The following is a 56,004-nucleotide window of genomic DNA, read 5'->3' as shown; positions in this document are numbered from 1 at the left end:
GGGTGCGCCCGGGCATCAAGGTCGATGCCGAGCAGGCGAACGCCACGGGCGACTCCAAGGAAGCGGTGGTCAGTACCAACTGACGATCCCCCGCATTCCCGTGCCGTCAAGCAAGGTGCCGGAGCGGAATGCATTCGTGAAACTCAGAGCGGACGCTTCGCGCTAACGAGGCACGGAGCGTCGCTTTTGTTCAGGCGGCAGGGCTGACCCATGCGCATCTCGCATTTCTTCATCGACCGTCCGATTTTCGCGGCCGTGATCTCGATCGTGTTCGTGATCGTCGGCGGGGTGTCGCTCGGCCGGCTCCCCGTCGCCCAGTATCCCGACATCGCGCCACCGGTCGTCAACGTGACCGGTCAATATCCTGGCGCGAGCGCCGAAGTGGTGGCGAATACCGTCGTGGCACCCCTCGAGCAGCAGATCAACGGCGTCGAACGTATGCTTTTCATCTCGTCGAACTCGACGGGTGACGGGCGTTTCTCGATCTCAGTGACGTTCGATCTCGGCACCAATCTCGATGTGGCGCAGGTGCAGGTGCAGAACCGAGTGGCGGTGGCGCAGCCGCGACTCCCGTCCGACGTGCGCAACATTGGCGTCACGGTTGCCAAGGCCTCGCCCGACTTGATGATGGTCGTGCACCTGCTGTCTCCCGACCAGTCGCGCGATACGCTTTTCATCTCCAACTATGCGAGCGTCAACGTCGTCGATGTCCTCAGCCGCATCGAGGGCGTGGGCTCGATCACCGTGTTCGGTAGCCGCGACTATTCGATGCGTGTCTGGCTCGATCCGGACCGACTGCAGTCGCTTGCCTTGACGGCTAACGATGTTGTGACTGCCCTGCAGCGGCAAAACGTGCAGGTGGCGGCCGGTATTCTCAATCAACCGCCATTGGAACGACCGGGGGCGTTCCAAATCTCGGTCCAGACGCAAGGGCGGCTCGCGGACACGAACGAATTCGGAGAGATCGTCGTCAAGCAGAGCGGCGACTCGGTGGTGCGGCTCAAGGATGTGGCGCGCGTCGAGCTCGCCGCGCTGGACTACGGCGTCAATTCCTATCTCGACAAAAACCCGGCGACCGGTCTCGGCGTTTTCCAGTTGCCGGGCTCGAACGCGATCGCCACGGCCGAAAAGATCAAGGAAACGATGGCGGAGCTTTCCAAGAGCTTCCCGGCCGGGCTCAAGTACGACATCATCTACAATCCGACCGAGTTCATCCAGCAGTCGGTCGACGCCGTGGTGAGCACGATCCTGGAAGCCGTGGTGCTCGTCGTGCTGGTGGTGATCGTCTTCCTGCAGACGTGGCGCGCGGCAATTATCCCGATCGTGGCCATTCCTGTGTCGCTGATCGGCACATTCTTCCTCCTGGCCGCATTCGGGTTCTCGCTCAACAATCTGTCGCTGTTCGGCCTCGTGCTCGCCATCGGCATCGTGGTGGACGACGCGATCGTGGTGGTTGAGAACGTCGAGCGGAACATGGCGCAGGGCATGAGTCCGCGAGAGGCCGCCTACCGGACGATGGAAGAGGTCGGCGCGGCGCTGGTCGCCATCGCGCTCGTGCTTTCGGCGGTGTTCGTGCCGTCGGCGTTCATTACCGGCATCTCGGGGCAGTTTTATCGTCAGTTCGCGCTCACGATTGCAGGCGCGACGGTGATCTCGCTGATCGTCTCGCTGACGCTGTCGCCGGCGCTGTGCGCGATGCTCCTGAAGCCGCACGAGCACGAGGCGCACACGCGTCAGAACATCCTGATGTGGCCCATCAACGCCTTCTTCCGGCTCTTCAACTGGAGCTTCGACAAGATGAGCGCCGGCTACGCCTGGTTCGTCGGCAAGATCGTGCGGCTGGCCGTGGTCATGCTGGTCGTCTACGTGGGCATCATCGCTTTTGGCATGAACGAATTCCGCAAGACGCCGGTCGGATTCATTCCCGCGGTCGATGGCGGCTACCTGATCACGATTACGCAGCTCCCGCCTGCGGCGTCGCTGTCGCGCACGGATGCCGTCAACCGGCGCGCCGTGGAGCTCGCGCTTGAGACGCCGGGCGTGGCGCATGCGGTGAATATCGTTGGCTTCTCGGGTGCCACGCGTACCAACGCACCCAATGCGGGTGCGGTGTTCGTGGTTCTGAAGCCCTTCGAGGAACGGGCAAAGGATCCGAACCAGTCGGCGCAGGCGATCCAGAAGGCGCTGCTTGCCAAGTTCTCGACGATTCAGGATGCGATGGTGCTCGTGGTCGCGCCGCCGCCGGTGCGCGGCATCGGCTCGGCCGGCGGCTTCCGCATGATGATCCAGGACCGGAGTGGCGCGGGGGCGGGTACGCTCCAGCAAGTCGTCGGCGCGATGATGCAGAAGGCCAACCAGACACCCGGCCTCATGCAGGTGTTCTCGCTGTTCGAGAACTCGACGCCGCAGCTCTATCTCGACATCGACCGCGTCAAGGCACAGATGCTCGGCATCAACGTCGCGGACGTTTTTACGGCGCTACAGACGTATCTCGGGTCGTCGTACGTCAACGACTTCAACCTTCTGGGGCGCACGTTCCGCGTCACGGCGCAGGCGGATAGCGATTTCCGCGTCAATACCAAGGACGTGCTCAAGATCCGGGTGCGCAACTCGGCTGGCGATACGGTGCCGCTCGGAACCTTCACCACCGTGCGCGACGTGTCGGCGCCAGCGCGTGTTCCGCGCTACAACCTCTATCCGGCGGCGGAGCTCGACGGTTCGGCGGCGCCCGGCTACTCGCAGGGGCAGGCCATCGACCTCATGCAGCAGCTCGCGGCGGAGACGCTGCCACAGGGTTTCAGCTACGAGTGGACGGACCTCGCGTTTCAGCAGATCCGAGCCGGCAACACGGCGGCGTTCGCGTTCGCGCTCGGTGTCGTGTTCGTGTTTCTTGTGCTTGCAGCGCAGTTCGAAAGCCTCACGTTGCCTCTGGCGGTGATCCTGATCGTGCCGATGAGCCTCATTGCCTCGATCACGGGCGTGATCCTGCGCGGCATGGACAACAATATCCTGACCCAGGTGGGCTTCATCGTCCTTATCGGCCTCGCGGCGAAGAATGCGATCCTGATCGTGGAGTTCGCGGCGCAGCTCGAGCAACAGGGCAAGGACAAGTACGAGGCTGCCAAGGAGGCGGCTCGGCTCCGCATGCGGCCCATTCTCATGACGTCGCTGGCCTTCATTCTCGGCGTGGTGCCGCTGGTGTGGGCGATCGGCGCGGGCGCGGAGCTGCGGCAGGCTCTCGGTACGGCCGTGTTCGCCGGCATGATCGGTGTGACGGTGTTCGGCCTCATCTTCACGCCGGTGTTCTATGTCATCTGCCGTTGGCTCGGCGATGTGTTTGCGCGTCTGATTGCGCGCAGGCCGAAACGCGCGCCGCAACCGGCCGAATAGCCGTCTCATTCGCCGTTACCGAAAGCGGGCGCCACCGTGTGGCGTCCGCTTTCGTGTCTTCACGGATTGGCGGCGTGCGGATTTTTGTCGCTCCGTTGCGCGAGCGCCGCGGGCAGCATGGCGCAAATGCACGCGCAGAGCGCGTCTCACGCGCTTAGACCTATTGTTCGGATTTAGCTTCTTTTTTTGAGCTGGCAATGAATTCTGTTTTTTCTCTACCGGCTGGATCGGCGGTCGGATGATGAGTTTTTTGCGCATTTCGCTACGCTTGTTTTTGATCGCGACTCATCGCTCTCTAAAGTTGAATCGTGTGAGTAAGGCGTTGAAAATATATATCTTATAGCTTTCTCCGAGCGCTTGCGCCCGTTTTGCGCATGCTGGGAAAAAGCGCGTTTGATCGATGCGCTTCGCGTCTGGCGGCGGCAATCTTGAGGAAAGAGAACGACGATGGCCTCTAATACGTCGATGTCGGCACGTTTGTCCTTCAACCAGATCGACGACGAAGTGCGCCGCCTGCTCCGAGAGCACAAGGATTTTCTGGTCGGAGAACTCTCCGGTGTGCTCGACGGCTTCTATGAACACGTCGTCAAGTATCCGGAAACGGCAGCCTTTTTCAAGAACCGCGAAATGATGATGGGCGCCAAAGGCGCGCAGGTGCGCCACTGGCAGACCATTCTCGATGGGAATTTCGACGGGACCTACGAAGCGTCGATCATGCGGATCGGCGAGACGCACCATCGCATCGGTCTCGATCCGCGCTGGTACATCGGAGGCTACAACGCGCTCCTCACTGGCCTGTTGCAGGTGATCGCGCAAAAGATGCCGCCGCCAAAGGCGGGTGCAGCGAGCGGAGACTGGAAGGGCAAGGGCCAGCCGTTGGATCGCAAGACGGCGCTGCAGAGTGCGGTTCTCAAGGTCGCAATGCTCGACATGGATCTCGCCATCTCCGTCTATCTCGATGCCGGGCGGCGCGACCTCGACAAGCTTGCGGGGTCGGTCGTCTCGATGGCGGGGGCCGTGGCGCAAACGGCGACCGAGCTCGAAAAGGCGGCCGATTCCGTGGCGTTCTCCGCCAGAACGGCGAGCGACCAGACGCAGGCGGTGGCGGCCGCTGCGGAAGAGGCCTCTGCCAACGTGCGGACGGTGGCGTCGGCGGCAGACGAGCTTTCGGCCTCCGTCAAAGAGATCGCGCGGCAAGTCGCGGGCTCTACGGAGATCGCCGGGCGTGCCGTGGCGACGGCCGATGAAGCCTCGGGCAAGGTGCGCAACCTTTCTCAGGCCTCGCAGAAGATCGGTGACGTCGTAGAGCTGATCAGCAATATCGCGCGGCAAACCAATCTGCTTGCGCTCAATGCCACGATCGAGGCGGCGCGCGCCGGCGAAGCGGGCAAGGGTTTTGCCGTCGTTGCGCAGGAGGTGAAGTCGCTCGCCAACCAGACGGCGAAGGCGACAGCCGAGATCGGGGCGCAGATCAACGCCATTCAAGGCTCGACGGCCGACGCGGTCGGATCGATTGGAAATATCGGCGGCATCATCAAGTCCATCGATCAGATCGCCAACACCATCGCCTCGGCTGTCGAGGAGCAGGGTGCGGCGACGAACGAGATCGCCCGCAACGTCCAGGAAGCGGCGCGCGGCACCTCGGAGGTGGCGTCCAACGCGATCGGGCTTTCGAATTCGGCGACGTCGACCGGAACGGCGGCGGCGCAGATGCTTGCTGCCGCCAAGAAGCTGGGCGGCCAGGCGGAGGAGCTCAAGAAGACCGCGGAGAGCGTGATGTCGGGCAAGGCCGCGTGACGTCAATCTCGATCGTCTTGCCGGAAGATCCGGCGGCTGGTTGGTTCCGGGTGCGAATGGGGGCGGAGATCAAACCCTTCCGGTGATGCCCGCGCCGGCGAGGCTCGCTTTGGTCTGCTCGAGCGTGTGCTCCGGTGTGTAGCCGGCATCAATCGGCGCCCAGGTCATGGCCCCGAGGTCGCGGATGGCTTGGGCGTGCACAACGTTGGCGTCCGAGTCCGATGCGTCGCCGCGGCGGGCTTCGACGCGTGCGATCTGCGTCGCAAGGGGAGCTTCCAGCCAAAGGCCTGAGAAGAGTGCGCCATTTCTCAGCGCTATGGCGGCGATCTTCTCCCGTTCCTCCAGTTTGGCCGAGACGCCATCGAAGATCACCCCGTGGCCGGCGGCAAGCGCGCGTTCCGCTTTGTCATAGAGCGCCGCATAGACCTGGTCGGAGGCCTGCTCTGTGTAGTATTCCGGCGCCAGCCGCTCGGTTTCTTCGACGTTGAACATCCGCTTGCGCTCGACGTCGGTGCGCAGGACGAGGGCGCCGGGTGCGGGTCCGATCGACGGCGCGAGGTGGGCAGCCAACGTGGACTTTCCCGTTCCGGAGAGACCGCCGACGGCCACCAGGGCGGCTTTGGGAGGGGTCATATAGGCGTTGGCTGCCGTCAGGTAGGACACGGCGCGGGCTCTGTGCTCGGCATTCTCTGCGTCCGGTTTCTGAAGTGCGTTTTCCGACGCGACAAGCGCGCGGACTGCGGCGCGGGTGGCGAGAAAGAGCGGCAGCGCGGCCAGGCCATCGATCTCGCCGCCAACGGGCTCCGCGGCAACGTAAGCATTGAGAACGATGCAGGCGGCGTTGCGGTCGCCGCGGACATCGAGGTCCATCAAGAGAAACGCGAGATCGTACCAGACGTCGATGGTGGCAAGGCGCTCGTCGAATTCCAGCGCATCGAAGGGGACGACACGGTCTGCCCGCACGACGATGTTGCCGAGATGCAGGTCTGCGTGGCAACGGCGCACGAGGCCGGCCACGGCGCGTGCGTCAAGCATCGGAGCGAGCCTTTCGACGTGTTCTCTGCTTCGCCGGGCGAACTCTTCGGCCAGGCTCATCGTGGAAGCGGGCGCGGCGTCGACGAGCGAAGATGCGAGTGCCGCGACCGTATCGCGCATGACGGCGGCGCCTTTCACGCCGGTGGCGACCGGCGCCTCGCGATGGTAGCGTACAGCCATTTCGGCCAGGTCCTTGCAGATCTCGTGCGGGAGGGGTCCTTTCTCGGCGATGCGAGCCAGCAGCTCATTCTGCTCGAAGCGGTTCATCACCAGCGCAACGTCGACGGGATCGCCGTCGTCAAAGGCGAGCGTGCCGTCCGGTCGGCGGCCGATGGTGGAGAGGCCCAGGTAGATGTCCGGTGCGTGATCCCGATTAAGCTCAAGCTCGCGGTGGAGCGCCGTGCGCCGCTGCTCGAAGGTGGTGAAATCGAGGAAGGGCAACTTGATGCGCTTCTTGATCTTGAAGGCTTTGCTTCCGACCAGAACGACGAGTGCGGCATGCGTCTCAATGATCTCGACGTGGCCTGCGGGGTCGCCGTGGGTGGTCGGATCGCTCAGAAACGCGAGTACGGCCGTGGACTCGCGGTCCGATCCCGAGAGATGAAATGCTCCGCGTTCTCTCGGCATGGCGGCCCCTCACCTTGGATGAGTTCTTGCCGGATTCAGGATCGCCGCATTGAGGTTGGTCAATCGGTCGACGACTTCAGGTACCAGCCCCAAGGCTCCGCGCTTTTGTAGGCGGTGATCTGCTTCGGCTCGAGGAAGTTCATCAGTCCCCAAGTGCCGAGCTCGCGCCCGATGCCGCTTTTCTTCATGCCGCCCCACGGCGGCTCGAGGAAGTTCGGTTGGGAGCAATTGATCCACACCACGCCTGCCTCGAAGCGATCGGCGACGCGACGTGCGCGGTCGAGATCCCGGGTCATGACAGCAGCGGCGAGGCCGAACTCGCTGTCATTGGCGAGAGCTAGTGCCTCGTCCTCAGTCTTGAAGGCGGCGACGGAAAGGACGGGGCCGAAGATCTCCTCCTTCCAGATGCGCGTGTCCGGCGAAACGCCGGTGAAGATGGTGGGCTCGATAAAGTAGCCGGCGTTGAAGCCTGCAGGCCGCGCGCCGCCGGAGACGAGCGTGGCTTCGCGCTTGCCGGTCTCGATGTAGTCCAGGACTTTGTCGTATTGCGTGCGGCTAACCAGAGGGCCGAGCTGCACGCCGTCGCTCATGCCATCGCCGATTTTGATTTTCCCGGCCTCCTCGGCGAGTCTCTCGACGAGGCGGCCCGCGATGCCCGATTGGGCGATGAGACGCGAGGTGGCGCTGCAGACCTGGCCCTGGTTCCAGAAAATGCCGAACATCACCCATTCGACGACCTGCTCGAGGTCGGCGTCGTCGAAGACGACGATCGGCGACTTGCCGCCGAGCTCCAGGCTCAGGCCCTTGACGTCCTTGGCGGCGGCGGTAGCGACGGCGATGCCGGTCGGCACGGATCCGGTGAAGGCGAGCTTTCTCACGTCGGGGTGCGCCGAAAGGGCTGCTCCCGCGTCGCGGCCCAATCCCGTCACGACATTGACGACGCCGGGCGGCACTCCGGCCTCGTGACAGATGCGCGCGAGCTCGAGGGCGGTGAGAGACGTGAACTCCGAGGGCTTCAGCACCAGCGTGCAGCCGGCGGCGAGGGCGGGCGCGACTTTCCAGGCCGCCATGAGGAGCGGGTAGTTCCACGGAACGATCAGTCCGACGACGCCGGTCGGCACATATTTCACGCGCGTTTCGAAGCGATCGTCGGGAACGACGATGGTTTCGCCCTGCCTGGCGTCAAGCCCCTCGGCATAGGTTGCGTAGAGATTGAAGCAATAGATCGTATCGGCGATGTCGCCGTGGGCTTCCGCCAGCGGCTTGCCGTTGTCCTGCACCTCGAGCCGCGCGAGGCGGTCCTTTTCAGCATCGATGCCGGCGGCAATGGCGCGCAGGATCGCCGCCCGCTCGCGACCCGTGGTGTGCGCCCATGCTCCTTGTCCGGCCCGCTTCGCGGCATCGACGGCGCGGCCAATGTCGCGCGACGTGCCTGCGGCCAGCGCTGCGAACACGCGTTCGCTGGCGGGGTCGATGACGTCGATGCGGCCGCCGTCGGCGGCATCGGTCCAGCCGCCATCGATGAACAGCTTGGGCTCCATGCGTGTCCTTTCGTTCATGGGGTGGCTGCGGTGAGGGCCGCGGCAAAGGCTTCGAGGAAGATGTCGGCGTGCTCGCGGCGGAAGGCGAGCGGCGGGCGGATCTTCAAAACATTGCCGAACTTGCCCGCGGTGCCGATGAGGACGTTGCGCTCGCGCATGGCGTTGACCAGGCGCTCGGCGGCATTGCGGTCCGGGGTGCGGCTTTCGCAATCGTGCACCAACTCGACACCGATGTAGAGACCGGTGCCGCGCACGTCACCGATGACCGGGCTTCCGAGCGCGACGATGCCATCGCGCAGGTATGCGCCGGTTTCTCGCGCATTCTCCTGCAAGCGTTCTGCGGCGATCGTGTCCAGGACTGCCATGCCTGCGGCCGCTGCGACCGGGTTGCCGCCGAAGGTATTGAAGTAACCGTTCTCCGATCCGAAGGCCGCCAGCAGATCGGGACGGATTGCCACGCCACCCATCGGGAAGCCGTTGCCCATGGGCTTTCCCATTACGGCCACGTCCGGCACGATACCGTGGCGCATAAAGCCCCACATGGCCTCGCCGGTGCGTGCGAACCCGGGCTGCACCTCGTCGGCGATGAAGAGGCCGCCTGCGTCGCGGACGGCGTCCACGGCGTCGGCGAGAAAGCCCGCGTCACCCGGGAAGATGCCGTCGCTCGAAAAAATCGTGTCGGCGATCAGGGCGGCCGGGGCGAAGCCGCGGTCTTTCAGCGTCGCGATGGCGTGCTGCACATCCTTCGCGAACCGTGGGCCGAGCGCGTCCGCTCCGCCGCGGTAGGTGTCCGGGGCCGGTATGAGCATCACGTTCGGCGGCTGCTCTTCGGTGCTGGCGGACGAAGGCGAGACCTGGGTCACGGCCGTGGTGTTGCCGTGGTAGGCGTTCTCGGTGGCGATGAGGCCCGCGCGCCCGGTGACTGTTCTGGCGATGCGCAGCGCCAGATCGGCGCTCTCGCTGCCCGTGCACGTGAAGACGATGTTCGAGATTGCGCCCGGCATGGTCCCCAGCAGGCGTTCGGCGTAAGCGTAGACGCCGTCGTGCAGATAGCGGGTGTGCGTGTTCAGAATTGCCATCTGCTTGGCTACGGCGGCCGTGACGGCGGGGTGGCAATGACCGATCGAGGGTACGTTGTTGTACGCATCGAGGCAGCGGGTCCCGTCGGCCTCGTAGAGCCATACGCCTTCGGCCCGCACGACGTGGAGCGGGCGCTTGTAGAACAGCATGGATGTGGGGCCGAAGGTTGCGCGGCGGCGGCGGATCAGGGCTTCAGTCACGGGCGCGAGGCCTGCTGCGCCTTGTTTCATGTCGAAGGCGTTGAGCTCCAGGATCTTCTGTGTTCCGGTCACGGCGTCTCCGAGGTTGGGCTCGCTCGCCTCATGGTAGCGAAGAGAAATGCGCAGGTCTCGGGTGGTCTCGCGGGGCTCTTCGGTGCTCAAGAGTTGGGCGTGGATTTGCCGATTTCCATCGCACGAAATTCCGCTTCAACGGTTGCGCGTATCCTACATCGTGATCAAAATCCTTTCTCCTGAATAAACGAGTTAAGGGGACGAGAAGCGTATGTTGAGTTCGATTGCAGGGCGTTCGGTCGTCGTCACGGGCGGTAGCAAGGGCATCGGCAAGGGGATCGGGCGGGTCTTCGCGCGCAATGGCGCCAAAGTGCTGGTCGTCTCGCGTACGCTTTCTGAAGCAGAAGCGGCGGCCGCGGAGCTGGTTGCCGACGGTGGTATCGCCTCGGCATTCGCCGCCGACGTCACGCAGCCCGCCGAGATGCAGGCCATGGCCGATGCCGCCAAGCTGCGCCACGGGGGAGTCGACGTTCTCTGCGCCAACGCCGGCGCCTTCCCGCAGGGGCGGATCGAGGACCTCTCGGCGCAGGACTGGGACCAAGTGCTCGGCGTCAATCTCAAGGGCACGTTCCTGGCTCTCAAAGCGTGCCTTCCCTATCTCACGCAATCGGACCAGGGACGCGTCGTCATCACGTCGTCGATCACCGGCCCGGTGACGGGATTTCCGGGATGGACGCACTACGGCGCGAGCAAGGCCGGCCAGCTAGGCTTCATGCGCACGGCGTGCCTCGAGCTTGCCAAGTACAAGATTACGGTCAACGCCGTGCTGCCCGGCAACATCCTGACCGAAGGCCTCGTCGCCATGGGTGACGACTATCTGCAGTCGATGGCGGCCTCGATCCCGCTCAAGGCACTCGGCACGGTGGAGGATATCGGCTACGCGGCGTTGTTCCTGGCCTCGAAGGAAGCGGCCTACATCACCGGACAGACGATCATCGTCGACGGCGGCCAGACGCTGCCCGAAAGCCTCGACGCGCTGAATTAGGGGTCAGCCGAAGCGGGAAAGATAGCGCTCGCAGAGCGGCACCGTGCCCTTGGTGTAGGCCACGCCCATGGAGCGGGCGAGATCGGTCTCGGAATGGGAGCCGATCCAGGCCACGAGAAGGATGCGTCGCAGCATGACGAAGGTGGCGATCTCGCTCTCCTCCTCGGGGCTCAGGGTGCCGAAGCGGCGGTAACCCCGCACCCAGGCGGCGATCAGGTCGGGGACCTCGGGCGCGTCCTCGAAGAAGGAGACGGTGGTGGCACAGTCGTAGAGGAACCACGAGAAGCCGCAGTCGTCGAAGTCGATGACCTTCACGGTGCCGCCGTCCATCAGAAGGTTGGCGAGGCGCATGTCGCCGTGAACGAGGTTGAAGACCTCGGGTCCGGTGCCGAAGCGGGCCAGGCGGCGCTCGATCACCGCGACCGTCTCGGCGAGGACGGCTTCGATTTCGGGTGTCATGCCCATGCCGTCGCGCCAGCGGCCCCAGTGGGGTGTGTCGCCAAGGCTGGTCGCGAAATTCCAGGTGTGGCGCTCGAACCAGGGCGGGCGCACCCATGATTTGACATGGGCGTGCATTTTGGCCGTGGTCTCGCCGAGCTTCTCGAAGCCTTCGGCGTCGTTGGCGGCCGGCTCCGCGCCGGTCTCCCAGGCGAAGACCACGACGTTGCGCGGCCGTGCAAGGCCATCCGACGTGACGGCCTGGATCAGCTCGCCGTCGCGGCCGGCGATGGGAGCGGGGACATTGGCGGCGCCGGCCGCGTTCAGGGCTGCGAGCCAGGCCAGCTCCGAGGCGATGGCGGCCGGGGAATGGTAGCCTTCGCGATGGATGCGGAGCGCCCAGCGATCGCCGGTCTCGGGGTCGTCCAGCCGGTAGGTGGCGTTCTCCGAGATGTTGATCAGGGCCGGCCGGACGCGGTCCGGGAGGGCGTAGCGGGCAATGGCGTTTGCGGCCAAGCGATCGAGGCCTTCGGTCGTAGTCGTCGTGTCCGTCACCTCTGTCTTCCTCCCCCTCGCTTCTCCCTCACGCGCACTGTAGACTCGGACGCGGATCCGGTCAGAAGGCATTCCGTCACGATGAAGAGCAAGGAAAAATCGGGCACGAAGCCGGCGCGGCGGAAGACGCTCGCTCAGCAGGGGCCGCTGTCACGCGCCTCGCTCAGATTGAGGATCGTTTTTCCGGATGAACGGCAAATCGGCCCGGGAAAGGCCGATCTGCTGGAAGCCATCGGGCGGACGGGGTCGATCTCGTCGGCGGCGCGTGATCTCGGCATGTCCTATCGGCGCGCGTGGCTGCTCGTGGACGAGCTCGGGAAGCTCTTCAAGCGACCCATCCTGACCACGGCGGCGGGCGGCGCGCACGGTGGCGGTGCGGAGCTCACGGATTTTGGGCGTGCTCTGATTGCCGCCTATCGCAGGATCGAGGACCGGGCCGCGGAAGCGGCGCGCGCGGAGCTGGTAGCCTTCGAATCCGATCTCGTGGACGTGTGAGCACCGCTCCGCGCAGCCGTTTGTCCTCTACTTCAGCACGGTGAATCCTTCGCCCTTGAAGATGCTGGTGGCGTCGCCCGACGAGAGCAATTCGAGGAAGGTTTTTGCTGTCGCATTGGCCGACGCGGCCGTCAAGGCGGCCGGATAGATGATTGGCGGATGGCTGTCGGCGGGGAAAGTGTCCACGACCTTGACCTGCGGCTCGCTCTTGGCGTCGGTGCCATAGACGATGCCGAGCGGCGTTTCTCCGCGGGCAACGTAGGTGAGCGCGACGCGGACGTTCTCGGCGCCTGCAACCTTGGCCGAGACCTGATCCCAGACACCGAGGCTGGCAAGCGCCGCCTGACCGTAGACGCCTGCCGGCACGGACTTGGTATCTCCCATGGCGAGGCGGCCTTCGCCGAGCGCCTCGGCCAGCTTAAAGCCCTTCTCGATCTTGAGTGCCACGGCGCTGTCCTTGGGTGCGATCAGCACCAGCGTGTTGCCGAGCAACGTCTTGCGCGATGCCTCGTTGATCAACTTGCGCTCGGCGAGCCAGTCCATCCACTTCAAGTCGGCGGAGATGAAGAGGTCGACGGGGGCGCCGGCTTCGATCTGCTTTGCGATGGCAGAGGATGCTGCGTACGAGGAGGTCACCTTGTTGCCGGACTTGGCCTCCCAATCCTTGGCGATCTTATCGAGAGCGTTCTTGAGGCTTGCGGCGGCAAAGACGACAACCGGCTTCGTCTCAGCAGCGGCGCCTGCCGCCGGACTCGCCGCTTCCTGTGCGCGGGCCATCAACGGCAGCATGAGAGCGAGCGCGAGCGAGCCTGCCAGCAGGCGGGTCGGTTTGGTCATGGGGCGATCCTGAAGCTGTATCTATTCAGATATAACGAGCCATGGACGCCTCGTGTCTGTCAAGCTTTGGCAGCGTCGTCTTGTTGTTGCGAAACCGTCGAAAGCAAGATGTTGGCTGTAGGCTCCGCAATGGCGGAGCCGACATAAAAAGGGCCGGGCGTTTTGTGCCCGGCCCTTCGTCGTTTGTTCAGACGATAACGGTTAGTGGGTCTCGTAGGCCTTCTCGCCCTTGGTCAGCGCGAACTCTTCCTCCGGCGAGAGGATCAGCTTGTGACGCCCAATCAGCGCGAAATAAACGATGCCGATCGCGAACCATGCCGCCACCCAGTAGACGCCGACGCGATAGACCGGATCCTGGAGCTGCATGTAGATCGTCACCAGCGCGATGATCACCGTCAGGCTGGCGCCCACCACGCCGAGCGGGCTCTTGTAAGGCCGCTCGAGGGTCGGGAAGGCGCGCTTGAGCTGAATGTAGGTCAGGCCCTGCATGACGTAGGAGAACATGGCGCCGAAGACCGCCATGTTGAGCAGCGTGCCGCCGATCAGCTGCGCGCCCTTGTCGGCGCCCTCGGCGAACCAGACGATCAGCATCACGGCAAGGCCCAGCAACGCGCCTGCGAACAGGGCGATGTGCGGCGTCTTGCGCGTGCCGTGCGTCACCGAAAGCGCGGTCGGGAAGTAGCCGGCGCGCGACAGCGAGTAGATCTGACGTCCGTAGGCGAAGATGATGGTGTGGAAGCTCGCGATCAGGCCCGTCAGGGCGACGACGGCAAGAAGCGTGGCGATCTCCGTGCCGTAAATGGCGCGGAAGCCGTCGAGAAGCGGCTCGCCCGACGCTCCGAGCTTGTGGGCGCCTACGTCATGCACCGACGGGTTGAGCGTCAACACAAGGAACGCCGACAGGAGGAGCGTGAACATGCCGAGCAGGATGCCCTTCGGCATGTCGCGCTTCGGATCGACCGATTCCTCGGCCGCGAGCGGTAGCTGCTCGATGGCCAGGAACAGCCAGACGGCGAACGGCAGTCCAGCGAGGATGCCATAGGAGCCGAAGGGCAGGAACGGTCCGTTGCCTTCCGGAAGCTCGGCGCCGTCGGGACCGATGTTGAGGGCCCAGCGGCTGAAGTCGACGTGCGGAATGGCGCTGATGTAGAAGACGGCGAGGCAGAGAAGGGCCAGGATCGTGATGATGAGCGAGAACTTGAACGACAGCTCGACACCGACGTAGTTCAGCGCGACGAAGATGATGTAGAACGCGATCCAGAACAGCGGCTGGCTCTCAGCAGGCGCACCGAGAATGGCGGACGCGTAGCTGCCGATGAAAAAGACGATGACGGCCGGCGTGATGACGTACTCGACGTTCTCGGCGAGTCCCGTCAGGAAGCCTCCCCAGGGGCCGAACGCAGTGCGCGCGAACGAGTAGGCGCCGCCCGTGTGCGGCATTGCCGGGCTCATCTCTGCGAGACTGTAGGTGAGGCCAAGGTACATGATGGCGATGATGATGGTGGCGAAGAACATTCCGCCCCAGCCGCCTTGCGCCAGTCCCAAGTTCCAACCCGAGAAATGTCCCGAGATCACGGCGCCGACGCCTAGCGCCCATAGGGACCAGACGCCCGCGTGGCGTCTCAAACCTCTTGCCTTGAAGTACGCGTCGTCGACCTTCTCGTAGGTAACGCCTTGAGTGGACTGTGACATGGTGAGCTCCCCTGCCTGCGGCCGTTTGGCACCTTAGGGATATCTCAAAGGTAGACGAAAGGCTTGTCCTTCTTTTGGACAAGACGTTACTGGCCGATGGGCAGGACTGATGATCCGTGTCCTGCTTTTAATCATTTGTGCAGGTGCTCAGGCGGGGACAAGAAGCTCGGAAATCTGATTGCGGCCGCCAGCCTTAGCTGCTCGGAGCGCCTGGTCGGCACGGTGCAGTGCGGTATTCAGGGGCTCTCCCGCGGCCCATTCGGTGACGCCGAAGCTGCAGGTCATGCGGACGTTCTCGGCGGCGCCCTCGAACGCATGGGCGGCGACGTTCTGGCGAATCACGTCGCACCAGTGCGCCGCCTGCGTCGCTTCCAGAATGGGAAACGCCAGGCCGAACTCGGCGCCGCTCAGGCGCGCGACGACGGGGGCTTCCTCGCCGGCGATGCGGGCGACCGTCTTTAGCACGGTGTCGCCGGCCTCGTGTCCGTAGGTGTCATTGATGGGTTTGAATTTGTCGACGTCCATCAGGCACAGAGCGAGGCTGTCGGATGCGTCGAGCTCGCGGCGCTTGGTCTCCATGGTGGCAATGAAGGCTCTGCGGTTCAGGGCGCCGGTCAGGTAGTCGGTGTCCGCCTGCTCGACGAGCTGGCGCTGCAGTGTGATCATGCGGTTCGCGGCTCTCAGGCGCGCCATCAGCTCCTCGCGCCGAATGGGCTTCACGATGAAGTCGTCGGCACCGCAGTCGAGCGCTTCGGCGAGTGCGCGCTCGCTCGTGTTCGACGACATGACAATGATGTGCAGCGGGCGTTTTTCGGCGGCCAGAGCGCGCAGCTTCCAGCACAACTCGAGACCGGGGATCGGTTCCAGCTCGAGGCTGGTCACGATTACGTCGACGGTCGGCGTCGCCGCGACATAGTCGAGGGCGAGATCGGACATCGAAAAGCAGTCGGAGTACAATCCTGCTGCTTCAAGCTCCGAGGCGAGCTTCGCTTGCACGACCCGGCTGGGGTCGACGATGACAATGTGCATGGTTCAGGCTTCTGCTTACAGACCACGGACAACTTACGCCGTGTTGGTGAACAGGGCCTTACCGACCAGGAGCACTGGGTATTCGGAATGTCTTCAGGCGTTTTAGGAGGGGCGGGCGAGGGCGTCGGGGCGCTTGCCGGCCCCGAGCTGGTAGTTGCTCTCGTCCTTGAGGTTGACGCCGGTCAGCTGCCTGCGAAACGCCTCGCGCAGGAGCCAGGCGATCTTGAAGGCGGCCTCATCCGCGGATAGCCCGCCGATGCGGATGTTGGAAATGCAGTTGCGCTCGCCGTCCTTGCGGCCGACGCGCGGCTCCCACGTCAGGTAGGCGCCGAGGCTGTCGGGGGATGAAAGCCCCGGGCGCTCTCCGATCAGCATGACAGCTGCGCGGGCCTTCAGAAACTCCCCGGCATCGTCCGAGAGCGCGACGCGAGCCTGGGTGGCGAGCAGAACGGGGCCGAGACGCCATTCATTCTTGCGAACATGCGGCAGCAGCGCCTTGATGGTTGGGATGGCATTGGCTGCCACCGCGGTCGAGGACAGGCCATCGCCGACGATGATTAGGAGGTCGGTTTCGGACGGCGAGCGCTGCGACAGCACCTGGCGCGATTCAGGGCCGAGACGGCGTCCCAGGTCCGGGCGACGCAGATAGGTATCGCGGTCGGGCGCGGCGCTGGCGATGCGCTGCGTCTCGAGCCCCAAGGCGGCGATTTCCTTTTCGATCGACGGCCATTCGATCGGGGTCTTGACCGCGTCGCGGGCCTGGGCGTGCGCCATGGAAAAATTGAGAACCTCGCGGGTCGGCATCCCGGAGCCGGAACGGCCGAGCCCGATGCGGGCGTCGGTAAAGCGCTTGAGCGCGATCCAGGGATCGTCCGGCGTCATGCCACACCTCCCGCAGCGTGCTCGAGCAGGGCTTTGGTCGGCTTTTCGCTGATGACCTTGCCGCTTTTGTCGGCGAGGCCCATGCGTTCGAGCCATTCCTCGAACTCGGGGGCGCGCTTCAGGCCCAGCACCTCGCGCACGTAAAGGGAGTCGTGAAAGGAGGTCGACTGGTAGTTGAGCATGATGTCATCGGCGCCGGGGATCCCCATGACGAACGTCACGCCCGCCGCGCCGAGCAGCGTGAGCAGCGTGTCCATGTCGTCCTGATCGGCCTCTGCGTGGTTGGTGTAGCAAACGTCGCAGCCCATCGGCACGCCGAGCATCTTGCCGCAGAAATGATCCTCGAGGCCGGCGCGGATGATCTCCTTGCCGCTGTAGAGATACTCGGGGCCGATAAAGCCGACGACGGTGTTGACGAGCAGCGGGTGGAACTCGCGGGCCACGGCGTAAGCGCGAGCCTCGCAGGTCTGCTGGTCGACGCCGTGGTGGGCGTCGGCGGAGAGGGCCGCACCCTGGCCGGTCTCGAAGTACATGACGTTGTCGCCGACCGTCCCTCGTTTGAGAGAGAGCGCGGCCTCGCGGCCTTCCTTGAGGATGGGAAGAGTGACGCCGAATGACGAGTTGAGTGCCTCCGTGCCGCCGATGGACTGGAAAACAAGGTCGACGGGCGCGCCGCGCGAGATGGCTTCGATGGAGGTCGTGACGTGGGTCAGGACGCAACTCTGTGTCGGGATCTCGAGGCGCTCGATCATGCGATCCAGCATCGACAGCATGTCGATGATGGCGCCGACGTTGTCCGTCGCGGGATTGATACCGATCACGGCGTCGCCACAGCCGAACATCAGGCCGTCGATGACGGAGGCGGCGATGCCCTTGGGATCGTCGGTCGGATGGTTGGGCTGAAGGCGCACGGACAGGTGCCCTTTGAGGCCGATGGTGTCGCGGAAGCGCGTGATGACGGAAACCTTGCGCGCTGCGAGCACCAAGTCCTGGTTGCGCATGAGCTTGGAGACGGCCGCCACCATTTCCGGCGTGAGGCCGGGTGCGAGCTTGCCGAGCGCTTTGGTGTCGGCCTTGTCGGAGAGCAGCCAGTCGCGAAATTCACCCACCGTCATGTGCGCGACGAGTGCGAACGCGTTGGCGTCATGCCGATCCATGATCAGGCGCGTGACGTCATCGCTTTCGTAGGGGATCAGCGCCTCGTTGAGGAACCGCTTCAGGGGGACCTCGGCAAGGGCCATCTTGGCGGCGACGTTCTCCTCGGCACTTGTCGCTGCGACACCGGCCAGAACGTCACCGGATCGCAACGGCGTGGCCTTGGCCATGAGCGTCTTCAAGTCGGCGAACCGGTAAGTCGTTTTCTGCCACGTCGCTTGATACATGGGCCGCTCCCGTCTCACGGACATGCCTTTCATCATAGGAAAGGTTTTGCGGCAATCAAAGCTCGGTTGTTGGGCGGCATGCCGACCGAAGCGGCACGCAACGCCTGCGACCTCCACGGTTTTCCACGGTACTGGACAAAAGTCTAAGAAAGGTGTGGTGCCGGCGGCATGATCGGGAGGGAGCTGCCCGCCGGCACCACGAGCATGACGTCACCCGTGCTCTAGGGTCGGGGAGGGGTGCGGGTGGCGCCAGCTTTCTCTGTGCGTGACGCTCGGCTGCGCGTTCAAATCTTGGCCAAGCTTCCAGCGTCCGCCGTTAACGCCGGTGTCGGCGGGGGAGTTCCGCGCTCCAGCGGACCAATCGATCGATGTTGGAACCCAAGCTCGATGCCATGCGTTATCCGTTGTGCACGAAACGCCAAATTCCAGTTATGTCTTTATAATTGCTCGGCTATCGTGCAGAGCTAAACCCGAAAGAGAGGGCAATACAGGGGCGCTCGGCTCAGCAATAATGGGAAAGCCGCGCGAGGGCTGCAAAAGCGTAGCCGCTCCTGTGCACTAACAGACGGGGCCTGAAAGGCCGTGGAGGCCGCGGTCAGGCCGTTATAGGCCGCCGTTTCATCCAATCGGGTCGATTGTGCGGGAAGGTTCCGAGGGATCTACAAGAGATGACCACTCAAAAATCCGTTCAGCCGGCTCAGAGCACCGCGCCGGAGAGCAGTATGAACATCGAGCCAACTGGCAGCGTCGACGCGGCAATCCAAGGTGCGCTCGGTCGCAAGTTGCGCGAGAGCTGGGAAGAGGTCGTGAAGGAGGAAGTGCCGAAGAAATTCACGGTTCTTCTCGAGCAACTCAAGCAAGCTGAGACGAGTAGCTCGGGTTTCGCCCGGTCGGATAACGATGGCGGGGAGCGTCAAGACTGAAGATGGCAGCGCCTGACTTCGAGCAATCCCTTGTCGCGGCGATCCCGCATCTGCGCGCGTTTGCGCGCAGTTTTGCCAACGATCCCGCACGTGCCGACGATCTGGTGCAGGAAACGCTGGTGAAAGCGTGGAACAGCCGGGATTCCTTCACACCCGGCACCAATTTTCGCGCGTGGCTGTTCACGATCCTGCGCAACGTCTATTTTTCACAGCACCGCAAGCTCAAACGCGAGGTGGACGATCCGGACGAGCAGTACCAGAACTCGCTCGCCGTGCAGCCGGAGCAGTATGGCTATCTCGATCTTGCCGACTTCCGCACTGCGCTCGCCAAACTGCCGCCGGATCAGCGTGAGGCGTTGGTGCTGGTTGGTGCCGAGGGCTTTTCCTATGAAGAAGCAGCCGAAATTTGCGGGTGTGCTGTCGGCACGATCAAAAGCCGCGTCAACAGGGCGCGCAACCGGCTCGTGGAGCTGCTCGATGATCCGGACCTCAAGGGCGGCGCCTCTGAGAGCGCCGCGGAGGCTGGACAACGCGGGCGATTGGTGAAAGACGCTGCACGTGGTTAGTTTATTCTAAGATATTGATTTGTTGCGAGGTATCGCCTGAAGGAACCTTTCGATAGGGTTGTGCGTTAGCACCCGAGGGTTGTGGCCCTTGGCGATTTTCATCGCAGGTCTGCTCAGTAGGGAGAACATCATGTCGCTTGCCGAAACGATCGCGCCCCAGCTGCCATATCTGAGGCGGTTTGCGCGTGCGCTCACCGGAAGCCAGGAGAGCGGCGACGCTTACGTGGTGGCGGTGCTCGAAACTCTGGTCGCGGATCCGCAGAGCTTTCCCGAAAGCAACATGAAGCGTGTGGGGCTCTACAAGTGCTTCCTCAAGGTCTGGAACTCCATCAGCCTCAACCGGGACGACGTCGCTCCGAAAACCCGGGTCGACCTCAGCCTGGAGGCGATCACGCCGCGTCCGAGACAGGCTTTCCTGCTGGCGTCCGTGGAAGGCTTCACGACGCAGCAGATCGCCGAGATCCTCGACTGCTCGACGCGTGAGGTCAGCGCGCTCATCGAGGAAGCGGGCGAGCAGATCGCCGAGCAAACGGCCACCGATGTGCTGATTATCGAGGACGAGCCGCTCATCTCGATGGACCTCGAAGCGTTGGTCAAGGGACTGGGCCATCGGGTCTCCGGCATTGCCCGTACGCATCGCGAAGCCATCATCGAAGTGAAGAAAAAGCAGCCGGGGCTCGTGCTTGCCGATATCCATCTTGCCGACGGCAGCTCGGGGCTCGACGCCGTCAACGAGATCCTGCTCGGCTTCAATCTTCCTGTCATTTTTATCACGGCGTTTCCGGAGCGGTTGTTGACGGGCGAACGGCCCGAGCCGACGTTCCTCATCACGAAGCCGTTCGAGCCGAATACCGTGCGTGCGCTCGTCAGCCAGGCGCTGTTCTTCGGGACGAACGCGCGCGTTCCCGATGCTTCGGCAGGCTTAGGCGGTGCACGCGGTCCGAAGCTCGCAACATCGGCCTCATCGGGAGCGCGCGCCTTGCGCACCTGAGGCATTCGGGAACGAGTCATCGCCTTTTCGTGACAAGCAAAAAACCGATCGTGTCTTGAATCGCGGCTCATCCTGATCCACGTTCAGGCGCGTTGGTTGAACGCCGAGCCGGCTGGTCCGGCAAATCCGGGGCTGCGAGCCTCAAGGGTGGATCTGGATGGCGCGTGTGCTGGTGGTCGACGACGAGGCGCTCATCGCGATGATGTTGAGCGACTTGCTCGCGGAATACGGCCATGAAACCGTTGGCCCCGCCCATTCCGAAGGGCAGGCGCTCGAACTCGTCGCCTCCACCCCCATCGATGCGGCGATCCTCGATGTGACGCTCGGCGATCACGATTGTTTCGCGGTCGCCGAAGCGCTCGGTCAACGCGGCATTCCCTTCGCCTTCGCAACCGGACATGGTGCCCAGGCGATGCCTGACGCCTTCCGGGCGCGCGTGACGGTGTCCAAGCCCTTCGACTTTGAGGTCGTGCGGCGCCTCATCGACGATCTGGTTTCCCCTGCGGCCTGAGTGTCGGCTGACATCCCGTGTTCGAGCCTTTCCTGTTTTCTTCCGGTGAGATCGAGGATGGCGCGGGGAACTCTACGTCTCGGGACGGGCTTACCTGGTTGGGCGTATGTGCCAAGTTCGATAGCAGGACCACTCCATGACCGGGTCTCGCGCACCGGTTGATCTCCTTGTCATCGATGCCACCGCGGACCGGCATGACGGCTATCGCGGCTTGCTGGGCAGCTTTGTCCGCAAGGTTGTGACGGTCGCGCCCGGGGATGCGGCACGCCAGCAGCTTCTGTCGGGCGCTTTCGCGGCCGTGATCGTACATCTGGATGACGATGCGGCCGACGTGCTCGCAGATATTGCAGATGTTGATGAGGCGTCCGGCCCGCCCGTGGTCGTGGTGTCGGCACAGATGCCAGATCTTCGCGCGTTTGGTGCGCATGGTCGCGTTACCGAGTTTGTGCCATCCGCTCATGCAACCGAGCTGCTTCCGCCGAAGGTTTCCTGCCTCGTCGAGCTTGCAAAGGTGAAAGGCGAGCTCGACGAGGAGCGGCGCACTTCGGACGCGCTCAGGCGGCGCATGGGCGAGCAGATCCATCGCGGCAAGAACCTGTTGGCGATCCTGCAGTCCGTCGCGCGACGGACGATGCACGAGGGACGTGCGATGTCCGATGCGCGGGAGGCGCTGATGGGCCGTCTCGGGACGCTCGCCCGGGCTTACCAGCTTGTGACGGCTTCGAATGGGGCAGGGACGGATATCGCCGACGTCGTGGAGGCGGAGCTGGCGCACGTGATGGATCGTGTCACGGTCAGCGGCCCGCCGGTGCGGCTTTCAGGCTCGGTGGTGCAGACTTTTGCACTTGCCATCCACGAGCTAGCGGCCAACGCGAGCAAGCACGGGGCGCTTCTGTCGCCGAAGGGGGCCGTCGCCGTCGGCTGGACCTTTTTCGAATACGGAACCGATCGGTATCTCGAGGTGGCCTGGAGCGAGCGTGGAGGCACGACGCCCAAGGCGCCGGTCGAGTTCGGGTTCGGGCTGACGCTGGTTTCATCGTTCGCCGGAGCGCACGCGCAAACGCCAAACCTTCTCTTCGAGGGCGAAGGGTTTGCGTGCCGGATGCGGCTTTCGCAGGATGTGCTCGTTCCGGGCTAGCGCTCTCAGCCGGTTAGGCGGCGTGGGGTCGTGAAATGCTCGAGGTGGCCACTTGCGCGCTTCAGGTCCTTCCAGCTCGCGATGTCGAACGAGAAGACCACGAGAGCACCGGTCGGGAACTCTTGCGCAAGAAGGGCGAGCGTCTTGCGATCGCCCTCGCCGACCAGTTCCAGCGCCAGAGCGTGGAGGCCGGGATTGTGACCGACGACAAGCACATGCGCGTCGCTGCTATCGATGCGCCCGATCTCGGTGCGGATGGCGTCGGGTGAGGCGAGATACAACGCATCGTCGTAGAGGACGCGCGGTGTCGGCGGCCCAATCTCGGCCAACAGCAGCGCCAGCGTGGCGCGCGTGCGCATGGCGTCCGAGCAGAGCACAAGGCTTGGCCGCAGCTTTTCCTGACGGATGAACTTCGCGAGCGCCGGAATGGCCTTGGCGCCTCTCTTGGCGAGAGGGCGCTCGTGGTCGTCAAGCTCCGGATTGGCCCAGCTCGATTTGGCGTGGCGGAGGAGGGAGAGAGTCAGCATGGATCGAAGATGACGATATGAGCCCGCACGTCAAGGGTCGCGGTTTCCTGGTCGATGAAAAAGCAGCGGTGCGTAGAGCGTCGGTGTCGGCTCCGATTGGATGGACATTGTCCGTGGTTGGTGCATCCTGCCGGTAAAACTCGCTTAACCAAGCAACCGCATCGGGCGTGCTGAAAGCTCCGGCGGACGGCACATGTGTGGCCCTTCAACCCGCAACGGATGGCCCGACCCATGACCAAGCCCAAGGTGAGCAAGAAGACCGGTACGCGTGCGAAGGTCGCGGCTCATCTTACGACAGGCTCCGGCGCGCCGGATATCGTCGTGCGCACACTCGAGAACGCCATCGGCGCGCAGGTGAGGGAGTATCGCAAGCACGCGGGGCTGACCGTTTCGGAGCTGGCGTCGGTCGCCGACATATCGACGGGCATGCTGTCCAAAATCGAGAACGGCCAGATCTCGCCGTCGCTCTCGACGCTGCAGCTCCTTGCGTCAGCGCTCAACCTGCCGTTGACGATGCTGCTTGCGAGCTACGATCGCGGGCGCGGCTGCTCCTATGTCAAGAAGGGGGAGGGCGTGGCGATCCGCAGACGCGGAACGAAGGTTGGGCACAACTACCAGCTTCTCGGGCAGTCGCTCGGCGGCGACGTGGCGGTGGAGCCGTATCTGATCACGCTCAACAAAGACGCCGACACCTACACCGAGTTTCGTCATGCCGGCATCGAGTTTCTCTACATGCTGAGCGGCAAGGTCTCGTACGCGCATGGAGAACGTTCGTATCTCCTCGAGGCAGGCGATTCGATGATGTTCGATTCCTCGGAGCTGCACGGGCCGGACAAGCTGCACGAGCTGCCCGCGATCTACCTCTCGATCATCATCTATGAGCGCCGCTAGCCGTTGCTGGCGAGAGGTTCTCAGATCTCACCTTTGAGACCGCGCTCGAAGTACTTGTGAATGATCCTGTCCTGGTTGGCGAGCAGCCAGTCGATCGAGGGCTCGTTCGACATCGCCTTGTGGATGGCGCGCGCGGTCGCCTCACGATGGATGTCGAACAGGATCTTGTGGTCGAGATTGTCGATGGTGGCGACGGACGGATTGAGCCAGACGGAGACGATGATGCCGAGGTCGTTGGCCTTGTCTTTCGGGATGTCGCCAGAACGCACGGCATCGAGCACGCCCATGGCGGTCGCGTACTGAACTGTGCCCATCAGGATGTTGGTGTAGCGTTCGCTGGTGACGGTCACTTTGCTCACGCAGATGGTCGCCGGGCGCACCATGACGTCCGTATTGAGGAGCGCCAGCACGCGGCTGTGTCCGGCAACCTGGTTGCCAAGCAGATTGGCGAAGGCGGTTCCGAAGGGACCGTCCATCTCGCCAATGGCGACCTCGGGCTCAGCGGCTGTGCCGGGCGGGCCACCCGCGACCAGTGCTTCGCCGACGCGAATGCCGATGCGTCCGCTCATATCGTCAACTCCCGGTGCTCAAGGTTGTGCTGAGACGTATTCGGCCGCGGCTTCGAAAAGCCAGTGGGCGAAGCTGTCCGCGTAGCTGCGAAACATTGCAGCTTCGTAAGTCGGCGCGTCGTCGACCTGCCAGAGGATGATGCCGACGTGGCTCGCATGCGTGATGGCGACGCTGCCCGGGGCGAAGGCGCGGGGATGCAGGTCGATGGGCACGCCTTTCGCCAGCACGCTGCGTGCGCGGGAGCCGGAAATTCGCACGACGACGCGGCTGTCCGACTGGTCGACGACAGAAGCGATGCCGGTGAGCTTCTCTTTCAGCTCGGCCTCGAGGTCACGGGCTCCCTCGTGCTCGGTGATGGCGAGCCACTGGTCCGGGCCTGCCCAGACGAAGGCGATGCCGCCCGCTTCGACGCGGCCCGCGCTCTTGGGCAACACCGCTCCATAGGCGGCGCTGATGGCTTCGCGCAGCGCCTGCTCCTTGCCGCGCGCCGCGGCGAAGCTCGCCATGGTCAGCGTCTCGCGAGCGGAAGCGGCAAGCTTCGGCGTGGCCGGCGGATGCCAGTCCATGAATGCGGAGCTCGGTGTGAGGATGTGATCAGCCACGGACGCGCCCTCCTTCGGGATCCACGAAGACCGGTGAGACGACCTCGACCAGCGTGTCGGCGCCGCGTACCGGATCGTAGGCGCGTACGATTTCGCCCAAGCGCTCCGGTCCCCGTCTTAATAGACCGAGGCCGACCCAGTGGCCGCTCGACGGTGAGTAGGCGACGGATGTCATGTAACCCTCGTCGTTGGCGGCCTCGGGCCTGGCGTCGCGGGCGAGGAAGTGAGCGCCCGAGCGCAGGCGCGCGGAACGGTCCACGGGCCGGAAGCCGACGAGGGACGGGCGATCCGGATCGACAAGGCCGGGGCGCTTGCCGAGCACGCTGCCGATAAAGTCCTTTTTCTTGGCGACCATGCCGCCAAGGCCGACATCCTGCGGTGTCGTGGTGCCGTTGAGCTCGGGGCCGCTGATGTGGCCCTTTTCGATGCGCATGACGCCGAGGGCTTCCGTGCCGTAGGAGCAGGCGCCGAACTCCTCGCCCGCCTCCATCAGGCGGCGGATAAGGGCATCGCCGTAGCGGGCCGGTACGCCGATCTCGTAGGCGCGCTCGCCGGAGAACGACAGGCGGAAGAGGCGCGCCTTGATGCCGCCGCAGACGGTGATTTCGCCGACGCCGAGATAGGGGAAGCCCGAGTCCGAGATGTCGAATGCAGGATCGACGATCTTTTGCAGCAGTGCGCGCGACTTCGGTCCGGCAACGGCATATTGCGCCCACTGCTCGGTGGCCGAGACGATCTGCACGTCAAGCTCGGGCCACAGCCACTGCGCACAGTATTCCATGTGCTGCACGACCTTGACCGCGTTGGCCGTCGTGGTGGTGATGAAGAAATGGTTCTCGCCGAGACGGGCGACGGTGCCGTCGTCCATCAGGATGCCGTCCTCGCGCAGCATGCCGCCGTAGCGGCATTTGCCGACGGTGAGCGTCTTCAGGCCGTTCATGTAGATGTTGTCGAGGAAAGCCGCGGCCCCTGCGCCCTGTACATCGACCTTGCCGAGGGTGGACACGTCGCAGATGCCTACCGCATTGCGCACCGTGTTCACTTCGCGCGTCACGGTCTCCAGCCAGTCGCGCTCACCCGGCCGCGGGAAATAACTCGGCCGCAGCCAAAGTCCGGTCTCGACGAAGACGCATCCCTGCTCCTTGGCCCAACGATAGGAGGGCGGCAGGCGGGTCGGCTTGAAACTCTTGCCGCGGTGATGACCTGCCAATGCACCGAGTGCGACAGGCGAATAGGGCGGACGTGCCACGGTGATGCCGGTCTCGGGGATGGTGCGGCCCGTGAGCTCGGCCATGATGGCGAGCGCGTTGACGTTCGCGGTGCGGCCCTGGTCGGTGGCCATTCCGAGTGTCGTGTAGCGTTTCAGATGCTCGACGGCGCGGAATCCTTCGCGCTCGGCAAGGGCGATGTCCTTCTCGGTGACGTCGTTCTGCTGATCGACGAAGGCCTTGCCCTTGTAGCCGATCACGCGCCAGAGCGGCGTGACGGCATCGCTCTCGGCGATGGCTGTGGGCACGGGAACGGCGATGGCCTTGTGTCCGCTTTCGTCCGCAGCCGCGGATCCTGCGGCGTTGCCGCCGGCGAGGGACTTGGCCAGAGTGAGGTCGCCCGCGACGGCTCCCGCAAGCGACATCCCGGCAGGCACAGCGCCGGGAAGGAAGGCATGTAGGCGATCGTTCCAGACGGGCTTACCGCCGAGATGCGTCGTGAGCTGGATGTTGGGGTTCCAACCGCCGGACACGGCGATGAGGTCGCACGCGAGCTCGATGCGCTCCCCGTCACCTAGGCGGATGTCGGCACCCGTCACATGCCTCTTGCCGAGCGCGTCGGTCACGGCCGCGTTCGAGATCAGCCGCACGCCGGTTTCGTTGGTGATGCGATAGACGTGGTCGGAGATCTCGGGGCGGCTGTCGACGAGGGCCACCACATCGGCGCCGGCGCGTACGAGATCGCTGGCCGTCGTGGCGCCGTAGTCGTTGTTGGTGAAGACGACGACGCGCTGACCGGGCACGACGCCATAGCGGTTGACGTAGGTGCGCACGGCGCCTGCCAGCATAACGCCCGGGCGATCGTTGCCGCCGAAGACGATGGGGCGCTCCGTGGCGCCGGTTGCGAGCACGACCTTCTTGGCGACAAGGCGCCACAGCCGTTGACGGGGCGCTCCGGGCGCGGGATGCGGCAGGTGATCGCTGACGCGCTCGAGCGCGCCGTAGGTGCCGCCGTCGTAGCTGCCGAATACGGTGGTGCGGCGGAGAATGCGGACCTCAGGATTGCGCGAGAGCTCGCCCTCCAACATCTTCACCCATTCGTGGGCGGGATTGCCGGCGATCTCGGAGGCGTCGTCGACGGCGCGGCCGCCAAGCGCGGCGTTCTCGTCGACTAGGATCACGCGAGCGCTGGTGCGCGCCGCCGCTTGGGCTGCGGCGAGACCCGCGGGACCGCCACCGATGACAAGCACGTCGGCGAAGGCGGTCGCCTTCTCATAGGTGTCGGGGTCGGCGTCGTCGGAGGCGCGCCCGAGACCCGCGGCGCGGCGGATCAACGGCTCGTACAACTTCTCCCACAGGGCGGCCGGCCACATGAATGTCTTGTAGTAGAAGCCGGCAACGAACACGGGCGAGAACAGCGAGTTGATCGACAGGAGGTCGAAAGCGAGCGACGGCCAGCGGTTCTGGCTCGTGGCTGTGAGGCCGTCGAAGAGCTCGGCCACGGTGGCCTTGGTGTTCGGCTCACGGCGCGCACCGTCGCGCAGTTCGACGAGGGCGTTCGGCTCCTCGGAACCGGCGGCGAGAATGCCACGCGGGCGGTGGTATTTGAACGACCGGGCGGTCAGCACGACGCCATTGGCGAGCAGGGCGGATGCCAGCGTGTCGCCGGGATGGCCGGCGTAGGTCTTGCCGTCAAAGGTGAAATGCAGCGTTTTGCTGCGGTCGATCAGGCCGCCGGATGCAAGGCGGTTGCTCTGCCGGCCATAGCCGATGGGCGCTGCGGTCATGATGCGCTGTCCTTGGTTGCGGATTTGGCAGCGAGTGCCACGTCGCGAGCAAGCTCCACGGAGGCGACGGCATGGGTGCTGACGTTGCGTGTCACGACCAACCAGGCGTGACAGCCGGCGGCATGGTACCAGAGCTCGCGATGCGGGCCCGGCGGATTGGTGCGCTCGAAGGTATAGGTGACGAAGTCGTCCATGGCGGTTGTGCCGGCAAAGTCGGGACGTTTCACGGTGGCGTCGCCCGAGTAGAGGAACTCATCGAGGCTGCGCTCGCCGCAGTGGGGGCATGCGATTCTCATCGCGGGTTTTCCTCTCCGGTCAGTGCAGGTTGGGTTGCGGTCCCATGCCCTTCTCATCGATGGCATGGCCGGTCGCGAAGCGGTCGAGGCGGTAGGCCGCGGCCACAGGGTGGGGGGCGTCGCGCGCGATCAGATGCGCGAAGCAGTAGCCGGAGGCCGGCGTCGCCTTGAAGCCGCCGTAGCACCAGCCGGAGTTCAGGTAGAGACCGTCGACCGGTGTTTTGTCGATGATCGGGCTGCCGTCCATGGACATGTCCATGATGCCGCCCCAGTGGCGCAGGAGGCGCACGCGGCCGATGCGCGGCATCAGCGCCATGCCGCCTTCGCAGACGTCCTCGACCACGGGCATGTTTCCGCGCTGGGCGTAGCTGTTGTAACCGTCAAGATCTCCGCCGAAAACGAGCCCGCCCTTGTCGGACTGGCTGATGTAGAAGTGCCCGGCGCCGAAGGTGACGACGCCATCGATGAAGGGTTTGAGGCCCTCGGTCACGAAGGCCTGCAAGACGTGGCTTTCGATGGGGAGCCTCAAACCTGCCATGGCGGCGACGCGGGAGGAGGAGCCCGCGACCGCCATGGCGATTTTCTTGGCGCCGATCAGGCCGCGCGATGTCTCGACGCCGGTCACGCGGCCGCCGTCGCGGATGAAGCCTTTGACCTCGCAGTTCTGGATGATGTCGACGCCGAGGCGGTCGGCGCCGCGCGCGTAGCCCCAGGCCACGGCGTCGTGGCGTACGGTGCCGCCGCGCGGTTGCAGGAGGCCGCCGTGGATGGGGAAGCGTCCGTTGTCGAAGTCGAGGAACGGCACCATCTTGCGGACCGCAGCCTGATCGAGCAGGACCGCGTCGACGCCGTGGAGCCGCATGGCATTGCCGCGGCGCGCGAAGGCATCGCGCTGGGCGTCGGAATGATAGAGGTTCAGGACGCCGCGCTGGCTCACCATGGCGTTGTAGTTCAGGTCCTGCTCCAGCCCTTCCCAGAGCTTCATCGACAATTCGTAGAAGGGGATGTTGCCGGGGAGCAGGTAGTTCGAGCGGACGATGGTGGTGTTGCGGCCGACGTTGCCACCGCCAATCCAGCCTTTTTCAAGCACGGCTATGCGAAGGGGGCCGTAGTTCTTGGCAAGGTAGTAGGCGGTCGAAAGCCCATGGCCGCCGCCGCCGATGATGACGACGTCGTAGTCGGGTTTCGGCTCGGCGTTGCGCCAGGCCGGGCCCCAGCCCGTGTGGCCGCGCAGCGCTTCCCTCAGGACAGAGAAGATCGAATAATGGGTGCTCGTCATATGGGGTCGCCCCGTCGCTCCGGTTTGCCCCTTCATCATTAGAAGGGAATGACGTTGTGGGCGATATAAGTATTTTTTATACTGTGGACATGCGTGAGCCTTCTCCCACCCTGCCTTTCGACCTCAGGTCGCTCGAAATTTTCCTTGCCGTCTGCGAAAGCGGCGCCATGTCCTCGGCGGCGCGGGCGCTGGGGCTGACGCAGCCCGCGGTGTCGCTTGCCATCGGCGATCTCGAGAAAAAGCTCGGCTTCGACCTCTTCGACCGCTCGGTGAGGCCGCTTGCCGTCACGGTTGCGGGCGGGTTGCTGCGGCAGCGGGCAGGAGCGCTGATCGCCGAGGCGCGACAGATCGGCCCGCTCCTGCGCGAAACGGAGCACGGCAAGGTGCCGCTCATCCGCGTGGGCCTCGTCGACTCGCTGTCGCGCCTTCTGACGGCGCCGCTTGCAACCTATCTCGCGTCAAAGGCCGACGAGGTGTCGATCCTGCTCGGGCTCACGGCCTCGCACGCGAGCGATCTCCTGACGCGGCGCCTGGATCTCTTTCTTGGGGTCGACGATCTCGAGGATTGGGCCGGGCTCGAGCGCTGGCAGTTGGCGAAGGAGCCCTACATTCTCCTGTTGCCGGCCGGAACGGAGGCCCCGCGCACGGTCGCGGCGTTGCGCAAGCTTTCGCAGTCGCTGCCACTGATCCGGTTCAGCTCGCGCTCGCAGACCGGAGTGGAGATCGAGGCCCATCTTCGGCGTCTGGGTCTGGAATTGCCGCGCAGTTTCGAGTTCGACACGCCTTATGGCGTGAGCTCCATGGTTGCCGCCGGAAGCGGATTTGCGATCACGACGCCGCTTTGTATCGGTGAGGCCGCGCTCGCGGCGCAGGGTCTCGTCACCGCTGCGCTTCCGGGGCCGCAGATCTCGCGCAAACTGACGCTCGTTGCCCGTCACCGGGAGCTTGGGCGTCTGCCGCGCGAGCTGGGCGAGATGGCGCGGGGCGTGCTGGTCAATGCGGGTGCATCACAATAGGTCGGTATCCTTTCGCGGCGCGGCACGAAATCCTGTGAAATTGTCGTGCGGGTCATGTATGGATGGGCGCGGCCGGTCCCGTAGCTCAGCTGGATAGAGCACCAGATTCCTAATCTGGGGGTCGCAGGTTCAAATCCTGCCGGGATCGCCAATCTACCCTCATCATAGATGAGCATAGATCCTCCCAACCTCATCCGATCATTGAACAATTATGTCGCCAAGCTTAGTTGGCCTCGCACATGGCTTCGCATGGCTCTGCACCCCTACGCGATGGGTTTCAGAGACTATGGAGAGACTAGCTATGCCTATCGTTCCACTGACCGACATCGTTGCGCGCACGGCCAAGGCTCATCCCGGAAAGCAGGTCACATATTGGGACCGCACGCTGCCGGGCTTCGGGCTGCGCGTCGGCGAACAGGTCAAAGCCTGGACCGTGATGCTCGGCGAGGAGCGGCGGCGCTTGACGATCGGGCGCTACCCGACGATGAACCTCCACGACGCGCGCACCGAGGCGCGCCGGCTGATTCTCGCGGCGACCGTCGCACGGCTGGACTCCGACGTGACCGTCGTCCCGTTTTCCAACGCTCTCGAGCAATTTATCGACGTCCATCTTTCCGAAAAGAAGAACTCGACGTCCCATGACTGGGAGCGGGTACTCCGGAAGCACTTTGCTCCGGCATGGAAGAACTTGCTGATGCACGAGATCACCCGAAGCCATGTGGCCGGGGTTATCGACGGGCTCGTGCGGACATCGGGAGAAGCCAACAACGCCTTTGCAGTCGTTCGTGTCTTCCTCCGATGGTCGATCCGACGCGGCTACCTTGCGACCAACCCTATGCAATCCCTCGCCCTCCCTATCCGGCGCATAGCTCGGGACCGCGTGTTGTCGCGTGGTGAACTCCTTGCAGTTTTGCGTGCCTTAGACCTCTCGAGCAGCTTCGGAACCATGGCACTGCTGCTGCTTCTTACCAGTCAGCGCCGCGGGGAAATCGCGGGTCTTCGGTCTGAGTGGATCGATCGCGACAACTGCCTGATGGTACTGCCGAAGGAGATCACGAAGAACCGCCAGGAGCATGCCGTCCCGCTGACGCCGTATGTTATGTCGCTGCTGCCGGAGCGTGACGGTCTGTTGTTCCCCGCGCGGGGCAAGCCGGATCGCGTGTTCAGCGGCTGGTCGAAGTGCATGGCGAGCCTACACCGAGACTGCAGCGTCGATTTCCGCTTGCACGACCTGCGACGGACTGGTGCCACCATGATGGCTGGGAGGGGCGTCGCACCGTATGTCGTCGAGCGAGTGCTCAACCACATCACGGGCAGCACAGCTGAAAGCCTCACGCCACTCGCACGGATCTATAACCGGCATCGGTATCTCGACGAGATGCGATCGGCCTTACTGCTACTGGAAGACGAAGTGTCAGGCCTGCTCCGGCAAAGCAGAGGCGCAAATCCCGTCGCGCTCCTTGATGCGGGCGTCCAACCACGCAAGGACCTCGCTCTCGATCCACCCGACGCGACACGGCCCGAGGACGATCCGCTTGGGGAACCGGCCGGCTTTCTCCAGCCGATCGATGTGACCGGGAGAGTAGAGTACCAGCGCGCGTAGCTCTTTCTTAGAAAGGATGCGCATGCGCGACGCATATGGGCATGGCCCATTACCGTCAAACCTCAGAGGCTAGGGACCTAGCCTCTGAGAGGTACCTTCCTAGCTTTCTGGGTATTCACGGCGCTCGTTGCGTGCGGTAGAAACAAAATATGAACGTAGCGACGATCGCCGCCTTCACTCTCTCGAAAATTCGTCATGTTCTTCATGCGCTCAGGCGGACGCCGGATCGGCGATGAGCTGTCGGAAGAAGCGTTGCCGACCGCCGGCACGCTAGGAGAAGGAGATTATGAACGATGATGCACTTGGCAAGGCACTCGATGCCTGGGCCGGCAAAGCTGAGTTCGGCCCGCGAGCCAAGGAACACCAGCGCCTGAATAGTCGCGCGACTCCAACCGACGACGGCTTGGCGCAACTAAACTTCAAAGTCTCGCCGAGCATGAAGAGCCGCATCAAGCAACTCGCGGCGCGCGACCGCATCACCCTCCTCGCCATGCTCTACCACATGGTGGATCTCTATGAGAGCAAGCACGGTCCGTTAGCATCGAAATGATGATGAACCGCAGCCCCATTCTGCGGTGGGCCGTCATCATCGTTCTGAGCGCCGCCAGTGCGGGAATGGTCGCCGTCTCGATCCGGGCCAACTATCTCTTCGGCTACGGCTTCGGCCAGAGCCCTGAGAAGGCGCAGATCTTTGGCTGGGCGAACGTCTCGGCCGACGTGTGGAAGGTGTTCGGACTCATCCTCATCGGCGGGCTATGGCGTGCGCGGCGCAAGCGCCTGGCCGCACTCCTGTTCCCAGTGTGGCTTCTCTGCCTTGTGTGGGGGATGGTGGGCGCCATCGGCGTCTACGCGCAGGATCGCACCACGCTCATCGGCAGTCGGGAGATCAGCGCCGAGGCGTACGCCGATGCTCGTCTAGAAATCCTGGACATCGAACATAGGCTCGCGAGCCTCACCTCGCGGACGGTCGCTCAGATCGATGCATCGATCGCGGCGACGCTCGCGCGTCCGGTGCGGGTTGGCGATCGAGTCCGCGGCACGGTTGGCACGGTTTCAAAAAACTGCACGCGGCATGAGCGGGCGACAGTGGATGCATGTCTCGCTGTCGCGCGTTTGAGGGAAGAGCGGATCGCTGCGGAAGAGGCTGGGCGTTTGCAATCTCGGGCAGCCGAGCTTCACGATGGCATTGCTTCACTGCGCGATCGCGGTGCTACCTTACCCGTTGATCCAACGGCCGAACTGCTGGCGTGGATCTCCGGCGGTCAGATGCGCGTGCGCGATATCAGCTTGGGGTTTCCACTCGTCTTCGCGCTTCTCATCGAAATCATCTCCGCACTCGGCCCGGCGGCGATCGTCGCATTCGCGGACGGGACGCGCGACACCGGGAAGGGAAGTCGCAGTGCGACAGAGCGCGCCGTTGCCAGCCGTGGCGGGCTACGTCCGGCCATGGCGAGCTTCGGCGAGCCACGGCATGTCGCGCAATGGATGGCGGAGCGAACCGAGCCAGCTCTCGGTAGTGCTGCGGTCCTGATCGACCATCTGCACGCGGACTACGCGGCCTGGTGCGCAACCATCGGCGGCACCGCTATCGACTTGAACGACTTTCAGCTTGCATTTGACCTGGTACGCGATGCGCTCGAGATTCGTGGATCGATACGCAAGGCAGATAATCGCTATTACGGTATTCAGTTCACGGTGCCCTCTGTTTGATTACCTGAAAAGTGGCTCTGATGGTTGAAAGACATTCCAAGAAGTCTATGAGTACCTTGCTGTTGCACTCAACGGGTAGGTTCACGGGATTGCACTGCGGTGATAGTAAAATCGCGCACTCACACCTACAGTCACTAAGAAAAGAGCCCTCCGCTGACGCGCGAGGGCTCAAGGATTCAAGAGGGTCAAGCCCTCAAGGCTTCGAGGCTCAGAACTTCCGAGCAGCCGAGACGCCCAGGCCGGAGAGCCGGCGGTCACCCCAGCTGCCGTAGACGCCGAGGCCAGCGGTACCGAAACCGCCGACGTACACGCGGTCGCCATCCGAGTCGACGGAGTTGGTGCGGACGTAAAGGTTCTCGAGCAGATAGACGTCGCGGACGGCCTTGTATGTCGTCAGCGCCCAGACCGCCTCGGCGGCGTTCGGGATGACCATCGGCTCCTGGATCAGCGCCTGCTGCTCCTGCCAGTTCTTCGAGAACGAGTCCTCGACCGCCTCCTTGCGGACGGCGATCCAGGCCAGGGCCTCGACCTTGTCGGTCTCGGCGAACTTCTCGCTGGCATCGTCGTACCAGCCCTCGTCGTCGCGATCCGGCCCCTTCGAGTAAAGGAAGTCTGCGCGGACGTCGCGGACGTCGACGAGCGACATCGTGGTCGGCGGACCGGCTACGAGCATCATGCCGCTGTCGCGGAGTTGCTCGATGATCGCCTGGTCGGGGAGCTTCTTTCCCAGTTCGATGAACTGGTCCTCGGTGTAGGAGAGGCCGCGGAAAGCGGCGATCTCGTCGGCCGAGATGAAGTCCTGTCCCAAGATAGATCGGGCTAGTTCGATACTTTTGGATCGGTCTGTGTCGATCGTTATCACTGTCTCTCTCCTCTTCCGTAGCCTGGCTCGATAGTTCAAACCGGGCGGACGAAAGAGGATTGGAGACTCCATCAACAATATACAGTATACATACTATTTTGTCAAGGCGAACCCAAGAGCTTCGTGATGAGCAGCAGCGCCTGATAGCCGAAAAGCGCCGTCGGCGGTAGCATACTGGCAGTCCTCCGCGCAAAGCGGATCCTGACGATGGTGTCGGGACCCGCTGAACGAAGGAGGAAAGAATGTCGCGTGCATTTGAAGCGGCGCAGGTCGAGAAGATACGCGCTTTAAATGATGCCTTCCGCAAGCACCCGTACGCGGGTTTAGGCAAAGTGGTGATGACGCAGGGTGTCAACATGATATCGGGCGGCTTCGCATACAAAGCGCTCGCCGCTGTACAGGCTTTCGATCGCTTCGACCGTGATAACGATCCGCACGGAGAGCATGACTTCGTGAGCGTCGAAGTTGATGGACAGCTGATATTTGGAAAGATCGACTACTTCGATCGCGAGATGGAGTGCGGGTCGGAGGACCCGAGCAATCCAGATGTCACGACGCGAGTGCTGACGATCATGTTGGCGGACGAGTACTGACAATCACAGCCCCTCCGACGCCGGAGGGGCTTACTTACCGGCGGATGCTAGAATGTCCGCATACTCGCTAATTTTCATTCGTTATGAGCATCGAAAATCCGGGGGGTTCGGGAAAGGACAATCGGGAGCGCACTAACCGCCTCCTTAGTGACAATCCAGAGTTAAAAAAATTCTTCGATGATATTGAAGCACGTGTCGGAGCCGTAGGCTTCAGCCTGGGAGCGTCGCTTAAGGACGGGCTGGAGGTCTTGTGGGACGTCTATGACGCGACGAAAGGGGACGTCAACCTGGTCTCGGATGACCTCATACGCGAGATCTACTTGAAGAACGGCATAACGCCACGGTCGGCTAGGTCAAATCTGGAGGAGTAGTTGCATCCGGTCGATTTGCACGAAAGGGTAACTCGACCATATAATTTCTCCATGATCGAAAAGCTGTCGCGGCACTCGGTCGAAGACAATCCCACCATATTCGGTCGGATCATCCGTGGTGAAGAACCGGCGAAGATCGTCTTTGAAGACCAGGATATCTTGGCATTTGAGAGCATCAAGCCGTTGGCGCCCGTCCATGTCCTCATCATTCCGCGTCGGCACCTTACAAGCCTAGCCAGCATGGCTTCAGCCGAGGATGCCGCACTGATCGGAAAGATGATGTTGGTAGCCTCACGGCTTGCCGAGACCCTCGGGATCGCAGAAACCGGCTACCGGATTTCCACAAATGCGGGGAGGGACGCGCGGCAGGAAGTTCCGCACTTGCACTTCCACTTGTTGGGCGGCGCGGACCTCGGAAGGAGTTGCCAGACCGATCAGACACGACGATTGGACAAGGAAGAGGCCGGTTGCCAATGACCCCATGCTCGAGGCATCCGTAACAACCAGGTCAATAGGCGGCGACACCGATTTCGGAAACAAAATCGAGCCCTCACGCGTAGCGTGAGGGCTCTGGATCTGGCGCTCAGAACTTCCGAGCAGCCGAGACGCCCAGGTCGGAGTCCCGGCCGTCGTCCCAGCCGCTGCGGACGCGAAGGCCATCGGCATCGAAAAAGCCGACGCGCACGCGCTCGCCGTCGCCGACCGAGTCGACGGAGCTGGTGCGGACGTAGAGGTCCTTGAGCACATCGAACCCTGGCGTCACGTAGTTATTAACGATCCTATCTCGCGCAATATGCGTAACACCTTACAGGATAGTTGGGATGAGAAGCGTAGCAGGAGCACGCATTGCTGCCTGACGGCGACGAGCCCGGTGCGGGGCTCGTGGCACCTGATCCTGCACTTGTCTTGCTACAACCCACACGGAAATACGCCGCCGGACAACTCACGGTACAACTTCCTCCGTTCCCAGATATGCATGATGCAGTGGTCACTGCAGTAATCCCGCCGGTGGAGGGCGCTGTCGTTTGCGTCGTTCCGTCGGCGAATGAGATACTCGTGACGCCGGTGCTAGGGAGGAAGTTGCTCCATATGCCACCGCTGTTGCGGAACTGCAACGTCCCCGCATTGTTGCGGATACCGTAACCGTCCGCACCGGGAGTTTCGCCGAAACTGAGGTAACGCGAGGCACCTGAGATAATGGTGTTGCCGAACACCGCAAGGCTGTTCACCGAGAGACCGCCGTCCTTCACTTGGTCTGCGGTACCAACGTTGACCGGTGCAGTGACGTTGCCGCTAGGGGGCACCTGCGTAGGACCGTCCCAGGCAATCGCGATGACCGAAGAGAAGGTCGCACCGATGAGACCGGCGGCGATGAGTTCAAGGCTCCGCCCAACATACCGAAGCATATGCAGGCATTATAGCGCGCGGCCGAGCTAAAGAGCTTCAGAGGCTGGGGATGGCGGGTTGTCGCTGGCGGCATCCGGCGCGGGCGCATCGGGTGATTCTGCAGTCTCGTTTGCGTGAGGTAGTTGCGCTGAATCCGTGAGTTGGTCGTGCGATTGGGACGGCGAGGACCTTGCGGAGGAGCCGTCAATTTGCGTTGCTTCGGGTGAGGTGGCGGCGCTCGGATTTTGGGTGGGGGAGTTGTCGTTGTTGGCCGCCGGAGGCGGCACGGAAATGGTGGTGACAGCTGCTGCGGATTGGCCGAAGACAGCCATGAATTGGGATTTGGTGACGCAAACTGGCGAGGGATCGGCAGGGCCGGCCCCGACGCAGAGCTCCTGGTTGGCGGTGATGCGATCGGCTGCGATGTTGGTCGCGTAGAGGTTTTTGGCAACGAGATCCGTGATGCCGTTGGAGGTGTCGGCGAGCCAGTGGGTAATGCGGTCCAAGAGGGAAGCGAAGAAGCGGCTGGTGAATGATGTGTCGCCAGTGGTCGTCGAAGTCGTGGCGAGATCTTCGAGCTTGAGATTGAGTTCTCTGACACCCTGCAGCGATATCGCACCGAGCTTATCATACTGGACCCCCCATACGCGCGGATCGGCCACCGTGGCATCTGCGTCGAGAGCCGCACGGCCGTCGTCCGTGCCTTTGCTCACGACTTCGGGGAAAATCGCGTGAAGGTCCTGGGCCAATACGCCGATATCGTGCCCACCATTCGATTTCCAATCGAATTCATACGCATTGAAGCGGTCCAGACGGTCCAGTACGCGCAATTCCACCAGGTTGATCTTAAGACGCGCATCAGACGCCGATGTCCAAGAGTTCGCGTTTTGATCGAGTGCGACGCCATGCGTTTCATCGGCATCAAGGAACGCCAGGCGGTCTGTGCCATAGTTTGATCCGAGTTCCCAATTTTGGGTACCGCCTTCGAAAAAGTGGATCGATGGGCCGCCTGCTTCGGGAATGTTGATGGTGAGGACGGAAGCGGCCGAAGAATTCGTTTCGTTTAAGTACATTCTGGTTGTTGGCGTCGACGTGCCGATGCCGATATTGAGCGAGGTCAGATCCCCGACAAGCAGGTTCGAGCCGCCGTTGGAGAGTCGGAACAGGCCAGCGTTCTCAAAAATAAATGCGCTTTTACCGGATGCTTCAGTTGCGTTTAGTGAGATGCCAGGTACCGGGCCACTGATGCTGAGTCCGAAGACCCCAGCCATGGCGACACTGGGCGTGCTAGTGCCGATGCCGACGTTGCCGTTCTGGTCCACGATGAACTGGGTCGTTGAGGAGCCGATGATGAATTGCGGGATGCCGGCAGTGGAGTTGATGGAGAGCTTGGCCCAAGGGGTGCTGGTTCCGATGCCAATATTACCGCCGTCGAACAGGAACGAACCACCGAATCCATTCTGGAACCTCGTAGCTCCCGTACTTCCATTATAGAGTTCGATTGATGCACCGGCGCCCAATTGTGTCCCGATACGCGGACCGGTGCCGCTCGAATCGAAGTAAATGTTCCCGTTTGTGCCGTGAGCGAGTACATCCAATTTCTTGCCCGGTGTCGTGGTGCCGATGCCGACGTTGCCACTCACGATGAGGCCATTCGTCGGCGCTGCGTTCACGCCGGCGTATGAGCCAACCGCGAGATTACCAGCGACGTCCAGCGTCGATTGGGCGTCCTCCACGCCGATACCGAGACCAGTGCCGACGTTGATGAAGTTGTTGACGCCCGGGTTATGGATGTTGAGGCTGACCCCGACGGCGCCGTTTGAATCCGCGAGGAACAGGCGGCCGTGACCGAAGAGGTTATTGAAACCGGCGATATCGTCAACGCCGTCATTGAGCGTAATGCTGGTACCGATACCCGTGAAATCCCCCGTCGTCGTTGCGCCGCCCGAGATGGAGAGGCCGCCCGCTTGGGTGCCGTTGCCGATGGTCGTCGACGCGAGCGAAAGGAGGCCGCTGCTGAAATTCAGCATGGTTGTCGTCGCGTTGGCAGGGAACGGATAAGCGAAGGAAGAGCCGCTGGAAATGCCGAGCGAACTCGTCGCAGTGAGTGTGTAGCCGCCAGAGGCATTGCCGACGAGGAGTTGTCCGTAGGTTGGCGTGGTGGTGAGGCCGGTCCCACCGTAGAGTGCCCCGATCGATGATGTTGCTGAAAGAACGCCGCCGTTTGCATGCAGCGGCCCATTGAGAGAGCCGAGTGTGAGCGTGCTGAAGCTGTTGCTGCCAGTCCACGCGTTCGATGAGTAGAGCTTCGGGATCGACGTGCTGCTGTGGACGAAGTATTGGCCAGAGGTCGTGGCGAAAAAAAAGCCCTTGCCCACGCTGTCGAGATACGTCTGCACGCGGGCGTCTTGATAGTAGAGGTTGCTGCCCTCCGTGACGTGCGTGGTGAGCAGGCCGAGGGAGGATGTGGCGATGCTGGTAAGGCCTGACGTACCGCCAGGAGAGAGGACGAGGCCGTAGCCAAAGGATGTTGCTCCCGTACCGCCTTTGCCGACATCGAGCATGCCGCTGATGGTGGCGAGCGTGGAGGTTGCGACCCAGGTCGGGACGTTGCCGACAAGCGCAAGTACCTGCCCGTTCGTTCCAGTGGTCGTCGTCCCCAAAGCGCCACTGCCATTGCCGTAGAGAAGGGAACCGGCTTGCACCGTATTCCAACCAGTGCCGCCGCGATTGACACCGAGGATGCCGGTGACATCGGAGGCTAGGTCTATGGCCGCGGTCGCAATCGCTCCCGCGGTCGCTTTGAGGAAGCCGCTCAGGTTGCCGACCGAGAGATTGCCGAAGACGCCTTGCGTGGAAGAGGCGTAGGTTGCTGAGATGTTGGTGGTTGAGGCGTTCGCAAAAGTCTGAAGTGCCGTGAACGTGTTGCTCGTGTACGTCTTCGGGATAGTCGTCGAGCTGTGGGCGAAAAAGGTGGCGCTGGTCGTCGAAAAACCGAGAGAGCCGTTCTGTGCGAGGAAGTACGACGCGGAGGTTGTCGAGAAGAGGTCGGTGACGCTCTTCCAGTAGTCGGCGGATGTCGTGCTGAAGAAGTTATGGGTGAGACGCCATGCGTCCGCGCTGGTCGTGGAGAACGCCGCGCCTTGGTGTTGCGAAAGGAAGTATGTGGCGGACGTGGTAGCGAAGAAATTGTTGGCGCTCTTCCAGTAGTCGGCGCTGCTGGTCGAAAAGAGGTTGCTGATTGATTTCCAATAGTCGGCGCTCGACGTTGAGAACGACGTGTCTACCGGCCATGCGATGCGGCAGTCGGATGAGAGGCAAAGGGTAGTTGCGCTGAGTGCCGTAGTGGATGCGTAGGGGAAGACGCTCGCTAGTGATGAAGTTGCCGTGAAGCGGGATGCGCTGAGGAGACCGTAGGTGGTAGCGGCTCCTCTCACGAGTGCGTTGCCGTTCACTTCGAGGATGTTGCCGGATGTCGTTGTCGCGGTGGTGCCGATGAGGAGCACGTCGTCTGGATCAGCGGGGTAGATGGCGAGGTCATCCGTGGTGGACGCGAAGAAGCTCGCGCCGCCACCGGTGAGATCGGCGCTCCAAGCGAGATTGCCACCGACGATCTTTAGGACCTGCCCGTTCGGGCCGTTGGAAAGCGTCGAGACGATGCCGGTGTCGTTGCGTAAGATGCCGGTGCCGCTGCCGAAACCGAGCGAACCGGAGACGTACATATTGGTGGAGGTTGAATTCGTGCTGGTGGCGGCTTCTACGGTGAGGGAAGTGAAGTCCGTCTCGCCGGAGAAGGTGACGTCGGAGAGCGCCGCTCCGCTGATGCTGCCGCCCGCGAACGTCGAATCCGTGATGTCGATATTGTCGAAGCCGCCACCGCCGATGCCGTCAGCGAATTTGTCGGCGAGGCTCTCTGCCTGCCGGTCGCCTTGGTAGACGAGGCGATCGATGCGACCGGTGAACGACGCTTCGAGCGCGGCGAGGCGGGCATCCAGAAGTTGCTCTGCGATGCCGGCCGACGCGAATTGGACAAGCGTCAAGGTCCTCTCAATTACGCGTTCGATGATGGTGGCTTGCGGTGGTTGCGCGATGCGCTCAGGCATGGAAGTTGCGCTGACCGGTAGTGGGCGTTGCGCAGTGAGCGTGCGCGGTGATGCGGGCTCGAATGCAACAGCAGACTCTGCGCCACACGCGGAAAAGAACGGGCAGAAAAATTCGAATACTGATATCGCTGCGCGATCAAGCTTGCCGTTGATCGGCGTAGGTAGCGTCGTGACTGCGGCCACAAGAATTTGCGATTTCTGTTTCGAGCTTGAGAGTGCAAACGTTCCGGCCGACATCGCGACGAGGAGGACGATTGTCGCGACGCAGAACGCGAACGCGGGATTGGTGTGAGCGGGGCGGGGATGTTGCGGAGCGCGCGTCTCCTCAACTTTTACCCGTGCGATCTCTTCCGCGCGACGCGTCGCGTCGCGGATCTGCCGCGCGCTGCGAGCCGCGTGTTCCTTCTTCGTCGCCTCTTTGTGAGCGACGAACGCGGCGACGGACGCTTGATCGACATACCAAGTGTTACCGACCAAAAGCGCGTCTATAGCGCCCTTGCGACAAAGCTTGGTGATGTAGTCAGCGGTGATGCCGACCGCCGGCGCTGCAGCCTTCGCGGTGATGTAGGTGATGCCGTTTCTGACGAGGGAAGCGGAGTCCATAAAAGTTTCGGAAAGCGGCGTAGTTCTGCTGATTTCCGATGGTTCCAGTATAGGTGGAGGACGCGGTTCTCGGTCGCTAGCGAGGGGGACAACCACGTATGCGGTTCATGAGGCAGCATGCTGCTTCCCGAGGGAAAATGGTCGCCGGAAAGGGAGCGGGACAGGGCAGGACATGGCCTCGTGATGCACGCGTGTTACCGAACGACTACGTGCGCATGCTAGGCTCGGCGACCCGAGACAGGCCGCGATTGCTGACGATTCCGCCGAGATGGGGTTGCCGAGAATGACGGAGCGCACCGAAGAAGTGGCCGGCTTCGTGATCTTCTTGCTCACTACACTCTTGGGCTATTTCGGGATCGCTTGGTGGGCGTTGGGTGCACCGATCCTGCTTCTTGCTGCACTGCGCTACGACCACCATGTCAAGTTCGCGCGCGAGCATCCGGTGTATGGGACAGACCGCGTGCTGGTGATGGCGATCACCGCAACATTCCTCAACAGCACGCTCTTCGCCACGCTCGTGTTCGCGATGGGCCGCGCGATCGCGTGGCTGATTGCGTGAGCGATCGAATGTCGCCGCAATCGCACGCGATGCTGTGCGGTTTGCAACATGGGAGGACGCGACATGATCTCACGGCGCTCATTCTTCGCCCTTCTTTCCGGTGTCGGTACGGCTGCAGCGACGGGCACGCTTGCAATCACAGCCATTGCAGCTGAGCAACCCATCGCGACTCGATTGGAACCGGATGTCGCACATCATCCGGGGATATGGACACCGTTCGAGATCATGTGTGAGGTGCTCGCGCGGACGGTGGGCAGCGAAGCTTACAACAGCTGGTTTTCCGCGCTCGAGTTCGAGGCACACGAAGGGTCAGTGCTTACCGTGTCGCTACCGGTGCGGTTCTTACAGAAATGGGTACGCAGCCACTATCATCGCGAGCTTCTGCAATCGGCTCAAGACGCTTATGGGCATCTGACGCGTGTCGAGGTGCTAGTCCGGCGATATGACTGGTCGATCGGACACAAGGTCCTAAGCGCCTAGCAGGAGCGATGCATGCGACGCAAAGGAAAAGTGGGTCGGGTTGGCGACAAGTACCTCAACATTCTCTTGCAGAACGGCGGGACCATGACGTTGAAGAGGACAGACTTCCCGTCACTGGTGGAAGATGCGGAGGTCGTCATCACGCTCGCCGTAGCGCGCAAAAAGAAACAAGCATGGCCGTCTGCTAAAGACGTCGGGCAACGTCGCCGCATCCGGTGGGGACTGAGAACCCCGACCTTTGGGCTCTCATACGGCGCGGACATCTTCAACTGGTCAAGAACCAAGACGAGTAGTCTGCGCCAGGGACCGAAGCCCGTAGGGCGGAGACGACGCGAGCGAAGCGAGTCGGGGTCAGTGGCTCCGCTCGCGAGGGCCTGATCGCTGCGGAAGCGGCGAGGCGCCCGTAGTCCGCTCACTACCCAACTCCGGACATATCCGATCTAGAATCAACGGAAGAGAAGGGCCAATAACGACCTAAGCATCACTTCGGAGATCGGGTCGCCCTACTGGCGGACATGCGAGCACTCCCGGTCGCCCCCTAGTCTCGAGTGTTCGCTTACAAGACGAGAGCGGAAGCCATTGAGAGCAAGTACCCAACTTGCATTCTTCCCGCTCGCCCTTGCGTTCTCTCTGCCTCCGCTAGCAGACCTAGCGCTGCCGACGCTAGTTGCTCTGGAATACTGTCGCGTCCCGGGCATACAGCCGAACATAGTCGTAGGGGATTGATCCGAAGCCCGACGCTCCCCAACCTACCCCCCAACTGTTCTTGAATTCGAAACGCGAAGTTACGTCGCTATATCCACACAAACAGATTACATGTTCACCATCTGATGGCGATGCTCCGTCCACCACAATCGAAGAAAGCAGTCGCTGTGTTTGGTCGAGTTGTGCAGCGGTGGGCATGTTCACGATCCCTGACGACGGCCAGGTGGACCACCAAACCGTAACTTGCACGGTGATGACATAACCAAGTTCAGATATGCAGCGCTTAAGCAGATTTACATCTGCATTGTTGATCCACCAATTCTGCTTTCCCCGATAACTCAGGGCTTCGGTGTGGGCAGCTTGTCCCGGATCGGGCCCGCCCCACTTGGGATACGGTTGTGTGCTTGTGTACGGATGCGTGGATTCCTTACAAATTCCGCGATTTAGAAGTGATGCCCACGCGTCTTTTATCCATGTTCCCTCAGAGCTATTTTCGATTTGCTTGGCGCCCCAATAAAGCTGTTGCTCGGAGAAGTCTCGCGTGCGCCTCCAATTGAATTCGTGTTGAGAACACGCTCCGAATGCCGTGCAACTACCGCGCGAACCTTGATGCCTTGCAGCCGTCATTTCTTCGCGTCTAGAAAAAACCGATGGAATCGCGACTGCTCGCGGAGGTGCAGATCGGAATAGATGCTGTGTCAAGTTTGGCGGAATATCGGCATCTGCATCAAGAAACTGGTAAGCTTCCATTGAAGCTCTGTGTGCGGCGCGCTCACGATCGCTGAACGTCATTAGCTTGAAATATTCGCCTCCGGTGACGACGTACAATCCACCGTCGATCGTGTCGAGTACTCCAGGCATTCTGTGCTCCTTTCGCACAAGCAGCCGCGGCAATGCCCCCCGATCAACTGCACATAACCAGGCGTCTCAGCCCGCGAAAAGCGTAAGGCGAACTAACTCCCCAGCAAGACGAAATCACTTCTCTTAACTGAGAATGACCGGTGAAACCGCCACCCAGAAATCGCATCCTTATAAAATAGGCGCCCCGCCAAAACGTAAAACGTTTGGTTGGACTCAAGGAACTCCCTCGCGTCACGTCCCGTTAGAACTGCATCGATCGGGATAGCATCCATAGCCACACCATCGCATGGTCTTCGCGCGTATTCCGTTCCAAGCCACGTTGAATAGAGGTCAACTACAATTTCAGCGCCTCTGGACTCGATTATATGAGCACTAGGAAGTAACTCTTTTATCTCTTGCGACGCGTTTGCAAAAATCGAACTGTCAACTTCCAGGCCAACTACCAGCATCAATTTCACACCTGAAAGGACACGTTCACCCAAGGTTTCATCGTAGAACGCTCGTGCCGTAGCGGATAACACTTTCATTCGATTCGCTACGAGGACAACATTACTACTTCTTGTGTCACGGACGGCGAACGCATCTTTGTTGCGCGCTAATGCTAATGGTTCAAACCATTCTGCGCCTCGCTCCGCACCAGTCGAACCGCTCAAATTACAGACGAAAGGTGCGCGACTCTCAGGAAAATATTGTATATTCTGCGTGCAGGCACCAACGCACGGCGTTGCAAGCAAAAACAATATGTGCCGAATAAGCATGGTTCAATTGCCCACAAAATCGATTGTGAACGCTTCTTCTTGTGATTTAACTATCTCAACCACATCCATAGTTTTACGAAAGGAGACTTCGGCAGGCTGAGGTGTGCCAAAGTCAATTCTATAGCCCCCGTTTGGATGCTGCACTATTGAAAACGGAGAGAACGAAACCTGTTCTGCCCACTCAATACCATCAACAACGCTGAGGTGCGCTTTCTGAGCCAGCACTCCAGCGAGTGCGTTCCCCTGTGTGAGAAATAGCCCCCTTGAGGACAGGGCTATAAGTTCTTGACTGGACAAGCTCGCGGTGGCAACAACTCGCGTTGAAAGAAACGGCTCCGAAGTGCCCCTATACGAAATTCGCAAGTATCTAGCATTTTCTGATAACGCTTGACGCACAAAAGGCCAATCATTCTGTCGTGTTTTGATGCTAATGTTACCTTTAAGGCCGATCGTTTTAACGAAGCGGAAGCTTAGCACCCGCGCGTCAAGTGGGCCGTCCACGAAAAGGCGATCATCGCTGAGTAAGATAGTTTTGCAGTTTTGAGGGTCGGTTGGCAAAGGCTTGTAGTCCAGATTCAAAGACAGGGCGACGATCAAATCTGAACCCGATCCCACCTCGCCCGTTTTAACCAGACTGATATGGTCGGGGAACATTAGGAAATTCCTACCCCGTTCGTCATAGAAGTGGCGACCAGGAGGTGTCATGACGCGTCTGCAAGCTTTGCATCGACCACATGCTGTAGCTGCTTGCGCGTTTCAATCACCTGTTCATCGCTCATGTTATAAATAGCATCTATTAGGTCGTCCCGGCAGCTGTCGACTAGGTTTAAATCCGTGCAATTCTGTATTTTATCCTTCGGCACCTCAACCATCAGTCCAATCGAAATCGGAATGGGTGCAGAAGCTCCATGAATCGTAATCTTGATATTTATGATTTCACTGATATCAACTGTCGACTGCTTGCGTTGATAGGCGCCATTCCACCACCACCACCGTTCAGCCTTCGCTTCTGCTTGTGTAGTTTCTGGCTTCATATCGGCATGAAAATCGAAAGCTTTGTCGAGAATTCGTTTCATTAAGTCGTCGAATATTTTCTCCGGCTTATACTTGGTTGTAATTTGATCGTTTTCGTCCCAGACAGTAAATTCAATTATATGTCGCTCTTTTAAGGTCTCAACGGCGTTGTAAATGTCAGCTCTCGCGTACCATTTGCCTACGGAGAATGCCTGACTGAGATAGGAGTGAACTTTCGAAAGATCCGCAAAAACTCGAATAGCCCAGGGACGTGTCGTGCCGATATAATGATACAATACTTGCCCGTTGATGATCCCGCCGCCCTTCAAAAGCCCTTTAAACTCTGTGACATTGTCCGCGCCAAAAATACCAAAATTGAATGGAAGTTCGGCGCCAATATTCGACCCGACGAGAGTTGGCGCCTGAAGAAAATATCCCTCATCAGCTCCAATTATTTGCCTGAGTGGCGTTCTTACGCGCCTTGTGTCCCACAACAACTTTGCTTGCTTGAATCTTGTGACTACCACTGGGTCCATGCCAGTATAAGATTCATTGTCGACCTTCCACGCCTCTTCGGCAGCAATACCCTCCAGCCACCAATCGGCGCCCAAAATAATGACTTGACCGGCTTGCGACATTGGAAGAGGAGCGATCCGTCCGCCGTATTCTTTTTTTAGAGCTGCTTCCAGCCCGTCAGGCAAGTACGGAACTAGCATCCCTAGCCCTTTTGCCGAGGGTATTCTTATCGTTTCACATATTGAGCAATTGACCTTCGGTTTATTGGATCCATCTCGGGCAATTCGCATGCTGGGTGGCACGACGTAATGAAGATTGGGGTCGGTGTCATCGCGATAAACCGGATAAAGCTGATTTTTAAAGGTATATCCGACATATTCGTAGGCGATTGGCCGACCCATGGCGAACTCCCGCACAAAATCAAAAGACTTATTAGCGGCCTTATTATAGTTTAACTGGCCCTGCAATGTAGAGTGGTGCACGCAACTTATTTCGATCGTGGCTCGAAGGGCACACAAGTCGGCCCGTATGAACGGTGTTCGTATTGCGCTCCTGCGGTATGGATCCGATATCGATTTCGGCCTCGCGGCCGTTATCCTTTCAAGGCCCGAAGGTCGCGCCGTCCTTTCTTCGTCTTCTAGAATGTCGCAGTTCTCTTCGGGACGCGCCAACCAAAAGGAGCCGTCTAGTTGCTTGTGGCCCTTGCCGATTTACCCGTCGGCAGGTTTACGGCGACAACAGACGTGCCGGCCGATTTTCTGCTCATACTCGTACACCTACCGCTACCCCCACTTTATTGGCGTTGCGGTCGTGTGCGCGCCCTATGCTGCGGCTGCTCAGATCGGCTCAGGGTCAAGAGCGACTGCAGCAGTTTAAAGCCGCTACGTCCGCTTCTCTAGCAAACGCGGTCGATTACTTCCCAATGGAGACCAATGCCACATGCTAGAATGAGCCATGCCGAAAGTGCTGAAAGAAGCCGTCGCCGCGGTGCGGTCGCTCGATCGTGGCGAGCAGGAACGTGCCGGACAGGTGCTGCTCGCGTGGCTCAACGGGTCAAACAATTCCGACCTGTTAGACGCATAACGAGAGAGCTCCCGCGATTGCACGCGGGAGCTCCAATTGCCCCTAAGGCCGGCTGTCTATTGACGTGGTCGTGACATCATCGACGGGCAGCAGGTTAACGCAGGAGCGAGGGCGAGCCCGTGCTGGATCGGCGGTCGGCGCCGTCCCACCCGATGCAATTATCCCATGCCGAGCGATCGCTTGAGTCGCGCCAAGCCCTCCTCGCAATCGCCGATCGCGAAGACGAAATCCGGCGAGAATGACGAGAACTGCATGAGCGCCGCGTCGGGCATGTCCTTTGCTCCGTGTGTTAGCCGGATGCGCAGGATCTGGATGCCAGCTTTGTTCAGCCACAGCGTGAGGTCATCGCCCTGCTGGCCGATACTTATCTCCACGTCCGTGCACGCGACGGGCAATGTACTAGGACGCGCGTCGCGCACGTCTTCGTCAGTGTACTTGTACGTCATCACCTTTCTCCGCTCCGTACCATGCGCGACGGCCCACCATGAGCCGGCGCGTTCGATACAGAGAACCCCGCGTATCTGCGACACGCGGGGTCTGGTTGCGCGCTATTTGCGCTTTCCCTTATTAGCCGCGGACTTCTTCTCGTCCTCGGCTTGGTCCTCATCGGTGTACTCCCTGAGCACGATCCGGCCGTTGGCCGGCAGTGCCGCGAGCACGATGTTGAGGCCCTTGCCGTCCTTGTGAGGCCAGGCGGATCCGATTTTGGTCCAAAAACCCTGATCCTCACCCTCGCCGCGATCTTCCACGACGAACGCCTTATGCGATGGACGTTCTCCGGCCATCTTCCTTCTCCTTTCTGTGCGATGCTCGATCGGCGCGATGGCGAACCATTGCGCAACGAGCCGTGCCGCTTCTCGTGTGGTGACGTTCTCGTATTCGGCGACGAATTCGAGAACACCGCCGCCCGCGTCGTGATGTGGCGAGAAGCACTTCCACATGCTGCGGGTGGGATCGACGACGAACTGCTTGCGGTTCGAACCCTTATGAATCGGACAACACCCGACGAGGGAGATGCCGACCCGCTTCAAATCTGCGAGGAGGCCGTAACGCTCCAAGACCGCGGTCAGCGGCACGCGTCGAACCTCGGGAAAGGGGATGATCTCGCCCTTGGGCATGTGCCGGTCCTCTCTCAAAGAGCACTCCCTACACATGCAGTATTCCGTATGCGGTATTTTTCGCAACGTTGACAAGGCGCAGCCATCATTTCGCTACGTGAAGGATGCGCCGGCACTGGAGGCAACCCGTCAAGGGCGCCCCTCGCGTCTGCGCGCTCGCCCATGTGGGCGCGGCGGAGCCGTAAACCCTTGACGGGTTGCCAGGCCGACGCGGGAAGGAGTAGCGAAATGATGGAAGATGCGATCACGCGCCCTCCAAGAGGGAGACATCATCGCGCTCGCTCGTGATCCAGATCGGACCGAGCGGGCCATGCGCGTTGAGGCGTTGTGGCGTCGTGTAGATGAACATTCCCGCGAGACGGCCGCTGGTGATGGCATTCTGAGCGGCGAGCATGTTCATGATGCGCTTCTCAGATGGAGTCACCGTCGCGACACGAAAGCCCTGGAAGCCCCACTGTTCGCGATGGCGCTCCTCACGGAAGGCCGCCACATATGCCGTTATCTTGCGCGCAAAGCGTCCCGTGACGCTCATGCTGCCGGTGTCCAGCTCGAGCGCGAAGTTGAAGCGCCGTTCGTTTGTGAGGGTGAGGCTGAGCAGCCGATCGGGCACGACGGAAAGGGGGATCTTCTTGCCTTTGTCCGTAATGGACACACGCAGGCGCATCGGATCGCGCAGCTTCCGAGTGTGTTCCGGCAAGTCCCCGACTAGTGACCCACCGTCACGCACAGCGACGTCGCCACGCATCGCGCAGGCGGCCTCGAAGAGGATCATAGCCTCAGTCACGCCGAGTGCGTGCAAAAGCCATGCGTTCGACGCGCGTCGGTTTTTCGTCGCCCACTTGAGACGGGGATCGATATCCTCGCCGAGTTCGGCAAGCAGGTTCGCGCCTTTGCGGCCGATGCCGTACACGAGGTGGGAAAAAGCCTGGAGCTGGACGTGCTGATTTGAAGGGCGATCGAGATACCGATGCGCGAAAAGCGCCATGAGGCGGCGCGTGACGTTCTGCTCACTGGCGTCAGGATCACTGATGCGCATGTAGCGGACGAGTTGATCACTGGTCGCAAAGCGCCAACGCGCAACCGCTTGGAGCAGGGCGACGTCCCGATCCGTGAGCCGGAACGGCGGCGGCGTCTGAGGACGGGAGAGACGCTTCGGACGACTGAAGTGCGTCGTCAGCATGGGTTTCAGTGTACCATGGTTCACTTGCGGTTATCCCCAGGTCGCTTGCCACCCTTGATGAGCCAGAACGAGCGCGCCGGCTCGGGCATCGAGAAATCTGGTTCGGCCGGATCTGCGGGCGCGAGTTCCGCAAGGCGTGTTGCGATGAGTGCATCAACCTCGTCGACCGGAAACAGGCAGGCACTCTTGGCGACCGTCCGGCGATGAAAGAGCGGCATGAAGAGCCGCCGGAACGCGGGCGTCGCGAAGGCCGGCTCGGTGGTCGTTGTGCGCGTGCGCACCGGTGACGCGTTGTCGACTTTGACGAACACCTCACGCAGGGCGAGATTCTGGATCTCGCCGGAAAGCCGATGCAGTTGCTCGGGCAGCGAATACGTCTGGCTCGGAAGCCATTCCAGGATCGGCACCAGACTCTCGCTCTCACCCGCACTTTCTGAGCGTCCAGAGCTCGTGCCGCGCATGCGACCACGCGAGGTTCCCCAAATCTCGCTCGTCGTTTCGCCCTCAGCCTCGGAAGTAGCACGCGTGCGCGATGTTGAGCGGGCGTGCGACGTGCCGGAGACCCGCGATGAGGATTGACCGGATGACCACGACGAACTCGTGGTGACCCCGGTCCCCGTGCCGACGCTCTCGCCGACGGAAAGGACTACCGGCTCCGGTGCCGGAAAGAACAGCGGTTCGTCTTCAGGCGGCGGCGCCATGGTTTGCGAAGCGCTGGCGCTCTCAAAGGTGGATGAACTCGTGCCGCCTCCTTCGCCCCACGTGGATCCGATCCCCGTTGCCTCGGAGCTGCCGTCGGTGATGCTCTCGCCCTCGGCTTCGGTAACGCTGCGCATCCGGGAGCGTGCGAACCCCCGCGCGATGCTCTCGCTTTCGCTCTCCGCGGAATGCGACGCCTCACTGGTGCCCACGGACCGACTGCGCACGATCTCGCGCCGGTAGCCGGCCACCACTGGCCGCTCGGTGCCGGGTTTCCATTCATTGAGGGCAAGGTGGCCGCTGAAGAGCAGCCGCGCGGCATAGTCCGCATCATTCGGCTCGGGAAGACGAAAGATGAGTTTGGTGCGTGTTCCGCTCATAACCGCCGACAAGGTGGAGGCTGAGTCGCCGTCACCAAGCTTGTCGAGCTGCGCCAACCGCTGAATGGCAATGATGAGCTGGACGTTCCGCTTTCGCAGGCGGTCGAACCCGCGCGCGAGATCGGGAGAGATGTAGTCGAATGCCTCGTCGAGCATGACGCAGGCATGCGGCGCGCGGCCGGGTTCACGGCAGAGCGCTTCGTGGAAGATCAAGGAGAAGAACGCCTTGCCGATGAGCACTGCGTCTTTGTGCTCGAGGCCCGAAAGGTCCAGAAGAACGACCTCTCGGTCACGCAGGGCGGCAGCGATGTCGAGCGGCCGCTGCGGGCCGAACACACGACGCATGACCGGGTTGCCGTAGACCGGCTGCAGCCGGCTGATGAGCGGATCCTTGTATTCAAGCGCCGCACGTTCGGACAGATTGTCGAGCGCCATCCAGGCGTCGCCGAGAAAGGGGTAGGGAAGCGCGCCGGCGATGACCTCGCGCAGCGCGCCAGCGCCCTGATTGTAGAGTTCCGGCAGCGCCACGAGTGGCCTGCCGGTCAGGGCGAGACCCAAACAGCCGAGATAGAAATACTTGCTGATACGAACGCCGAAGTCACCGGCGTCCGCGGCGAAGAACTGGGCGAAGACCGCGAGCGTGCGCAGCGCCTTGTTGTGGCAATCAACGGGATTGCGATCCGGTACGTCGAGGAGCGGCAGCGCGAAGACTTCGGTCAGAGAAGCCGGCTTCAAGTAGTGGACCGTGCGCCAGCCGAGGTGGTTCTTCGGATTGCCGATGAACTCATAGCACTCGGAGGAGATGTCGCCCTCGGGATCGATCAGAAAGAACGACGTCGCGGGGTTGCGAATCTTCCCGCAGGCTATGTTGATTGCCGCCTTGGTCTTGCCGGTGCCGGTGGATCCGACGAGGAGGCAGTGCCCCTGTTCAGGCCCGAACGTCGCAGTCGTGCCGTCCACGATCGCGTTCTTTCTCATCCGGACTTCTCCCGCACGAGCGCACGCAGCAGCAGGGAGATCTTGCTGATGTTGCCATCGAGCTCCGGGAACTGCGCCAGGATGCTCTCGACGTCGTCGACGGTGAGCGCGTCGCGACCGATATCGGCAGCCGGCTTCACGCCGCCCAAAGCTTGAGCAAGCCGACCACGAGCCTCGGCGAGGACGATGGCCGCCTCCGTCGCCTGTGCTTCGTTCGTAAGCGCGAGCATGCGGAGTCTATACTCCTGCTCCCGACAACAGATCTCCGGCAATGCCGCCAGTTCGACCATGACGCGCGCGAGCCGCATCCGCGCCGAGAGCAGCGAGAGGAGGGCGGTACTCTGCGCCGAGCGGGCTTCGAGGAAGCGCGTATGTGCCTCCACGAACTCCGCGTCCTTCTCGATGATGTAGGTCCGCGTCCCGAACCAAGCACCCGAACTCGACGGCAAGTCCGGTATCGGGATCTGCGGTGCCGGCACCTTGGAGATGTTTCGCTTGTCGTTCATGCGTCATCTCCCCGAGTGCTCTGACGGTACCGGCGCAGGATCTCGTCCGCATCGGCGGCGGCCTTCTCCGTGCGGCGAGCGGCAGCAGCGATGTCGTCGGCCTCGTCGAGGGTGTCGCCGATCTCGCGGGCATAGGTGACCTGCCGGGAGTGACTGTCGTACCAACCCAACACGACGAGCATGATCACGGCGAGGATGCCGAGCCCGACCATGGGGTCGGTCGGCGCGTCCGCTACATAGGTGCGCGGCTGATCGTGGGACTGGCAGCGCCCGTTTCGAAAGATGCTGCCAAATTCACAGCACCACGTCGGCGTCGCCGGATACATGCCCGGAGGGCATGAACTCGGCGCCGGCTCGAAGCGCGGCGGAGGCAAGGACGGATACGATGGCGGGGCAGCCTCGCGGCGACAGCGCCAGGTGAAGATATCGCCCGGAAAATGAGGAGGCTTCAGAAGCTGACAACCCGGAGGGCAACGGATGGAATGACCGGTGTCCCAACAGCGCGCTTGTGCGTCCGCCGGAAGGGCCGTCGTGAGGATCAAAGTCGAGAAGCAGAAGAACGCACACGATCGTGACATCCACTTGTGCCCGGTGCGACACCGCCGATGGATAGCGCCGCTGAGTTCCTAGTGCATCTTGGCGGGAAAACACTCCTCTATGGCATCATGCAAGTCCATGAGGTCGATGACCGTTCCGTCACCGTTGAGACGAGCGTGCTCGCGGAGCTTCGCGTCGATGTGGTAGTGGCAGCGGGAGGCGAAGTCGTGCGGGCTTTCGTCGGGATTGCGCGCGAGGCCGAGCGCCTTGCCGATAACCTCGAGGTTGGACCAACGGACAAACTCGGCCTTGAACGGGTCGGACATAGTTGGTGCTCCTTCAGTGACCCAATGAGTCAGGTGTCCTGGTTCAAATTGTTGGGTTCAGCGGAACCGGCGCTGTAATCACCGCTGGGCCGACTCAAAATCACGCTGACTTCGGCAAAGAAAAGCGAGGCCTGGAGCGCCAGCGCCGCCAGGTCGCTTTGAGTGCGCGGCGCGCCGAGCAGGACGGCATAGGCGACAAAGACCGTGGTGACGAGGTACTTCATGCCACGTCCTCCTCGTCATCGAGATCCATGGCTTCGATACGCTCGATGGTATCCTCGAGATCGGTGATCTTGTCTGCCAGTGCCTCGACCATGCGCTTGGCAAATGAGGACAAGCTCTCTTCGGGATCGCGTGCAAGGTAGAGATCGTGCTCGGTGTCGATGCCGTCGAGTTCCTGTTCAGCGATGTCGCGACGGAGGTCGGAGGCGCCGGGAGGCGCGTTTTTCGTATCATCCATGGCGATCCTCCATGTTCACGCGGCGCGCGCGGAGCGTACTCCTCTTGTACGCATCCCAGAGTTCCGGCTGCCAACGCCGGTCGCGGTAATAGGCGGCGATCTGCTCTGCAGTGTGATCAGCGGCAACCTTGCCCTGGGTGCGGCGAAGAAAGTCGTAGAGCTCGCGGTGGGCAGCGGTTTCGCGCGCTTGCGTGACGGGGTTGGCGTAGAGGAGACCAATCGCGAACAAGAGCTTCGCGAGTTGCGGCGAGTCCGGCTCAGGGGCGTGTGCGTTCATTGCAGGGGACCTGTCGGCCACCTCGTTTGGAGGGGGCCGTGAGTTTCAATGCTTGGTTGTCGAAATCGTCGAGATAGGCGGTGAAGCCGCAGCCGAACCGTGGCGTGCGGCGATGATATCGCCGGCCGTGAGATCCTCGTGACCGTCGACGCCGTCGCTGAAAACAAGCATGCCGGCCAACAGCGTCAGCGCTCCCATTGCAAATGGATGCCTGAAGCGTGCGCGAACACTTACAGCTTCGGCCGGATCGCGAGCGGCCGACAAGTAGCGGACGTATGCCTCCATGCCGCCGACTGGCGGAGCGGCGAGGACGACTTGTCCAAGCCGCAAGCCTTCGTTGTCGTTGCCTACGTAGTACGGGTTGCCTTGGGTCGGCTGCTGCAGCCGCATATGTTCTTGCGACTGATAGCAGCTGAAACGGTAGGGACGAGGCGACCGATTCATGAATCGCTCCTCATCACAGCCGTGATCACGGCTCCTACCGGTCCCGGAGGAGCTTCAAGGATCTCGTCATGATGCGCCTCATTGCGGCAACTCGTGCCCGCACACATCAAGCGACACACGGGGCAAAGGAAGACAGCGCCTGTCGAAGGGCGCTGCTTGAGAAGAGGCTCGATGATGTCGACGATGCCTGCGAACGGGATACTGGATTTCCGCCGCTCCTGCGGCTCGTCAGGGGGATTCGTATCGGCGAGGGAGTTCGTCTCTGGACGTTTTCCTGCAACGCGATTCTGTACCAGACCACGCCGAGTGCTCGTCGTCGAGTTCCGCGACGGCGTTCGATGGGACACAATACTCATAGTGACCTCCTAGGTTGTTTAGGCGGTCGCGAGTCGGAGCTGGTAACTCCGCTGGAAGCCTGATCTACGGATCAGGCTTCTTTCTTTGCGACCATCGCCACGGTACCGAGGAGAAGGTGAGGTGCGAAAGGCCACGGCCATACGGTGACGGCCCCGTTGCCGGAGGACTTCATAGCGTTACGGTAATGCGGCGCGTACCGTAACTCTGTGGGAGCAGTCATGCCTGTACGACAGTCGAGCTGGTGCGTATAAAAACATTCGGTGCCGGGCTAATGGAGCCGCGAATGTCAGACGAAGTTCCTGAAGGAATAGCGTATCGCATCCAGCATTTCCGTGACGCACGCGGGATGAGCGTAACCGAACTCGCGCGCCACGTCGGCGTGCCGACGTCGAGAATAACGGAGTATGAGAACGGTAAGCACAAGCCCGAACGCGACAAGATCGTCGCCATCGCAAATGCGCTCGGAGTGTTGCCTATCGTGCTTACGGCCGATGATCACACACGGCAGTGGATGGCACCCGAGTTCACGAGCAATCCGAAACCGCTCAAGCTCGATAGCATTGTTGTTCACAATTTGTATGCAATCATGGGGGATGGACGCGAGCCGTTCGACGTCCATGTCAAATACACCGACGTTGAACTTCCGCTGCACCCGAACATAAAGCGCCGCTTCGCGGATTTGAGTAAGCTCGTCGAAGAACGCGCACGCAAACAGGGGGCGGCATTCTGGAACGGCCCCATCGTGCGCCTTCTCAAAATACAGGAAAGCGGATCTCACCAACATCCCAGCGGCTACGAACTCCGCGGGCTGGAGCTTGAACTCGCGCCCGTGAGTTGGACAGAGTTTTCGGTCCTCAATACGCTCTTGGACGAGCCTGGACATTTCCCGACCAACCCCACCTTGACCATTCGTAAGGCCTTGGTCGATGAGTCACTTCTGTATAACCATCCGACCGATTTCCAATGGTGTCAGCTGTCGAACATGATGACCATCTGCATGATGCCGGTGACTACGGACGGGTATGGCATCATCCAGCGCCGCAGCAGTGGCGTATCATCGACGCCGGGCAAATTAATCAGCGGCATCTCGGAGAACACACATCGATGGCTTGATGAAGCACCAGCGAACTATTTGTTGAAGCGTATCCATCCCCTGAGGCCGGCAAGAGAACGCGATGGCCTCGTGAATTCAG

At 61.9% G+C, this 56,004-nt stretch carries 53 protein-coding genes, 1 tRNA gene and 1 pseudogene (1 of these 55 only partly in view); 22 read left to right on the top strand and 33 right to left on the bottom strand.

Translation table 11 applies throughout. The features are described from left to right. From QZV93_RS05875 to QZV93_RS05865, 3 genes are all read left to right on the top strand, one after another. Positions 1 to 83, top strand: partial view of an efflux RND transporter periplasmic adaptor subunit gene (locus QZV93_RS05875; protein ID WP_295556766.1) — the final stretch only. The gene continues 1,111 nt to the left of window position 1, outside the view; the window shows 83 of its 1,194 coding nt (coding positions 1,112–1,194); the start codon falls outside the window, past its left edge; it ends in the stop codon at positions 81 to 83. Between the two features lie 127 nt (positions 84 to 210). Then, a complete protein-coding gene (locus QZV93_RS05870) occupies positions 211 to 3,390 on the top strand; it encodes a multidrug efflux RND transporter permease subunit (protein ID WP_295556764.1) in 3,180 nt (1,059 codons plus the stop codon). A gap of 447 nt (positions 3,391 to 3,837) precedes the next feature. Then, a complete protein-coding gene (locus QZV93_RS05865) occupies positions 3,838 to 5,187 on the top strand; it encodes a globin-coupled sensor protein (protein WP_295556762.1) in 1,350 nt (449 codons plus the stop codon). 69 nt (positions 5,188 to 5,256) lie between these two features. Here QZV93_RS05865 and QZV93_RS05860 read toward each other — a convergent pair whose 3' ends face one another. The 3 genes from QZV93_RS05860 to QZV93_RS05850 are packed head-to-tail and all read right to left on the bottom strand — an operon-like array spanning position 5,257 to position 9,742. Continuing rightward, positions 5,257 to 6,849 carry a bifunctional aminoglycoside phosphotransferase/ATP-binding protein gene (locus tag QZV93_RS05860; protein WP_295556761.1) on the bottom strand — a complete coding sequence of 531 codons (1,593 nt, stop codon included), beginning with the start codon at positions 6,847 to 6,849 and terminating at the stop codon, positions 5,257 to 5,259. A 59-nt stretch (positions 6,850 to 6,908) separates the two neighbouring features. After that, entirely contained in the window at positions 6,909 to 8,390 is a 1,482-nt protein-coding gene (locus QZV93_RS05855; protein WP_295556820.1) for an aldehyde dehydrogenase family protein, read from the bottom strand. Between the two features lie 14 nt (positions 8,391 to 8,404). Next, positions 8,405 to 9,742, bottom strand: coding sequence for an aminotransferase class III-fold pyridoxal phosphate-dependent enzyme (locus QZV93_RS05850; protein WP_295556760.1), 1,338 nt, complete (start codon positions 9,740 to 9,742; stop codon positions 8,405 to 8,407). Between the two features lie 211 nt (positions 9,743 to 9,953). Between QZV93_RS05850 and fabG the strand changes: the two genes are divergently transcribed. Then, positions 9,954 to 10,727 carry a 3-oxoacyl-ACP reductase FabG gene (gene fabG / locus QZV93_RS05845; protein WP_295556758.1) on the top strand — a complete coding sequence of 258 codons (774 nt, stop codon included), beginning with the start codon at positions 9,954 to 9,956 and terminating at the stop codon, positions 10,725 to 10,727. Positions 10,728 to 10,730: 3 nt separating this feature from the next. On the opposite strand, the gene QZV93_RS05840 is transcribed toward fabG, so the two are convergent. Further along, positions 10,731 to 11,720 carry a phosphotransferase gene (locus QZV93_RS05840; protein ID WP_295556757.1) on the bottom strand — a complete coding sequence of 330 codons (990 nt, stop codon included), beginning with the start codon at positions 11,718 to 11,720 and terminating at the stop codon, positions 10,731 to 10,733. Positions 11,721 to 11,801: 81 nt separating this feature from the next. Between QZV93_RS05840 and QZV93_RS05835 the strand changes: the two genes are divergently transcribed. Next, entirely contained in the window at positions 11,802 to 12,215 is a 414-nt protein-coding gene (locus QZV93_RS05835) for a LysR family transcriptional regulator (RefSeq protein ID WP_295556755.1), read from the top strand. A 27-nt stretch (positions 12,216 to 12,242) separates the two neighbouring features. Here the strand turns inward: QZV93_RS05835 and modA are convergent, their stop codons facing one another. The 5 genes from modA to QZV93_RS05810 all read right to left on the bottom strand — a co-directional run bounded on the left by modA (position 12,243) and on the right by QZV93_RS05810 (position 18,037). Further along, a complete protein-coding gene (gene modA, locus QZV93_RS05830; protein ID WP_295556753.1) occupies positions 12,243 to 13,052 on the bottom strand; it encodes a molybdate ABC transporter substrate-binding protein in 810 nt (269 codons plus the stop codon). Between the two features lie 201 nt (positions 13,053 to 13,253). Beyond that, entirely contained in the window at positions 13,254 to 14,744 is a 1,491-nt protein-coding gene (gene eat / locus QZV93_RS05825; RefSeq protein ID WP_295556751.1) for an ethanolamine permease, read from the bottom strand. A 147-nt stretch (positions 14,745 to 14,891) separates the two neighbouring features. Next, positions 14,892 to 15,773 carry a diguanylate cyclase gene (locus QZV93_RS05820; RefSeq protein WP_295556750.1) on the bottom strand — a complete coding sequence of 294 codons (882 nt, stop codon included), beginning with the start codon at positions 15,771 to 15,773 and terminating at the stop codon, positions 14,892 to 14,894. Positions 15,774 to 15,875: 102 nt separating this feature from the next. Further along, the gene (gene eutC / locus QZV93_RS05815) at positions 15,876 to 16,655 is read right to left on the bottom strand and encodes an ethanolamine ammonia-lyase subunit EutC (RefSeq protein ID WP_295556748.1); all 780 of its coding nucleotides are present in this window, start codon (positions 16,653 to 16,655) and stop codon (positions 15,876 to 15,878) included. Beyond that, positions 16,652 to 18,037 (bottom strand): ethanolamine ammonia-lyase subunit EutB, encoded by a 1,386-nt coding sequence (locus QZV93_RS05810; RefSeq protein ID WP_295556746.1) that lies wholly within the window; start codon positions 18,035 to 18,037, stop codon positions 16,652 to 16,654. The genes eutC and QZV93_RS05810 overlap by 4 nt, the downstream gene beginning before the upstream one ends. 668 nt (positions 18,038 to 18,705) lie before the next feature. Here QZV93_RS05810 and QZV93_RS05805 point away from each other — a divergent pair. The 5 genes from QZV93_RS05805 to QZV93_RS05785 all read left to right on the top strand — a co-directional run bounded on the left by QZV93_RS05805 (position 18,706) and on the right by QZV93_RS05785 (position 22,166). Next, positions 18,706 to 18,960, top strand: a complete 255-nt coding sequence (locus QZV93_RS05805; protein ID WP_295556744.1) for a NepR family anti-sigma factor — start codon at positions 18,706 to 18,708, stop codon at positions 18,958 to 18,960. 2 nt (positions 18,961 to 18,962) lie between these two features. Next, a complete protein-coding gene (locus QZV93_RS05800) occupies positions 18,963 to 19,526 on the top strand; it encodes a sigma-70 family RNA polymerase sigma factor (RefSeq protein ID WP_295556742.1) in 564 nt (187 codons plus the stop codon). Between the two features lie 130 nt (positions 19,527 to 19,656). After that, positions 19,657 to 20,517, top strand: a complete 861-nt coding sequence (locus tag QZV93_RS05795; protein WP_295556740.1) for a response regulator — start codon at positions 19,657 to 19,659, stop codon at positions 20,515 to 20,517. Between the two features lie 157 nt (positions 20,518 to 20,674). Continuing rightward, on the top strand, positions 20,675 to 21,028 hold the full coding sequence (locus QZV93_RS05790; protein WP_295556738.1) for a response regulator: 354 nt from the start codon (positions 20,675 to 20,677) through the stop codon (positions 21,026 to 21,028). 136 nt (positions 21,029 to 21,164) lie between these two features. Beyond that, on the top strand, positions 21,165 to 22,166 hold the full coding sequence (locus QZV93_RS05785; protein ID WP_295556737.1) for a sensor histidine kinase: 1,002 nt from the start codon (positions 21,165 to 21,167) through the stop codon (positions 22,164 to 22,166). 5 nt (positions 22,167 to 22,171) lie between these two features. On the opposite strand, the gene QZV93_RS05780 is transcribed toward QZV93_RS05785, so the two are convergent. Next, on the bottom strand, positions 22,172 to 22,693 hold the full coding sequence (locus QZV93_RS05780) for a histidine phosphatase family protein (RefSeq protein WP_295556735.1): 522 nt from the start codon (positions 22,691 to 22,693) through the stop codon (positions 22,172 to 22,174). Positions 22,694 to 22,924: 231 nt separating this feature from the next. Here QZV93_RS05780 and QZV93_RS05775 point away from each other — a divergent pair, with 231 nt between their 5' ends. Further along, positions 22,925 to 23,584, top strand: a complete 660-nt coding sequence (locus QZV93_RS05775) for a helix-turn-helix domain-containing protein (RefSeq protein WP_295556733.1) — start codon at positions 22,925 to 22,927, stop codon at positions 23,582 to 23,584. Between the two features lie 20 nt (positions 23,585 to 23,604). On the opposite strand, the gene fae is transcribed toward QZV93_RS05775, so the two are convergent. Genes fae through QZV93_RS05750 form a run of 5 tightly spaced genes read right to left on the bottom strand, consistent with a single transcriptional unit; the run spans position 23,605 to position 29,326 of the window. Then, complete coding sequence (fae, locus tag QZV93_RS05770; RefSeq protein WP_295556731.1) at positions 23,605 to 24,153, bottom strand: formaldehyde-activating enzyme; 549 nt, start codon at positions 24,151 to 24,153, stop codon at positions 23,605 to 23,607. A gap of 18 nt (positions 24,154 to 24,171) precedes the next feature. Further along, positions 24,172 to 24,756 carry a sarcosine oxidase subunit gamma family protein gene (locus QZV93_RS05765; RefSeq protein WP_295556730.1) on the bottom strand — a complete coding sequence of 195 codons (585 nt, stop codon included), beginning with the start codon at positions 24,754 to 24,756 and terminating at the stop codon, positions 24,172 to 24,174. Next, entirely contained in the window at positions 24,749 to 27,751 is a 3,003-nt protein-coding gene (locus QZV93_RS05760) for a sarcosine oxidase subunit alpha family protein (RefSeq protein WP_295556728.1), read from the bottom strand. Before QZV93_RS05760 ends, QZV93_RS05765 begins: the two co-directional genes overlap by 8 nt. Further along, positions 27,748 to 28,047, bottom strand: coding sequence for a sarcosine oxidase subunit delta (locus QZV93_RS05755; RefSeq protein WP_295556726.1), 300 nt, complete (start codon positions 28,045 to 28,047; stop codon positions 27,748 to 27,750). The genes QZV93_RS05760 and QZV93_RS05755 overlap by 4 nt, the downstream gene beginning before the upstream one ends. A 19-nt stretch (positions 28,048 to 28,066) precedes the next feature. After that, entirely contained in the window at positions 28,067 to 29,326 is a 1,260-nt protein-coding gene (locus QZV93_RS05750) for a sarcosine oxidase subunit beta family protein (protein ID WP_295556725.1), read from the bottom strand. Between the two features lie 89 nt (positions 29,327 to 29,415). Between QZV93_RS05750 and QZV93_RS05745 the strand changes: the two genes are divergently transcribed. The 3 genes and pseudogenes from QZV93_RS05745 to QZV93_RS05735 all read left to right on the top strand — a co-directional run. After that, positions 29,416 to 30,342, top strand: a complete 927-nt coding sequence (locus QZV93_RS05745) for a LysR family transcriptional regulator (protein WP_295556723.1) — start codon at positions 29,416 to 29,418, stop codon at positions 30,340 to 30,342. Positions 30,343 to 30,416: 74 nt separating this feature from the next. Next, positions 30,417 to 30,493: transfer RNA gene (locus QZV93_RS05740), tRNA-Arg, on the top strand. 60 nt (positions 30,494 to 30,553) lie between these two features. Continuing rightward, positions 30,554 to 31,654: pseudogene (locus tag QZV93_RS05735) on the top strand (tyrosine-type recombinase/integrase); the annotation flags it as partial. Between the two features lie 102 nt (positions 31,655 to 31,756). On the opposite strand, the gene QZV93_RS05730 reads toward QZV93_RS05735, so the two are convergent. Beyond that, the gene (locus QZV93_RS05730) at positions 31,757 to 31,969 is read right to left on the bottom strand and encodes an AlpA family phage regulatory protein (protein ID WP_295556721.1); all 213 of its coding nucleotides are present in this window, start codon (positions 31,967 to 31,969) and stop codon (positions 31,757 to 31,759) included. Positions 31,970 to 32,231: 262 nt separating this feature from the next. Between QZV93_RS05730 and QZV93_RS05725 the strand changes: the two genes are divergently transcribed. Both QZV93_RS05725 and QZV93_RS05720 read left to right on the top strand, forming a co-directional pair. Further along, complete coding sequence (locus tag QZV93_RS05725; RefSeq protein ID WP_295556720.1) at positions 32,232 to 32,495, top strand: hypothetical protein; 264 nt, start codon at positions 32,232 to 32,234, stop codon at positions 32,493 to 32,495. Then, positions 32,492 to 33,655, top strand: coding sequence for a hypothetical protein (locus QZV93_RS05720; RefSeq protein WP_295556718.1), 1,164 nt, complete (start codon positions 32,492 to 32,494; stop codon positions 33,653 to 33,655). Before QZV93_RS05725 ends, QZV93_RS05720 begins: the two co-directional genes overlap by 4 nt. Positions 33,656 to 33,863: 208 nt before the next feature. On the opposite strand, the gene QZV93_RS05715 is transcribed toward QZV93_RS05720, so the two are convergent. After that, positions 33,864 to 34,463 (bottom strand): hypothetical protein, encoded by a 600-nt coding sequence (locus tag QZV93_RS05715; RefSeq protein WP_295556717.1) that lies wholly within the window; start codon positions 34,461 to 34,463, stop codon positions 33,864 to 33,866. A 296-nt stretch (positions 34,464 to 34,759) separates the two neighbouring features. Between QZV93_RS05715 and QZV93_RS05710 the strand changes: the two genes are divergently transcribed. Beyond that, positions 34,760 to 35,110, top strand: a complete 351-nt coding sequence (locus tag QZV93_RS05710) for a DUF3768 domain-containing protein (protein WP_295556715.1) — start codon at positions 34,760 to 34,762, stop codon at positions 35,108 to 35,110. 422 nt (positions 35,111 to 35,532) lie between these two features. Beyond that, entirely contained in the window at positions 35,533 to 35,958 is a 426-nt protein-coding gene (locus QZV93_RS05705; RefSeq protein ID WP_295556714.1) for a histidine triad nucleotide-binding protein, read from the top strand. Between the two features lie 106 nt (positions 35,959 to 36,064). Here QZV93_RS05705 and QZV93_RS05700 read toward each other — a convergent pair whose 3' ends face one another. Next, complete coding sequence (locus QZV93_RS05700; RefSeq protein ID WP_295556712.1) at positions 36,065 to 36,244, bottom strand: hypothetical protein; 180 nt, start codon at positions 36,242 to 36,244, stop codon at positions 36,065 to 36,067. Between the two features lie 670 nt (positions 36,245 to 36,914). Further along, positions 36,915 to 41,573, bottom strand: a complete 4,659-nt coding sequence (locus tag QZV93_RS05695; protein WP_295556711.1) for a tail fiber domain-containing protein — start codon at positions 41,571 to 41,573, stop codon at positions 36,915 to 36,917. Between the two features lie 283 nt (positions 41,574 to 41,856). Here QZV93_RS05695 and QZV93_RS05690 point away from each other — a divergent pair, with 283 nt between their 5' ends. Then, the gene (locus tag QZV93_RS05690) at positions 41,857 to 42,132 is read left to right on the top strand and encodes a hypothetical protein (RefSeq protein WP_295556709.1); all 276 of its coding nucleotides are present in this window, start codon (positions 41,857 to 41,859) and stop codon (positions 42,130 to 42,132) included. 63 nt (positions 42,133 to 42,195) lie between these two features. Next, complete coding sequence (locus tag QZV93_RS05685; protein ID WP_295556707.1) at positions 42,196 to 42,612, top strand: DnaA N-terminal domain-containing protein; 417 nt, start codon at positions 42,196 to 42,198, stop codon at positions 42,610 to 42,612. 663 nt (positions 42,613 to 43,275) lie between these two features. Here the strand turns inward: QZV93_RS05685 and QZV93_RS05680 are convergent. From QZV93_RS05680 to QZV93_RS05670, 3 genes are all read right to left on the bottom strand, one after another. Further along, positions 43,276 to 44,178 (bottom strand): C1 family peptidase, encoded by a 903-nt coding sequence (locus QZV93_RS05680; RefSeq protein ID WP_295556706.1) that lies wholly within the window; start codon positions 44,176 to 44,178, stop codon positions 43,276 to 43,278. A 761-nt stretch (positions 44,179 to 44,939) separates the two neighbouring features. Next, complete coding sequence (locus QZV93_RS05675; protein ID WP_295556705.1) at positions 44,940 to 45,590, bottom strand: hypothetical protein; 651 nt, start codon at positions 45,588 to 45,590, stop codon at positions 44,940 to 44,942. Between the two features lie 47 nt (positions 45,591 to 45,637). Continuing rightward, positions 45,638 to 46,867, bottom strand: coding sequence for a hypothetical protein (locus QZV93_RS05670; RefSeq protein WP_295556703.1), 1,230 nt, complete (start codon positions 46,865 to 46,867; stop codon positions 45,638 to 45,640). A gap of 553 nt (positions 46,868 to 47,420) precedes the next feature. Here QZV93_RS05670 and QZV93_RS05665 point away from each other — a divergent pair. Then, positions 47,421 to 47,549 carry a hypothetical protein gene (locus QZV93_RS05665; protein ID WP_295556702.1) on the top strand — a complete coding sequence of 43 codons (129 nt, stop codon included), beginning with the start codon at positions 47,421 to 47,423 and terminating at the stop codon, positions 47,547 to 47,549. Between the two features lie 158 nt (positions 47,550 to 47,707). Here QZV93_RS05665 and QZV93_RS05660 read toward each other — a convergent pair whose 3' ends face one another. From QZV93_RS05660 to QZV93_RS05605, 11 genes are all read right to left on the bottom strand, one after another. Then, on the bottom strand, positions 47,708 to 47,995 hold the full coding sequence (locus QZV93_RS05660) for a hypothetical protein (protein WP_295556701.1): 288 nt from the start codon (positions 47,993 to 47,995) through the stop codon (positions 47,708 to 47,710). 102 nt (positions 47,996 to 48,097) lie between these two features. Then, on the bottom strand, positions 48,098 to 48,667 hold the full coding sequence (locus QZV93_RS17580) for a CHC2 zinc finger domain-containing protein (RefSeq protein ID WP_363156629.1): 570 nt from the start codon (positions 48,665 to 48,667) through the stop codon (positions 48,098 to 48,100). A 244-nt stretch (positions 48,668 to 48,911) separates the two neighbouring features. Then, positions 48,912 to 49,871, bottom strand: a complete 960-nt coding sequence (locus tag QZV93_RS05645; RefSeq protein ID WP_295556699.1) for a replication-relaxation family protein — start codon at positions 49,869 to 49,871, stop codon at positions 48,912 to 48,914. After that, complete coding sequence (locus QZV93_RS05640) at positions 49,868 to 51,904, bottom strand: TraM recognition domain-containing protein (RefSeq protein ID WP_295556698.1); 2,037 nt, start codon at positions 51,902 to 51,904, stop codon at positions 49,868 to 49,870. Before QZV93_RS05640 ends, QZV93_RS05645 begins: the two co-directional genes overlap by 4 nt. Next, complete coding sequence (locus QZV93_RS05635; RefSeq protein ID WP_295556697.1) at positions 51,901 to 52,410, bottom strand: hypothetical protein; 510 nt, start codon at positions 52,408 to 52,410, stop codon at positions 51,901 to 51,903. The genes QZV93_RS05640 and QZV93_RS05635 overlap by 4 nt, the downstream gene beginning before the upstream one ends. After that, the gene (locus QZV93_RS05630) at positions 52,407 to 52,622 is read right to left on the bottom strand and encodes a hypothetical protein (RefSeq protein WP_295556695.1); all 216 of its coding nucleotides are present in this window, start codon (positions 52,620 to 52,622) and stop codon (positions 52,407 to 52,409) included. Before QZV93_RS05630 ends, QZV93_RS05635 begins: the two co-directional genes overlap by 4 nt. Before the next feature lie 414 nt (positions 52,623 to 53,036). Next, complete coding sequence (locus QZV93_RS05625) at positions 53,037 to 53,273, bottom strand: hypothetical protein (protein ID WP_295556693.1); 237 nt, start codon at positions 53,271 to 53,273, stop codon at positions 53,037 to 53,039. Positions 53,274 to 53,302: 29 nt separating this feature from the next. After that, positions 53,303 to 53,497, bottom strand: a complete 195-nt coding sequence (locus tag QZV93_RS05620; RefSeq protein WP_295556691.1) for a hypothetical protein — start codon at positions 53,495 to 53,497, stop codon at positions 53,303 to 53,305. Beyond that, the gene (locus QZV93_RS05615; RefSeq protein ID WP_295556690.1) at positions 53,494 to 53,733 is read right to left on the bottom strand and encodes a hypothetical protein; all 240 of its coding nucleotides are present in this window, start codon (positions 53,731 to 53,733) and stop codon (positions 53,494 to 53,496) included. Before QZV93_RS05615 ends, QZV93_RS05620 begins: the two co-directional genes overlap by 4 nt. Beyond that, a complete protein-coding gene (locus QZV93_RS05610; protein ID WP_295556688.1) occupies positions 53,726 to 54,010 on the bottom strand; it encodes a hypothetical protein in 285 nt (94 codons plus the stop codon). The genes QZV93_RS05615 and QZV93_RS05610 overlap by 8 nt, the downstream gene beginning before the upstream one ends. Before the next feature lie 45 nt (positions 54,011 to 54,055). Further along, positions 54,056 to 54,454, bottom strand: coding sequence for a hypothetical protein (locus QZV93_RS05605; protein ID WP_295556686.1), 399 nt, complete (start codon positions 54,452 to 54,454; stop codon positions 54,056 to 54,058). Between the two features lie 640 nt (positions 54,455 to 55,094). Here QZV93_RS05605 and QZV93_RS05600 point away from each other — a divergent pair. Continuing rightward, positions 55,095 to 56,004 (top strand): helix-turn-helix transcriptional regulator (locus QZV93_RS05600; RefSeq protein ID WP_295556685.1); only part of this gene is annotated, 910 nt, incomplete at its 3' end.

The sequence above is a fragment of the uncultured Hyphomicrobium sp. genome (genome assembly GCF_902826555.1).
GTDB lineage: Bacteria > Pseudomonadota > Alphaproteobacteria > Rhizobiales > Hyphomicrobiaceae > Hyphomicrobium_C.
This window is presented reverse-complemented; position numbering and strand designations above follow the sequence as displayed.

Bases quoted from the DNA above. Each gene is read 5' to 3' on its own strand.
- QZV93_RS05870 (WP_295556764.1), top strand. From the start codon at position 211: ATGCGCATCTCGCATTTCTTCATCGACCGTCCGATTTTCGCGGCCGTG.
- QZV93_RS05865 (WP_295556762.1), top strand. From the start codon at position 3,838: ATGGCCTCTAATACGTCGATGTCGGCACGTTTGTCCTTCAACCAGATC.
- QZV93_RS05860 (WP_295556761.1), bottom strand. From the start codon at position 6,849: ATGCCGAGAGAACGCGGAGCATTTCATCTCTCGGGATCGGACCGCGAG.
- QZV93_RS05855 (WP_295556820.1), bottom strand. From the start codon at position 8,390: ATGGAGCCCAAGCTGTTCATCGATGGCGGCTGGACCGATGCCGCCGAC.
- fabG (WP_295556758.1), top strand. From the start codon at position 9,954: ATGTTGAGTTCGATTGCAGGGCGTTCGGTCGTCGTCACGGGCGGTAGC.
- QZV93_RS05835 (WP_295556755.1), top strand. From the start codon at position 11,802: ATGAAGAGCAAGGAAAAATCGGGCACGAAGCCGGCGCGGCGGAAGACG.
- modA (WP_295556753.1), bottom strand. From the start codon at position 13,052: ATGACCAAACCGACCCGCCTGCTGGCAGGCTCGCTCGCGCTCGCTCTC.
- eat (WP_295556751.1), bottom strand. From the start codon at position 14,744: ATGTCACAGTCCACTCAAGGCGTTACCTACGAGAAGGTCGACGACGCG.
- QZV93_RS05820 (WP_295556750.1), bottom strand. From the start codon at position 15,773: ATGCACATTGTCATCGTCGACCCCAGCCGGGTCGTGCAAGCGAAGCTC.
- eutC (WP_295556748.1), bottom strand. From the start codon at position 16,655: ATGACGCCGGACGATCCCTGGATCGCGCTCAAGCGCTTTACCGACGCC.
- QZV93_RS05810 (WP_295556746.1), bottom strand. From the start codon at position 18,037: ATGTATCAAGCGACGTGGCAGAAAACGACTTACCGGTTCGCCGACTTG.
- QZV93_RS05805 (WP_295556744.1), top strand. From the start codon at position 18,706: ATGACCACTCAAAAATCCGTTCAGCCGGCTCAGAGCACCGCGCCGGAG.
- QZV93_RS05800 (WP_295556742.1), top strand. From the start codon at position 18,963: ATGGCAGCGCCTGACTTCGAGCAATCCCTTGTCGCGGCGATCCCGCAT.
- QZV93_RS05795 (WP_295556740.1), top strand. From the start codon at position 19,657: ATGTCGCTTGCCGAAACGATCGCGCCCCAGCTGCCATATCTGAGGCGG.
- QZV93_RS05790 (WP_295556738.1), top strand. From the start codon at position 20,675: ATGGCGCGTGTGCTGGTGGTCGACGACGAGGCGCTCATCGCGATGATG.
- QZV93_RS05785 (WP_295556737.1), top strand. From the start codon at position 21,165: ATGACCGGGTCTCGCGCACCGGTTGATCTCCTTGTCATCGATGCCACC.
- QZV93_RS05780 (WP_295556735.1), bottom strand. From the start codon at position 22,693: ATGCTGACTCTCTCCCTCCTCCGCCACGCCAAATCGAGCTGGGCCAAT.
- QZV93_RS05775 (WP_295556733.1), top strand. From the start codon at position 22,925: ATGACCAAGCCCAAGGTGAGCAAGAAGACCGGTACGCGTGCGAAGGTC.
- fae (WP_295556731.1), bottom strand. From the start codon at position 24,153: ATGAGCGGACGCATCGGCATTCGCGTCGGCGAAGCACTGGTCGCGGGT.
- QZV93_RS05760 (WP_295556728.1), bottom strand. From the start codon at position 27,751: ATGACCGCAGCGCCCATCGGCTATGGCCGGCAGAGCAACCGCCTTGCA.
- QZV93_RS05755 (WP_295556726.1), bottom strand. From the start codon at position 28,047: ATGAGAATCGCATGCCCCCACTGCGGCGAGCGCAGCCTCGATGAGTTC.
- QZV93_RS05750 (WP_295556725.1), bottom strand. From the start codon at position 29,326: ATGACGAGCACCCATTATTCGATCTTCTCTGTCCTGAGGGAAGCGCTG.
- QZV93_RS05745 (WP_295556723.1), top strand. From the start codon at position 29,416: ATGCGTGAGCCTTCTCCCACCCTGCCTTTCGACCTCAGGTCGCTCGAA.
- QZV93_RS05730 (WP_295556721.1), bottom strand. From the start codon at position 31,969: ATGCGCATCCTTTCTAAGAAAGAGCTACGCGCGCTGGTACTCTACTCT.
- QZV93_RS05725 (WP_295556720.1), top strand. From the start codon at position 32,232: ATGAACGATGATGCACTTGGCAAGGCACTCGATGCCTGGGCCGGCAAA.
- QZV93_RS05720 (WP_295556718.1), top strand. From the start codon at position 32,492: ATGATGATGAACCGCAGCCCCATTCTGCGGTGGGCCGTCATCATCGTT.
- QZV93_RS05710 (WP_295556715.1), top strand. From the start codon at position 34,760: ATGTCGCGTGCATTTGAAGCGGCGCAGGTCGAGAAGATACGCGCTTTA.
- QZV93_RS05705 (WP_295556714.1), top strand. From the start codon at position 35,533: ATGATCGAAAAGCTGTCGCGGCACTCGGTCGAAGACAATCCCACCATA.
- QZV93_RS05695 (WP_295556711.1), bottom strand. From the start codon at position 41,573: ATGGACTCCGCTTCCCTCGTCAGAAACGGCATCACCTACATCACCGCG.
- QZV93_RS05690 (WP_295556709.1), top strand. From the start codon at position 41,857: ATGACGGAGCGCACCGAAGAAGTGGCCGGCTTCGTGATCTTCTTGCTC.
- QZV93_RS05685 (WP_295556707.1), top strand. From the start codon at position 42,196: ATGATCTCACGGCGCTCATTCTTCGCCCTTCTTTCCGGTGTCGGTACG.
- QZV93_RS05680 (WP_295556706.1), bottom strand. From the start codon at position 44,178: ATGCCTGGAGTACTCGACACGATCGACGGTGGATTGTACGTCGTCACC.
- QZV93_RS05675 (WP_295556705.1), bottom strand. From the start codon at position 45,590: ATGTTCCCCGACCATATCAGTCTGGTTAAAACGGGCGAGGTGGGATCG.
- QZV93_RS05670 (WP_295556703.1), bottom strand. From the start codon at position 46,867: ATGGGTCGGCCAATCGCCTACGAATATGTCGGATATACCTTTAAAAAT.
- QZV93_RS05665 (WP_295556702.1), top strand. From the start codon at position 47,421: ATGCCGAAAGTGCTGAAAGAAGCCGTCGCCGCGGTGCGGTCGCTCGAT.
- QZV93_RS05660 (WP_295556701.1), bottom strand. From the start codon at position 47,995: ATGACGTACAAGTACACTGACGAAGACGTGCGCGACGCGCGTCCTAGT.
- QZV93_RS17580 (WP_363156629.1), bottom strand. From the start codon at position 48,667: ATGCCCAAGGGCGAGATCATCCCCTTTCCCGAGGTTCGACGCGTGCCG.
- QZV93_RS05640 (WP_295556698.1), bottom strand. From the start codon at position 51,904: ATGAGAAAGAACGCGATCGTGGACGGCACGACTGCGACGTTCGGGCCT.
- QZV93_RS05635 (WP_295556697.1), bottom strand. From the start codon at position 52,410: ATGAACGACAAGCGAAACATCTCCAAGGTGCCGGCACCGCAGATCCCG.
- QZV93_RS05630 (WP_295556695.1), bottom strand. From the start codon at position 52,622: ATGGTCGGGCTCGGCATCCTCGCCGTGATCATGCTCGTCGTGTTGGGT.
- QZV93_RS05625 (WP_295556693.1), bottom strand. From the start codon at position 53,273: ATGTCCGACCCGTTCAAGGCCGAGTTTGTCCGTTGGTCCAACCTCGAG.
- QZV93_RS05620 (WP_295556691.1), bottom strand. From the start codon at position 53,497: ATGAAGTACCTCGTCACCACGGTCTTTGTCGCCTATGCCGTCCTGCTC.
- QZV93_RS05615 (WP_295556690.1), bottom strand. From the start codon at position 53,733: ATGGATGATACGAAAAACGCGCCTCCCGGCGCCTCCGACCTCCGTCGC.
- QZV93_RS05610 (WP_295556688.1), bottom strand. From the start codon at position 54,010: ATGAACGCACACGCCCCTGAGCCGGACTCGCCGCAACTCGCGAAGCTC.
- QZV93_RS05605 (WP_295556686.1), bottom strand. From the start codon at position 54,454: ATGAATCGGTCGCCTCGTCCCTACCGTTTCAGCTGCTATCAGTCGCAA.